This window comes from Streptomyces sp. WM6378 (genome assembly GCF_001279695.1).
Classification (GTDB): domain Bacteria; phylum Actinomycetota; class Actinomycetes; order Streptomycetales; family Streptomycetaceae; genus Streptomyces.
The window spans coordinates 1-57,297 of record NZ_LGDD01000293.1 but is presented as its reverse complement, the minus strand read 5'-3'; the positions used below and the strand labels follow the sequence as shown (position 1 = coordinate 57,297).

The window sequence follows — 57,297 nt, the reverse complement described above, 5'->3', positions numbered from 1 at the left end:
AGGGGCCGGGCCGGAGCCTCGGTTGTGGCGACCGTCAGATCAAGCGGAGATCAGTGGTGGCCGTGGCCGCTCGTGATCTCCTCGTACTCCTCGGCCGTCGGCTTGGGGATCTGGTTCCCCTCGCCGAAGTAGCCCTTGCTGAGCTTGGCGCGCAGCTTCTGCGTCCGCGAGACCTTGCGGGCGACACCGTTCTCGTCGACCGTCGGGCCGATCTCGACCGGCTTGTACTGCTCGTGCGCGGTGAGCTTGTAGCGCGCGTTGGCGTCCAGCGGCTCGTGGATCTCGACGAACTCGCCGTGCGGCAGCCGCTTGATGATGCCGGACTCGCGTCCGTGCAGCACCTTCTCGGCGTCGCGCCGCTGCAGACCCAGGCAGATCCGCTTGGTGGCGATGAACGCGAGGACCGGGGCCACGAAGAACGAGATCCGCACGAACCAGGTGATGACGTTGATCGAGAGGTGGAAGTGGGTCGCCCAGAGGTCGTTTCCACCACCGATGAGCAGCACCATGTACCAGGTGATCCACGCGACACCGAACGCGGTACGCGTCGGCGCGTTGCGCGGCCGGTCCGCGATGTGGTGCTCGCGCTTGTCCCCGGTGACCCAGGACTCGATGAACGGGTACACCGCGATGGCCGCCAGGACCGTCGGGAAGATCACCAGCGGGATGAACACGCCCAGGACGAGCGTGTGGCCCCACAGGTTGATCTCCCAGCCCGGCATCACACGGATGAGGCCTTCGGAGAAGCCCATGTACCAGTCGGGCTGGGCGCCGGTGGACACCTGGTCCGGCCGGTAGGGGCCGATCGCCCAGATCGGGTTGATCGAGGCGATCGCCGCGACCACCGCGATGACACCGAAGACCAGGAAGAAGAAGCCGCCCGCCTTCGCCATGTACACCGGGAGCAGCGGCATGCCGACGACGTTCTTGTTCGTACGTCCCGGACCCGCGAACTGGGTGTGCTTGTGGTAGAAGACCAGGATCAGGTGAGCCACCATCAGGCCGAGCATGATGCCCGGCAGCAGCAGGATGTGGATCGAGTAGAACCGGGCCACGAAGTCCCCGCCGGGGAACTCGCCACCGAAGAGGAAGAACGAGAGGTACGTGCCGACGATCGGCACGGACAGGATCGCGCCCTCCATGAAGCGGACACCGGTGCCCGACAGCAGGTCGTCCGGGAGCGAGTAACCGGTGAAGCCGGTGAACATGCCCAGGACGAACAGCAGGAAGCCGAACAGCCAGTTGACCTCGCGCGGCTTGCGGAAGGCGCCCGTGAAGAACACGCGCATCATGTGCACGAACATGCCGGCGAGGAAGATCAGCGCCGCCCAGTGGTGGATCTGCCGGATCAGCAGACCACCGCGCACATCGAAGCTGATGTGCATGGTCGAGTTGAACGCCTCGGACATGTGCATGCCCTGCAGCGGCACGTACGAGCCGTCGTAGACGACCTCGTTCATGCTCGGGTGGAAGAACAGCGTCAGATACACACCCGTGAGGATGATGATGATGAAGCTGTACATGCAGATCTCGCCGAGCATGAAGGACCAGTGGTCCGGGAAGATCTTGCGCATGTTGGCCTTGGCCAGGGAGTAGATCCCGAGCCGGCCGTCCGCCCAGTCCGCGATCCGCTCACCGGCGGGCGCTTCGCGCCGTGCGTCTGTCGTGGTGCTCATCCGCGCTCCCAGAAGGCAGGACCGACGGGCTCTTCGAAGTCGCCGAGCGCTTCGAGGTAACCCTCGTCATTCACGCCGATCCGCAGCTGCGGAAGGGCGTGACCGGCCGGGCCGAAGATGACGCGGGCGCCGTCGGAGAGGTCGAAGGTGGACTGGTGGCACGGGCAGAGCACGTGGTGCGTCTGCTGCTCGTACAGGGAGATCGGGCAGCCCACGTGGGTGCAGATCTTCGAGTACGCGACGATGCCCTGGTGCGACCATTCGAGCTCGCGCTTGTCCTTGATGTCCTCCGGCTTGATCCGGACGAGCATCAGGGCGGCCTTGGCGATCTGCGTCTGGAAGTCCTCCGCAGTCTCCTCCAGGCCCTCGGGCTTGGCGAAGGTGAGCGAACCGACCAGCAGGTCCTCGGGGCGCAGCGGCTCGTTGGTGTTCATGTTGATCAGGGCCTTGCCCTTGGACCACATGGTGTGCCGCAGCTTGTCCTCGGGCAGCGTGCCCAGGTCGCGCAGCAGCATCACACCGGAGAGCGGCACCATGGCGAGCGCGCCGAACATGGTGTTGCGGATCAGCTTGCGGCGTCCGAAGCCGGACTCGGCCGCGCCCTGCTTGAAGTCGGCCAGGACCTGCGCCTTGACCTCCGGCGGGGCCGCGATCTCGTGCCGCTCGGCCGGCATCTCGACGTCCGACATCAGGGTGCGGGCCCAGTGGACCGCGCCCGCGCCGATGCAGAACAGCGCCACGCCCAGGGTCAGACCCAGAGCGAAGTTGAGGACGCTGACGTGCCCGAACGGGAAGATGAAGACGATCTTGTCGACCGGGAAGATCACGTACGAGGCGATGAAGCCGACCGTCGCGACCATGGACAGGAAGAACAGGAACGCGACCGCGCGCTCGGAGCGCTTGGCCGCCCGCTCGTCGATGTCCTGGATGCGCGGCTTGTGGGCCGGCAGTCCCGGGTCGGCGAAGGGGTCGCCCGCGTGCTCTACCGCGCCGTGCGCGGTGGCCTGCGCTTCAGGCAGGCTCTCGGAATTCTCTTGGCTACTCATGACTTCTTGGCCTTAGCGGTGTGGGCCGCGACCCAGATGGCTACTGCGATGAGGGCACCCAGACCGAAGATCCAGCCGAACAGACCCTCGCTGACCGGGCCGAGCCCGCCGAGCTTGAGGCCACCGGGGCTCGCGGACTTGTCGCTGTTCACAGCGTGCAGGTACGCGATGATGTCCTGCTTCTGCTTCTGCGGCATCGTCGTGTCCGGGAAGGACGGCATGTTCTGCGGGCCGGTCTGCATGGCCTCGTAGATGTGCTTGGGGTCCACGTCCTCCAGGCTGGGGGCGAACTTGCCGTTCGTCAGGGCACCGCCCTCACCCGTGAAGTTGTGGCACTGGGCGCAGTTGGTGCGGAACAGCTCGCCACCCTTGGCGATGTCCGCACCGCTCGGGTTGTACTGCGAGTCGGTCGGCACGCTCGGGCCGGCGCCCAGCGAAGCCACGTAAGCGGCGAGCTGGTCGATTTCGGCCTGCGAGTAGATGACCTTCTTCTTCGGCACCTGCGCGCCGGGCTGCTGCGCCGGCATGCGGCCGGTGCCGACCTGGAAGTCAACCGCGGCGGCGCCCACGCCGACCAGGGAGGGGCCGTCAGAGGTGCCCTGACCGCCGGTTCCGTGGCAGCTGGCGCAGCCGACGGAGTAGAGCTTCTTGCCCTCGTCGATGGCGAGGGACTGGGCGGTTTCGTCAGCCTGAGCCTTGCCCGCGGGCGCGAACGCGGCGTACAGCCCCCCGGTGGCCGCCAGCGCGAGGAGTAGGACGACGACCGCCGCCAGCGGATGGCGTCGTCGTGCGGAGAGCTTTTTCACGGATTACCCCGGTGTCAGGATCTTCTGCGTCGATGCTGGATGTGGTGCGGACCTACGGGCCCGGTTACTGGATCAGGTAGATCGTGGCGAAGAGGCCGATCCACACGACATCGACGAAGTGCCAGTAATAGGACACGACGATGGCCGCGGTCGCCTGCTCGTGGGTGAACCTCTTGGCCGCGTACGTCCTGCCCAGAACCAGCAGGAAGGCGATCAGGCCGCCCGTCACATGCAGTCCGTGGAAGCCCGTGGTCAGGTAGAACACCGAGCCGTAAGGATCCGAGGACAGCGAGAGGCCGTCCTTCTTCACCAGCTCGGTGTACTCGAAGACCTGGCCGCCGATGAAGATCGCACCCATCACGAACGTGATGATGAACCAGGTGCGGAGCTTCTTCACATCGCCGCGTTCCGCGGCGAAGACGCCGAGCTGGCAGGTCAGGGAAGAGAGCACCAGGATCGTGGTGTTGGTCGCCGAGAACGGAAGGTTCAGGGACGAGGCCATTTCGGACCAGTGCGCGGCACCCGTTACCGATCGCAGAGTGAAGTACATCGCGAAGAGGGCCGCGAAGAACATCAGCTCGGAACTCAACCAGATGATGGTTCCGACGCTGGTGAGGTTCGGCCGATTGACCGACGGGTGCGCGTGCCCGGTTTCTACTGTCGTTGCTGTCGCCACGACCGACATTATGTCGGTCGCTTATCCCGCCCTCACTCCGGGGGGTGCCGTTCGGTGTGTCAGCGGCGTATGCAGGGCCCGAACGGCCCATCGAAGGGCTGTCCGAACCGGTGTTGACGGGCAGTCGGACGGAGTAGCATCCGCGCATCGGTTCATGAGCCAACGCCGGCGAATCCGCCGGACCTTCGGAGGATCCATGCAGTCGAGCGCCACCGTTCTGGTCTACAGCGACGACGCGAACACCCGCGCGCAGGTGCGGCTCGCGGCCGGCCGCAGGCCCGCCTCCGATGTGCCCCCGGTCGAGTTCCTGGAGTGCGCGACGCTGCCGGCGGTCCTCAAGGAACTGGACCGCGGCGGCATCGACGCCTGCGTCCTGGACGGCGAGGCGGTTCCGGCCGGCGGCATGGGAGTCTGCCGCCAGATCAAGGACGAGGTCTTCCAGTGCCCGCCGGTGCTGCTCCTCATCGGCCGCCCGCAGGACGCCTGGCTGGCCACCTGGAGCCGGGCGGACGGCGCGGTGACCCTCCCGGTCGAGCCGGTCGAGTTCGCGGACGCCCTGGCCGCCCTGCTGCGCAAGCGGCTTGCCGTGGGTGCCTGACCTCACACTCCCGGCCGCAGCCGGGCGGAGTTCACTCGCTTCTGCCCGGCCTTGAGGTCGTCCTGCAGGACGCTGCCCTGGCGCCATTCGTCCCACGACACGTTCCAGTCGCCGAACCCGTTGTCGAAGGGCGTCATGTCCTCGCCGATGCTGTTGACGACCTTGACGATGTCGCCCTCGTTGATGTTCTCGTAGAACCAGGCCGCGTTGCCGGTGCTCATGCCCGTACAGCCGTGGCTGACGTTCTCGTAGCCCTGCGAGCCCACGGACCAGGGCGCGGCGTGCACGTATTCGCCGCTCCAGGTAACCCTCGTGGCGTAGTAGACGGGCAGGTCGTAGCCGTCCGAGCTGCTGGAGGAGATGCCGACGGTCTCCCCGCGCATGCGTACGAAGTACTGCTTGCCCAGGACGACCTTGACGCCGTTGCGGGTGGAGAAGCCGGGCTTTCCGGTGGTGATCGGAATGGTATTGATCACTTCTCCGTTGCGCTTGACCGTCATGTAGTGCCCGGCGGCGTCGGTGATGGCCTCGACGCGGTCGCCCGTGGTGATCTTCAGGGGCTTGCCGGGGCCGCCGTACAGCTTGTCGGCGATCTTCACGCCCTCCAGGTTGGAGTGGACGTTGATGGTGGCGTGGGTGGGCCAGTACTCCTTGGGGCGGTAGTGCAGGACCTTGTCGCCCACCCAGTACCAGTTGCCCTCCACCTTGGGCGTCGACTCGACGATCAGGGCGTGTTCGACGATCGCCCGGGCCTTCTTGTCCTTGATCGGCTTGCTGAGTTCCGCGGTGATGGGCTGTCCGACGCCGTACTTGCCCGCGTCCGGGCCGAATTCGACCTCCACGGCGTCCGTGACCGCCGCCGTGTCGAACGTCAGCGTGCGCAGCCCCGGGGAGCCGTCCTCGTTCTCCGTGGAGACCTTGACCGTGTAGTGCGCGCCGGCCACCAACGGGGCGGTGGAGTGCCAGCGGCTGCCGTCGGCGGCCAGTTCGCCCGCCAGGTAGCGGCCGTTGCCGTCGACGGCCGTGACGTCCGTGAGGCGGGCTTCCTTGCCCTTGGCGGTGATCTCAAGGGGCTTGTTGGGATCGGCTTTCTGACTGCCCGCCGGGCCGTTGTAGAGGACCTGCCCAGCCGCGTCGTACGGCTTGGCCGAAAGCGGGTTGGCGTCTGACCCGCCGCACCCCGTGGCCCCCACACCGAGGGACAGGACAAGGAGGGTGCAGCTCACTACGGTGCGGATGCGCGGTGCGTGGCTCATGACCACACGGTATGAAGGTTCGTCAGATCCGGCGCGCCGGGTGACTGCAAACGAGGGGCCCTCCATCTCTCAGCGAGATGGAGGGCCCCTCATGGCGCGGTGCGGCGGGCGCGGAACTACTGGTTCTGGTTCTCGCCGCGGTAGTACTCGAACACCCAGCCGTAGAGACCGACCAGGATCAGCGGAGCCGAGAAGTACAGCAGCCACCAGCCCATGGCGATCGCGAGGAAGGCCAGGGCGCCGCCGATGCCGAGCGAGAGCGGCTGCCAGGAGTGCGGCGAGAAGAAGCCGACCTCACCGGCGTCGTCCGCGACATCGGCCTCCATGTCGTCCTGGGCGCCCACGTCGACCCGCCGGGCCGTGAAGGCCAGGTAGAAGCCGATCATGACGCTCAGGCCGAAGGCCATGACGAGCGCGGTGGTTCCGGCCGCTTCCTTCGACCACACGCCGTACACGACGGCCATGATCAGGATGAAGGCGGACAGCCACAGGAACATCTTGCCCTGGATCTTCACTTCCCGGCCTCCTTGCCACCGGTGAGCATGTGGTCACCGTGGACGTCGCCGTGGTTCTCGAGCTGGTCGAGAGCCGCGATCTCGGGGTGGTGGAGGTCGAACGCCGGCGATTCGGAGCGAATGCGCGGCATCGTGAGGAAGTTGTGCCGCGGCGGCGGGCAGGAGGTCGCCCACTCCAGCGAACGGCCGTAGCCCCACGGGTCGTCGACCTCGATCTTCTTGCCGTACTTGGCGGTCTTCCAGACGTTGTAGAAGAACGGCAGGATCGACAGACCGAGCAGGAACGAGGAGATCGTCGAGATCGTGTTCAGGGTGGTGAAGCCGTCGGCCGCCAGGTAGTCGGCGTAACGACGCGGCATGCCCTCGACACCCAGCCAGTGCTGGACGAGGAACGTGCCGTGGAAGCCCACGAACAGCGTCCAGAAGGTGATCTTGCCGAGCCGCTCGTCCAGCATCTTTCCGGTGAACTTCGGCCACCAGAAGTGGAATCCGGAGAACATCGCGAAGACCACGGTGCCGAAGATGACGTAGTGGAAGTGCGCGACGACGAAGTACGAGTCGGAGACGTGGAAGTCCATCGGCGGCGAGGCCAGGATGACGCCGGTCAGACCGCCGAAGGTGAAGGTGATCAGGAAGCCGATCGCCCACAGCATGGGTGTCTCGAAGGACAGTGAGCCCTTCCACATCGTGCCGATCCAGTTGAAGAACTTCACGCCCGTCGGCACGGCGATGAGGAACGTCATGAAGGAGAAGAACGGCAGGAGCACGCCACCGGTGACGTACATGTGGTGCGCCCACACGGTCACGGACAGACCCGCGATCGCGATGGTGGCGCCGATCAGTCCGCTGTAGCCGAACATCGGCTTTCGACTGAACACCGGGATCACTTCGGAAATGATTCCGAAGAATGGCAACGCGATGATGTACACCTCTGGATGGCCGAAGAACCAGAAGAGGTGTTGCCAGAGAATCGCGCCGCCATTACTGGCGTCGAAGACATGCGCACCGAACTTGCGGTCCGCCTCCAGGGCGAACAGCGCGGCCGCGAGGACCGGGAAGGCCAGCAGGACCAGCACACCGGTCAGCAGGACGTTCCACACGAAGATCGGCATACGGAACATCGTCATGCCGGGAGCGCGCATGCAGATGATCGTGGTGATGAAGTTGACCGAGCCGAGGATCGTGCCGAAGCCGGAGAAGGCCAGACCCATGATCCACATGTCGGCGCCGACGCCCGGCGAGCGGACCGCGTCCGACAGCGGGGAGTAGGCGAACCAGCCGAAGTCGGCCGCGCCCTGCGGGGTGAGGAAGCCACCGACCGCGATGGTCGAGCCGAACAGGTAGAGCCAGTAGGCGAACATGTTCAGCCGCGGGAACGCCACGTCGGGCGCGCCGATCTGCAGCGGCATGATCCAGTTCGCGAATCCGGCGAACAGCGGCGTCGCGAACATCAGCAGCATGATCGTGCCGTGCATCGTGAACGCCTGGTTGAACTGCTCGTTCGACATGATCTGCGTGCCGGGGCGGGCGAGTTCGGCGCGCATGAAGAGCGCCATGATCCCGCCGATGCAGAAGAACGCGAACGACGTGACCAGGTACATCGTGCCGATCGTCTTGTGATCAGTGGTGGTCAACCACTTGATGACGACGTTTCCCGGCTGCTTGCGCCGGACCGGCAGCTCGTTCTCGTACGAGTCGTCTGCTGCCGCGGCACCCTGAGATTCGTTGAGGATGCTCACAGTTTGTTCGTCTCCGCGTTCTTGGCGGGGTCGGTCTGGGCGATGCCCGCCGGCACGTAGCCGGACTGGCCCTTCGCCGCCAGCTCCTTGAGGTGCTGCTGGTAGCGCTCCGGGGAGACGACCTTCACGTTGAAGAGCATGCGCGAGTGGTCGACGCCGCAGAGTTCGGCGCACTTGCCCAGGAAGGTGCCTTCCTGGTTCGGCGTGACCTCGAACGAGTTGGTGTGCCCCGGGATGACGTCCTGCTTCATCAGGAACGGCACGATCCAGAAGGAGTGGATGACGTCGCGCGAAGTCAGCACGAAGCGGACCTTCTCGCCCTTCGGCAGCCACAGGGTCGGGCCCGGGTTTCCGGTCTGCGGGTTACGGGTGCCGGGGATGCCGACGTCGTAGACACCGCCCGCGTTCGCGGGGAAGTCCTTCTTGAACCGGTCCGGGATCGCTGCCAGGTTCTTGTCCGTCTTGGCGTCGCCCTTAACACCGGGCACGTCCTCGACGTAGTTGAAGCCCCAGCTCCACTGATAGCCGACCACGTTGACCGTGTGGGCGGGCTTCGGGGACAGAGTCAGGAGCTTCGTCTCGTCGCGTGCCGTGAAGTAGAAGAGCACGGAGACGATGATCAGCGGAACCACGGTGTACAGCGCCTCGATGGGCATGTTGTACCGGGTCTGCGGGGGTACCTCGACCTTGGTGCGGCTGCGCCGGTGGAAGATGACGCTCCACAGGATCAGGCCCCAGACCAGCACGCCCGTGGCGAGCGCAGCCGCCCACGAGCCCTGCCAGAGGGACAGGATCCTGGGAGCCTCGTCCGTCACCGGAGTGGGCATACCAAGTCGAGGGAAGTCTTTCCAGTTGTACGAGCAACCGGATGCTGTCGCCAGGACCAGGCCCGCAGTCAGCACCTGCGGCAGCTTCCGCCGCATCGGGCGCCGCGACGAGCGGTCGGAGCCGTTGGGACTCACGTAGCGCCTTCCCGAGAGTCTCGCCCGCGGTGGTCGGCTACGGCCGTCTCGCTGGTCGGTCGCCGCCCTGGCACACGGGCAGGGGTTTGGATGTTTATGCGGACCAAACCCTACTGGACGCTATTTGGGGTCGCGCGGGGAGGGTGCCCAACGCGCCGTCCGAGTCCCCGAAGGGGTGGAGCCACGGTGGAATCCCGGCCTCCGGGCGCCATCTGACGACCCCTCGCCCCGTCCCCCGCGGCCCGCGCGCCGGGCCGGGGTTAGCGTGGCCGGGTGCCCTACTTCGACGCGGCCTCCTCGGCCCCCCTGCACCCCGTCGCCCGCCAGGCCCTGCAAGCCTCCTTGGACGAGGGGTGGGCCGATCCGGCCCGGCTCTACCGGGAGGGCAGGCGCGCCCGGCTGCTCCTGGACGCGGCGCGGGAGGCCGCCGCGGAGGCCGTCGGCTGCCGCCCGGACGAGCTCAGCTTCACCAGTTCGGGGACGCGTGCGGTGCACTCCGGAATTTACGGATCCTTGTCCGGGCGTCGGCGTGTCGGGCGGCATCTGGCGGTGTCCGCGGTCGAGCACTCCTCCGTCCTCCATTCGGCCGCCTCCCACGAGGCGGACGGCGGTGCGGTGACGGAGGTCGCGGTGGACCGTACGGGCCGGGTCTCCCCCGACGCGTACGCCGCGGCCCTGCGGCCCCACACCGCGCTCGCCTGCCTCCAGTCCGCCAACCACGAGGTGGGCACCCTCCAGCCGGTGGCCGAGGTGGCCGAGGCGTGCCGGGCGGCGGGCGTGCCGCTGCTCGTGGACGCGGCCCAGTCGCTGGCCTGGGGGCCGGTCGAGGGTGCCTGGTCGATCCTCGCGGCGAGTGCCCACAAATGGGGCGGCCCGGCAGGAGTCGGGCTGCTCGCGGTGCGCAAGGGCGTCCGGTTCGCGCCTCAAGGGCCCGCCGACGAGCGGGAGTCGGGGCGCGCGGCCGGCTTCGAGAACATCCCGGCGATCGTGGCGGCGGCCGCTTCGTTGCGGGCCGTACGGGCGGAGGCCGAGGCCGAATCGGCACGCCTGCGGGGCCTGGTGGAGCGGATCCGCACCCGGGTCGTGGAGCTGGTGCCGGATGTCGAGGTGGTCGGCGATCCGGTGCGGCGGCTGCCGCATCTGGTCACCTTCTCCTGTCTCTATGTCGACGGAGAGACCCTGCTGCACGAGCTCGACCGGGCGGAATTCTCCGTTTCTTCCGGTTCGTCCTGCACGAGCAGCACCCTGACGCCCAGCCATGTGCTGCGCGCCATGGGGGTGCTGAGCGAGGGAAACGTCCGGGTGTCGCTGCCGCTCGGCACTGCGGCGGAGGAAGTCGACCGGTTCCTCGACGTGCTGCCGGGGGTGGTCGCGTCGGTGCGGACGAAGCTCGGGGCGCCGGTCGCGACGGCCGGGCCCGCCGACGCCGAGGAGTTCGTGGTGGACTCGCTCGGCCGGCTCTGCCCGATCCCGGTCATCGAACTCGCGAAGGCGATCGGGAACGTGCCCGTGGGCGGTGTCGTGACGGTGCTCGCCGACGACGAGGCGGCCCGCCTCGACATCCCGGCGTGGTGCGAGATGCGGGGCCAGGAGTACCTGGGCGAGCACCCGGCAGAGGGCGGAACCGCCTACCGGGTGCGCCGCGTCAGCTGAGTCCTACTGGAGGTGGGCCCGCACCTCGGCGGCGGCCTCGTCGCCGTACGCCTTGGTGAAGCGGTCCATGAAGTGGGCCCGGCGCAGGGTGTACTCCTGGGTGCCGAGGGTCTCGATGACCAGGGTGGCCAGCATGCAGCCGAGCTGGGCGGCCCGCTCGTGCCCGACGCCCCAGGACAGGCCGGTCAGGAACCCGGCGCGGAAGGCGTCGCCCACGCCCGTCGGGTCGACCTTGGCCTCCTCCTCCGGGACGCCGACGACGATCGGCTCGGCGCCGACCTTGTCGATGCGCACGCCGCGCGAGCCGAGCGTGGTGACCCGGTAGCCGACCTTGGCGAGGATCTCCTCGTCGCTCCAGCCGGTCTTGTTCTCGATGAGCCCCTTCTCGTACTCGTTGGAGAAGAGGTAGGTGGCGCCTTCGAGCAGGGTGCGGATGTCGTCGCCGGACATGCGGGCGATCTGCTGCGAGAAGTCGGCGGCGAAGGGGATACCCCGCGCCTTGCACTCCTCGGTGTGGCGCAGCATCGCCTCGGGGTCGTCCGCGCCGATCAGGACGAGGTCGAGGCCGCCCACGCGGTCGGCGACGGCCTTCAGCTCGATCTGGCGGGCCTCGCTCATCGCGCCCGTGTAGAAGGAGCCGATCTGGTTGTGGTCGGCGTCGGTGGTGCACACGAAGCGGGCGGTGTGCAGGACCTCGGAGATCCGCACCGAGCCGGTGTCGACGCCGTGCCGGTCGAGCCAGGCGCGGTACTCGTCGAAGTCGGATCCGGCCGCGCCGACCAGGATCGGCCGGCCGCCGAGCTGGCCCATGCCGAAGCAGATGTTCGGACCGACACCGCCACGGCGTACGTCGAGGTTGTCGACCAGGAAGGAGAGGGAGACCGTGTGCAGCTGGTCGGCGACCAGCTGGTCGGCGAATCGGCCGGGGAAGGTCATGAGGTGGTCGGTGGCGATGGAGCCGGTGACTGCGATACGCACGGCGGGGGCGCTCCTGATGAGAATGCGGAGGGGCGGGCGTTGACGGTTCACGCTACCGGGTCGGCCCCACTGGGCCGACCGGCGGAAACTACCCAATAGTAGGTCTTTCTGCGCACGCTTCCCGATGCGTACGGTGCGAAGCATGGAAACCAAGTTGAGCAGCGGGCACGGGGTGGCGGCCGATCTTCCTGGTCTGGAGGAGCTGCGCGGGGACTGTGCGCGGATGGCTCCGCACTGGGTGGTGCCCGCGCGGAACGCTCCCGCGCCGGTGCCGCCGTCCCGGATCCACGGTGTGACGATCCCGCCGTCTTCGGTACGGCTGATCGCGGACATGTCCGAATACGGGGACTGAAACGGCCTGATCGCACGGGTGCGGCGCACGGGATGGAACCGTGCGCTCCCCCGCTCCGTCCAATCGCCGTCCCTCGTAAAGGGGATGCGGGATACGACTGGACAGGAGCGATCTGGTGAGCAGCGAGCACACGCAGGACGAGCCCGAACAGCGGCGTTCGCGACGATCTCCCTTGATCCTCGCCGCGGCCGCCGTGGCCGTACTGGCCGCGGGTGGCGGTGGGGCGTACTGGGCCTCGACGGCGTCCTCGGGCGGTGGCAGTACGCCCGGCGGGAACGGAGCGCCTCCGCCGCTCGCACTCGACAGCACCCCGGGCGGGGGCGCCGGCGGCAGTGACGGCGGCAACGGGATCGCACCCGGTGAGCCGGACCCCAACGGGGTGGTCTACCGGGCGTCGGTCAAGCTGCCCGACGGCCCCGGCAAGGCGTCCGTCCACCAGCCGCGAGGCACGGTGAGCGAGGCCGATGTGACCCGGCTCGCCCGGGCGCTGGGGGTCGACGGGGCGGTGCGCCTCGAAGGCGACAGCTGGAAGGCGGGCGTGACGAAGGACGGCTCGGGCCCGGTCCTGATGGTCAGTCAGAAGGCGCCGGGCACATGGACGTTCGCGCGGTACGGAGCCGGCGGCTCGGACAACTGCCCCAAGGGCAAGATGTGTCCGATGCACACGACGGGCGCCGACACCGGAGGCGGTGCGGGCAACGGCGGCGGCGCGGGCTCCGGCAGCCCGGTGAGCGAGCAGGCAGCGAAGGCGGCCGCGGCGCCGGTCCTCAAGGCGCTCGGCCAGGACGACGCCAAGCTGGACGCCAAGGAGATCCTGGCCTCGGCCCGCGTGGTGAACGCCGACCCGGTCGTCGACGGGCTTCCCACCTACGGCTGGACGACCGGCATCCAGGTCGGCCCGGACGGTCAAGTGGTGGGCGGCAGCGGCCAGTTGAAGACGCCGGACAAGGGCGTCACGTATCCGGTGATCAGCGCGGACCAGACGCTGGCGCAGCTCAACAGCCACGTCACCGAGCGGCCGAAGCCCAAGGACTGCACGGGGCCGGTGCCGGTGGAGGGCCAGCCGACCAAGGGCCGGCTGCCCAGCGATCCGCAGGGCAACATCCAGCCGTGCAAGCAGCCCACGCCCTCGACCGTGACGATCGACGGGGCCACCTTCGGGCTCGCCGCGCAGTTCGTGGACGGCACGCCGAGCCTCGTACCGTCGTGGCTGTTCCAGGTGAAGCCGGACGCCGGTCAGCCGTTCACGATCACGGCTCCGGCGGTGGCACCTCAGTACATCGCCAAGCCGCCGACCGGCGCTCCCGTGCCGCCGCCTTCGGGGTCGGCCACCGCGCCGGGCACGCACGGCCAGGCGCTTGAGTCGTACGCCGTCGCACCGGACGGGCGGACCCTGAACGTGACGTTCTGGGGCGGGGTGTGCAGCACGTACACGGCGACCGCCGACGAGAGCGGCGACGGCGTGCGGGTCAAGGTGACCGGGCAGGTCAAGGACCCGAAGAAGATGTGCATCATGCTGGCCAAGCAGCAGACGGTCCCGGTGCAGCTGCACGAGGCGCTCGGGGCCCGCAAGGTGCTCGACGCGGACACCGGCAAGGAGCTGCCGAAGAAGTAGCGCCGACGCTTTTGGACATGGCGAAGGCGGGTGCCCCCGGTGACCGGGGACACCCGCCTTTCGGCTGCCGCGAGGCTTAGCTGAAGGAGTCGCCGCAGGCGCAGGAACCCGTCGCGTTCGGGTTGTCGATCGTGAAGCCCTGCTTCTCGATGGTGTCGACGAAGTCGATCGAGGCGCCGCCCAGGTACGGGGCGCTCATGCGGTCGGTGACGACCTTGACGCCGTCGAAGTCCTTGACGACATCGCCGTCGAGCGAGCGCTCGTCGAAGAACAGCTGGTAGCGCAGGCCGGAGCAGCCGCCCGGCTGAACCGCGACGCGCAGCGCCAGGTCGTCCCGGCCTTCCTGCTCAAGGAGGCCCTTGACCTTGGCCGCGGCGGCGTCGGACAGGAGGATGCCGTCGCTCACGGTGGTGGTCTCGTCCGATACGGACATCTGCTTCTCTCCCGGGTTGTACGGAGACTGCTTGCCGACGGTTGCAACCGGCGGAGCCCCGGATTCATTCCGGGTTCTTCCCTTTCATGCTCGCACACGAGGTGGCGGGCGAGGAAAGGCCTGTGGACAACTCCTACGGGAGCGGGCGCGGGCCGGGTGCGTCACATCGACGCTATGGCCATCGTCAAAGTGACGTGAAGCAGTTATGATAGATAGCGTCATTTAGACGAAAACCCCTCGGTGGAAGCACCGGGGCCACTGGAGCGGCTCCGCCGCACTGCTCAGGAAACAGAAAGGGTGCGTGACGTGACCACCGCCCAGCCCCGTCAGGAAACCGCCGGCCGCGTCGAGCTCGACGTCCAGCCGACGCCGCTCGCGCTGCTCCTGCTCGGCCGCGAGGCCGACCCCAAGAGCGAGCGGGGCGTGGAATGTCCCGGCGACCTTCCTTCGCCCTCCGACCCGGACCTGGTGGCACGCGCCCGCGCGGCCAAGGCGAAGCTCGGGGACAAGGTCTTCATCCTCGGGCACCACTACCAGCGCGACGAGGTCATCGAGTTCGCCGATGTGACGGGCGACTCGTTCAAGCTGGCCAAGGACGCCGCCGCGAAGCCCGAGGCCGAATACATCGTGTTCTGCGGTGTGCACTTCATGGCCGAGTCCGCGGACATCCTGACCGGTGACGACCAGAAGGTCGTCCTGCCGGACCTCGCCGCGGGCTGCTCGATGGCCGACATGGCCACCGCCGAGCAGGTCGCCGAGTGCTGGGACGTGCTGACCGAGGCCGGCATAGCCGAGCAGGTCGTGCCCGTCTCGTACATGAACTCCTCGGCCGACATCAAGGCGTTCACCGGCAAGCACGGCGGCACCATCTGCACCTCCTCCAACGCCGAGCGCGCCCTGAACTGGGCCTTCGAGCAGGGAGAGAAGGTTCTGTTCCTGCCCGACCAGCACCTGGGCCGCAACACCGCGGTGCGCGAGCTCGGCATGTCCCTCGACGACTGCGTGCTGTACAACCCGCACAAGCCGAACGGCGGGCTCACCGTCGAGGAGCTGCGGGGCGCCAAGATGATCCTGTGGCGCGGGCACTGCTCGGTGCACGGCCGCTTCTCGCTGGACTCGGTGAACGACGTACGTGAGCGGATCCCGGGCGTGAACGTCCTGGTGCACCCCGAGTGCAAGCACGAGGTCGTGGCCGCGGCGGACTACGTCGGCTCGACCGAGTACATCATCAAGGCCCTGGAGGCCGCCCCGCGCGGCTCGAAGTGGGCGATCGGCACCGAGCTGAACCTGGTGCGGCGGCTGGCCAACCGGTTCGCCGCCGAGGACAAGGAGATCGTCTTCCTCGACAAGACGGTCTGCTTCTGCTCGACCATGAACCGCATCGACCTCCCCCACCTGGTGTGGACCCTGGAATCGCTCGCCGAGGGCAAGCTGATCAACCAGATCCAGGTCGACAAGGAGACCGAGAGCTTCGCGAAGCTGGCCCTGGAGCGGATGCTGGCGCTGCCGTAGCCGCCCGGAACACGACGGAAGGCCGCCCCCCGGTCGGAGGGGCGGCCTTCGTCGTTGTGGGACCTGGCCGGGCTTCGTTGCGGGCCCGGGTCAGGCGTTGGCGGGCTCCAGCTGGTCGGAGTCGTCCGACGGGGCCGGGAGCCCCGCCTTCCTGGCGCGCTTGGCCGCCTTCTTCTCGGCCTTGCGCTCCTTGCGGAGCTCGACCATCGCGTAGAGCGTCGGCACCAGGAGCAGCGTCAGGAGGGTCGACGTCACCAGACCGCCGATCACCACGACCGCGAGCGGCTGGGCTATGAAGCCGCCCTCGCCCGTGACGCCGAGCGCCATCGGGAGCAGCGCGAAGATCGTCGCCAGTGCCGTCATGAGGATCGGGCGCAGGCGGTGGCGACCGCCCTCGACGACCGCCTCGACGACGCCGAGACCCTGCTTGCGGTACTGGTTGATCAGGTCGATCAGGACGATCGCGTTGGTGACCACGATGCCGATCAGCATGAGCATGCCGATCATCGCCGGGACGCCCATCGGGGTGCCGGTCGCTATCAGGAGGCCGATCGCGCCGGTCGCCGCGAACGGGATCGCGACGAGCAGGATCAGCGGCTGGATCAGCGACTTGAACGTCGCGACCAGGAGCATGAAGACGATCGCGATCGCCGCCAGCATCGCCAGGCCCAGGTTCTTGAACGCGTCCGACTGGTCCGAGGAGACGCCGCCGATGGAGGCGGTGGCGCCGGACGGCAGCTTCAGGTCCTTGATCTTGGCCTGGAGGTCGGTGCTGACCTTGCCGGTGTTGTCGCCGACCGGCTTGGCGGTGATGGTCGCGGAGCGGGCGCCGTCGATCCGGGTCATCGAGACCGGGCCGGGGACCAGCTTCACGTCGGCGATGTCACCGAGCTTGACCGGGCCGAGGACGAGGTTCTTGAGCTGGTCCACCGTGGTGGCCGGGTCGGCCGCGGTGATGTACACATCACGCTCGGAGTCGCCCATGATCGCCTTGGTGACCTGGGTGCCCCGCACCTGCTGGGCGACGGCCATGCCGAGGGTGGTCTGGTTGAAGCCCGCGTCGGCCGCCTTGTCGTTGGGCTGCACCGAGACCCGTGGCACGCTCTGCGCCAGGTCGCTCTGGACGTCGCTGACGTCCTTGAGGCTCGCGACCGCCTGGCGGACCTGCTCCGAGGCCTTCTTCAGGACGTCGCCGTCGGCCGCCTTGACGACCACGCTCAGGTCCTGGCTGCCGAAGCCGCCGCCGGTCGAGATGGCCGGGTTGCCCGGCTGGCCCTTGAGGGCCGCCTCAAGCCGGTCGTGCGCCTTGTCGTAGTCGCCCGCGCTCTTCAGCGTCACGGTGTACGAGGCCTGGTTGGCGCCGGTGCCGCCGCCGAAGGCCGCCATGAAGCCGGAGGAGCCGACGGTGACCTGGTAGCTCTTGACCGCCGGGTCGGCGGCGAGGATCTGCTCGACCTTCTTGGAGGCCGCGTCCGCCGCGTCCAGGCTGGTGCCCGGGGCCAGCTCCTGCTTGATCGAGAGGGTGTCCTGCTCGCCCTGGTCGAAGAAGTTGGTCTTCAGGAGGCCGGCCATGCCGAACGTGCCGATCAGGATCACGACCGCGATCAGCACGCTGGTGAGGCGGCGCCGGGTGGCGAAGCGGAGGACCGGAACGTACATCCGCTGGAGGCGGGCCTTGTTCTCCTTCTCCTCGGCCCTGCGGCGCGCCTCGTCCGGGTCGATGCCCGCGATCGCCTTGGGCGCGCGCAGGAACCAGTACGACAGGACCGGGACGACGGTCAGCGAGACGAGCAGCGAGGCGAGCAGGGCCGCGGTGACGGTGAGGCTGAACGAGCCGAACAGCTCGCCCACCATGCCGTTCACGAAGGCGATCGGGAGGAAGACCGCGACGGTGGTGAGCGTCGAGGCGGTGACCGCGCCGGCGACCTCCTTGACCGCCGCGAGGATCGCCTCCTGGCGCTCCTCGCCGTAGCCGAGGTGGCGCTTGATGTTCTCCAGGACCACGATCGAGTCGTCGACGACCCGGCCGATCGCGATCGTCAGCGCGCCCAGGGTCAGCATGTTGAGGGAGAGGTCCTGCGTCCACAGCACGATCAGCGCGAGGACCACGGACAGCGGGATGGAGACCGCGGTCACCAGCGTCGAGCGGATGGACGCCAGGAAGAGCAGGATCACGAGCACCGCGAAGAGCAGGCCGAGCGCGCCCTCGGTGGTCAGGCCGGAGATGGCCTTGGAGACCTGCGGGCCCTGGTCCGAGACGACGGTGAGCTCGGCGCCCGAGCCGAGGTCCTTCTTCAGGTCGGGCAGCTTGTCCTTGACGTCCTTGGAGATCGCGACGGCGCTGCCGTCGTGGTCCATGGTGGCCATCACGGCGAGGCTCGGCTTGCCGTTGGTGCGGGTGATGGAGACCCGCTGGGAGGGCTGCTGCTTGACGGTGGCGATGTCACCGAGGCGGACCGTGGCACCCTGCTGCGGCTTGATCCGCAGGTCCTCGATCTGCTTCAGCGAGGTGTACGGGGCGCCGACCTGGACCGTGCGGCTCTTGCCGTCCTCGGAGAACGAGCCGCCGGGGATGGTGGCGCCGCCCGCCTTCAGGGCGTCGCCGAGCGTCATCGTGTTGAGGCCGGCCGCGGCCAGCTTCTTCGGGTCGGGCGTGACGTTGACCTGGAGGTCCTGGACGCCGTCGACGCTGACGCGGCCGACGCCCTTGATGTCCTCCAGGGCCGGGACGACCGTGCGGTCCAGCTGGTCGGCGAGCGCCTGCTGGTCCTTGTCGGAGGTGACCGCGAGCACGACGGTCGGCATGTCGTCGGTGGAGCCGGCCACGACCTGCGGGTCGACTTCCGAGGGGATCTGGGTGCGGGACCGGTTGACGGCCTGCTGGATGTCGGCGACGAGCTGCTTCGTACCCGTGCCGTAATCGAAGGTCGCCATGATCACGGCGTTGCCCTCGGACGCCGTGGACGTGATGCCCTTGACTCCGCTGACGGCCTTGATGTTCTTTTCGAGCGGCTCGACGACCTGCTTCTCGACCACGTCGGGGGACGCGCCCTGATAGGGGGCGAGCACCGACACCATCGGCAGTTCGATGGTGGGCAGCAGTTGCTGCTTGAGCTGCGGAATGGCGATCGCCCCGAAGACGATCGCGACGATCGACATCAGGCCTATCAGGGCCCGTTGTGCGAGGCTGAATCTGGACAGCCAGGACATGGGTGGGGTCTCTCTTCTGTGGCGTGCGAGCGGCGGTACCCGGCAGGAGGCAGGCGGGACCGGCCCGTGATCACGCGGCGCATCACCCGGGAAGACCCGGCCCCCGCCTATAACCCTCGGCCATGGGGCGGGTGCAATTCCTCGCTCCCAGGTCCCTTTCCTTATCCCGCGCATACCGCAGCCGCAGTACGCCGCACTCCACCCTTCAGTCCACCCGTGGGCGGACAAGGCCGGATTCGTAGGCGATTACCACCAATTGGGCACGGTCGCGGGCGCTCAATTTGGCCATCGCGCGGTTGACGTGGGTCTTCACGGTGAGCGGGCTGACCGTGAGACGCTCGGCGATCTCGTCGTTGGAGTGGCCGCCCGCGACCTGCACCAGGACCTCGCGCTCGCGGACCGTGAGGGCGGCGAGGCGCTCGCCGTGCCGCCCCGGGTCCTCACCCCGGCCGTCCCAACTGCCGCCCTGCGCGAGGAAGGTGGTGATCAGGCCCTTGGTCGCGGCCGGCGAGAGCAGCGCCTCACCGGCTGCCGCGATCCGGATCGCGCCGAGCAGTTCCTCGGGTTCGGCGCCCTTGCCGAGGAAGCCCGAGGCGCCGGCCCGCAGCGACTGCACCACGTACTCGTCGACCTCGAAGGTCGTCAGCATCACCACGTGGACGGTGGCCAGCGCCGGGTCGGCGGTGATCGCGCGGGTCGCGGCGAGGCCGTCGGTGCCGGGCATCCGGATGTCCATCAGGACCACGTCCGGCAGGGTCCGGTGGACCACGTCGACGACCTCGGCGCCGTCGGCGGCCTCGCCGACGACCTCCATGTCCGGCTCGGAGTCGACCAGTACGCGGAACGCCGAGCGCAGCAGCGCCTGGTCGTCGGCGAGTACCACCTTGATCGTCATGACGCGCCTTCCCCCGTGGCCCCGGTCTCCGCGGCCTTGACCGGCAGTATCGCCTGTACGCGGAAGCCGCCGCCGTAGCGGGGCCCGGCGGTGCAGCTGCCGCCGAGCGCGGTGACGCGCTCGCGCATGCCGAGCAGGCCGTGCCCGCCGCCGTCACCTCCGCCGGTCCCGTCGCCCGCGGCGGTGCCGTTGTCGATGACGGTGATCTCGGTGTTCGGTCCGACCCGTACGACGCTCACCTCGGCCTTGGCGCCGGGTCCCGCGTGCTTCTGCACATTGGTGAGCGCCTCCTGGATGACCCGGTACGCGGCGAGGTCGACGGAGGCGGGCAGCGGGGAGTCGTCGGCGCGCGCGAGCTCGACGGGCAGCCCCGCGCGCCGGAAGCCGCCGAGCAGGTCGTCGAGGACGGCGAGTCCGGGGGCGGGCTCGGTGGGGGCGGCCGGGTCGCCGGACTGGCGCAACAGGCCGACGGTGGACCGGAGTTCGTCCAGCGCCGACCGGCTGGCCTCGCGCACATGGGCGAGGGCCTCCTTGGCCTGGTCGGGTCGCTTGTCCATGACGTGGGCGGCGACCCCGGCCTGGACGTTGACCAGCGCGATGTGGTGGGCCACCACGTCGTGCAGGTCGCGGGCGATCCGCAGCCGTTCCTCGGCGACCCGGCGCCGGGCCTCCTCCTCGCGGCCGTGCTCGGCCCGCTCGGCGCGCTCCCTGATCGCGTCGATGAAGGCGCGCCGGCTGCGCACGGCGTCTCCGGCAGCCGCGGCCATGCCGGTCCAGGCGAAGATCCCGAGGTGTTCCTGGGAGTACCAGGGCGGGGTGCCGAGGAGCATCGCCGTACCGGTGAGCACGACGATGGTGAGCACGCCGACCCGGTAGGTGGTGGGCCGGTCGGTGTGGGCGGCGACCGTGTACAGCGCGACGACGGCGCTCATCGCGACGGGCGCGGGCGGCGCGCCGAGGCTCAGCTCGACCATGGTGAGCGCACTGGCGCAGCCGAGCACGGCCATGGGCCTGCGCCGCCGCAGTACGAGGACGGCCGCGCCCAGAGTCATCAGGACGAGGGAACGCAGGCCCGGCGTGCGGGTGCCGAAGGTGGGCCCGTTCGGCCCGTGCGGGTCGGCGAAGGAGCCGACGACCATGCAGAGCAGTACGCCGGAGGCGAGGACCGCGTCCAGGGCCAGCGGATGCGCCCTGAGCCACGGGCGGGCACGGTCGATGGGGGTCACGGTCACCTACCGTAAAGGGGCCGGGACCCCGGCCCCCGGTCAGCCCGGGATGAGCCCGTCGTCGCTGAGCATCTCCTTGACCTCGTCCAGGCTCGCGTCCGGGCTCGGAAGGATCAGCTCGGACGGCTCCAGGGAGTCGTCGGGCAGCGGCTCGCCCAACCGGCGCACCGCGTCGAGGAGCGCGTTCAGGGTGCGGCGGAAGCCCTCCTCGTCACCGTCCTCCATCTGGGCGAGGAGTTCGTCGTCGAGCTTGTTGAGCTCGGTGAAGTGGCTGTCCGCCAGCTTCACCTGCCCCTCCCCCATGATCCGGACGATCATGAACGTCTCCTGCCGCTCGTCACTGCTTGTCGAAGCGCGGGCTCTGCTGCGGGGCCTTGTCCTCGGGAGCGGCGGTGCCGCCTTCGATGGCCTGCTTCCCGTTGGCCGGGCCACCCATCAGCTCGGCCTTCATCCGCTGCAGTTCCAGCTCTACATCCGTACCACCGGACAGCCGGTCCAGCTCGGTCTGGATGTCGTCCTTGGCGAGGCCCGACTGGTCGTCGAGGGCGCCGGAGGCGAGCAGTTCGTCGATCGCGCCGGCCCGCGCCTGGAGCTGCGCGGTCTTGTCCTCGGCCCGCTGGATGGCCATGCCGACGTCGCTCATCTCCTCGGAGATGCCCGAGAAGGACTCGGCGATGCGGGTCTGGGCCTGGGCCGCCGTGTACGTCGCCTTGATCGTTTCCTTCTTGGTACGGAAGGCGTCGACCTTGGCCTGGAGGCGCTGGGCCGCGAGGGTGAGCTTCTCCTCCTCGCCCTGCAACGTCTGGTGCTGCGTCTCCAGGTCGGTGACCTGCTGCTGCAGCGAGGCCCGGCGGGACAGGGCCTCGCGGGCCAGGTCCTCACGGCCGAGCGAGAGGGCCTTGCGGCCCTGGTCCTCCAGCTTGGAGGACTGGCTCTGGAGCTGATTGAGCTGCAGCTCCAGACGCTTGCGGGAGGTCGCGACGTCCGCGACGCCCCGGCGCACCTTCTGGAGCAGCTCAAGCTGCTTCTGGTACGAGTAATCGAGGGTCTCGCGAGGGTCCTCGGCCCGGTCAAGGGCCTTGTTCGCCTTCGCGCGGAAGATCATCCCCATACGCTTCATGACACCGCTCATGGGCTTCGCGCGCCCCCTTCTGACGGACTCCAGCTCCAGCTGCTGCAACAGGACCCACAGTACGGGCCCTGCATCCATTACCGCACTGTTCGGGCAACGATGCGCTCATCCCCAAGGACGACTGCGTCCCGCGTTGATCCGGCGCAGGGAGTAGGTGAACCTCGGGGAACCGTGCATCGCCCCTCCCTGGAGACGCAAGGCGTTGTGGGATCGTTCCCCACCGGCCTGGGGTCCATTCCCGTTACCCCGTACCCTTGGGGATTGTGTTCCGTAGCCGTTCCAACGCAGAGAAGGCCCCCACCGACAAGGTGACGGCGGACCTCTCCAAAGCGCCCCGCGACCCCGAGGCCCCCAAGGGGCGCCCCACTCCCAAGCGGAGTGAGGCCCAGACTCAGCGCCGCCGTGCCTCGACCGTGCCGACCGACCGCAAGGAGGCCGCCAAGCGCCAGCGCGAGGCCCGCCGGGTCGACATGGCCAAGCAGCGCGAGGCGCTCGCCAATGGCGACCAGCGCTATCTGCCGGCCCGTGACAAGGGCCCGGTGCGAGGGTTCGTCCGCAACTTCGTCGACTCCCGGTTCTCGGTCGCCGAGATGTTCCTGCCCCTCGCGGTGATCATCCTGGTCCTCTCGATGATCCGGATCGGCAGCCTGCAGAGCCTTTCGCTGCTGCTGTGGCTCGTCGTGATCGTGCTCATCGTGCTCGACTCGATCGGGCTCGCCTTCCGCCTGAAGAAGGCGCTGGCCGCCCGCTTCCCGGACGAGCCGAAGAAGGGCGCCGTCGCCTACGGCCTGATGCGCACGCTCCAGATGCGCCGGCTGCGGCTGCCCAAGCCGCAGGTCAAGCGCGGAGAGCGGCCCTGAGCGGCCGGCCGTCCGGCTTCACCGGCGCCGGCGGCGCCTGGCTCAAGGGCCTCGCCGGGCTGCGCAACGTCGTCCGCCAGGAGCTCGTGGCCCGTCAGCTCGACGAGCAGATAGCCGCGCGCTTCCCGGTGGGCCAGCGCCTGCGCGTGCTGGACGTCGGCATGGGCCAGGGCACCCAGGCCCTGCGCCTGGCCCGCGCCGGGCACTCGGTGACCGGGCTCGAATCCGATCCCGGGATGCTGAAGGTGGCCCGCGAGTCGCTGGCCACCGAGCCCGAGGGCATCCGCGAGCGGGTCCGCCTGATCGAGGGCGACGGCCGCGAGACCGGGGTGCACTTCCTGCCGGGCTCCTTCGACGTGGTGCTCTGCCACGGCGTCCTGATGTACGTCCAGGAGCCCGACGCCATGCTCGCGGGCCTGGCCCGGATGCTCGCCCCCGGCGGCCTGCTCTCGCTGCTCGTACGGAACGCCGACGCGCTGGCCGTGCGGCCCGGGCTCGCCGGTGACTGGCCGGGCGCCCTGTCGGCCTTCGACACCGACTCGTACACCAACCGGCTCGGCCTCCCGGTCCGGGCCGACAAGCTCGCCGCGCTGACCCGCACGCTGGACGGGATCGCGGCGCCGCTGCACGCCTGGTACGGGGTGCGGGTGTTCACCGACAACGTGCCGAACGAGACGCCGCTGCCGCCCGCCGACGAGCTGGACCGGCTGCTCGCCGCCGAGGACCGGGCGGGCCGCACCGACCCCTACCGCCAGGTCGCGGCACTGCTGCACCTCTTCGGCGTACGGGACTGAGCCAGGGGTATCCGCCGATTGGGCCCCGGCCCGGGACCCCGGTACCTGATCGGGCGCACCGACAGGCCGTCAAATCGGACCAAAGGGATACTCCTGCCATGGATGCATCTCTTCGCCCCGGCCGGGTGCGCCGTGCTGCCCTGCCCCTGACCGCCGTCGTCGCCACCGCCCTTCTCCTCGGCGGCTGTTCGGACACGGGCGCCGCGGCGGTCAAGGCATCACCCAGTACGTCCGCGAGCGCGTCGGCGAGTTCTTCGACGGCCCGGCGGGGCGGCTCCGACGGGACCGACAGCCTGCAGAGCGACTACCAGCGCGTGATCAAGAACGTGCTGCCGTCGGTCGTGCAGATCGAGGCGTCCAACAGCCTCGGCTCGGGGATCGTCTACGACGACCAGGGGCACATCGTCACCAACGCCCATGTGGTGGGCGACGAGAAGAGCTTCAAGGTGACGACGTCGGGCAGCAGCTCGGCGGTGACCGCCCGGCTGGTCGCGGCCTATCCGGAGCAGGACCTCGCGGTGATCAAGCTGGACTCGGTGCCGAGCGGTCTGAAGGCGGCCGCGTTCGGTGACTCGGCCAAGGTCGAGATGGGCCAGATCGTGCTGGCGATGGGCTCCCCGCTGGGGCTGTCCTCCAGCGTCACCCAGGGCATCGTGTCCGCGACCGGCCGCACCGTCTCCGAGGGCCAGGGCGGCGGCGGGACCGGCGCCACCATCGCCAACATGGTGCAGACCTCGGCCGCGATCAACCCCGGCAACAGCGGCGGCGCGCTGGTCAACCTGGACGGCGAGGTCATCGGCATCCCGACGCTCGCCGCGACCGACCCGGACATGGGCGGCAGCGCGGCTCCCGGCATCGGCTTCGCGATCCCGGTGTCGATGGTGAAGACGGTCGCCGACCAGATCATCAAGAGCGGCAAGGTCACCGACTCCGGCCGGGCGGCGCTCGGCATCACCGGCCGCACCGTGGTCGACACGAATTACCAGCCGGCCGGCGTCGCGGTCGTGCAGGTCGCGGCGAACGGCGCCGCGGCAAAAGCGGGCCTGAAGCCGGGCGACATCATCGTCAGGCTCGGCCACACCGGCATCTCGACCATCACCTCGCTCACCGAGGCGCTGGCCGCGGACAAGCCCGGCCAGAAGGTGCAGGTCACGTATGCGCGTGACGGTGCGAACAGGACGGCCGAGGTCACCCTCGGCGAGATCTGAGCCGGGCCGGGGGCGCACCGTGCGCCCCCGGCCGGGCCGTCAGGCCTGGTCGGCGTGCAGGCTCATCGGGCCGTAGATCCGTGTGCCGTCCTCGGACAGGAAGACCTGGTCGGCCCCGCCTTCGAGCAGGTCCTTCCACACCTCACCGATCCAGGACTCCGCATCGCCCTGGGTCGTGAACTCCTCCGGCGCCACCGCCGGCTCGACCTCCGTACCGTCCGACTTCTCGAAACGCCACGTCCACGCCATGTCCGCCTCCTGGGTCACGTTGCTGCCCGCAGCGTAACCGGGCGCGCAAGAGGGCCGGTGACGCGGGAGGATCGTCCCTGTGGAACTGACTCTCCTCGGCACCGGGGCCCCCACCGGCCTGCCGCGCCCCGACTGTCCCTGCGCCGCGTGCGCCGTCGCCCGCGGCGCGGGCGTGCGGGCCGCGACCGCCCTGCTCGTCGACGGCGCGCTGCTGCTCGACCTCACCCCGGGTGCGGCCCTCGCCGCCGCCCGCGCCGGACGCAGCCTCGCGGGCGTACGCCAGGTGCTGCTCACCCATCCGCACGACGGGCCCGCCGTGGAGCTGCCCGCCGGGCTCCCGGCGGCCGGGCGGGTGCCGGACGGCCGCAGGCTGACGCTGATCAGCGGCCACCGGGTGCTCGCGGTGCCGCTGGACTCGCCGGGGACCGGGTACGAGGTGACCTCGCCGGAGGGCGAGCGGCTCCTTTACCTGCCGCCGGGCGGCGCGCCCGCCGGACCCGCCGAGGTGCAGCCGTACGACATGGTGGTGGCCGATGTCGCCGGGCGGCCCGACGCGCTCGCGCGGCTGCGGGCCGCGGGCGGCATCGGTCCCGCGACCGATGTGATCGCCGTCCACCTCGACCACGACGTGCCGCCCGGGCGGGAGTTGGAGCGCCGGCTCGCGGCACTCGGCGCGCGGGCGGTGCCGGACGGCACGACGCTGATCGTCGGCGAGTACCACGCGGTGCCCGACCTGCCGCGCCGCACGCTCGTCCTGGGCGGCGCGCGCTCCGGCAAGTCGGTGGAGGCCGAGCGGCGCCTCGCGGGATTCCCGCAGGTCGTGTACGTGGCGACGGGCGGCGCCCGCAACGGCGACGCGGAGTGGGCCGCGCGCGTCGGCCTGCACCGCGAACGCCGGCCCTCGTCCTGGCGCACCGAGGAGACCTGCGAACTCGCGCCGCTGCTCGACGAGTCGGGGCCGCCGCTCCTGATCGACTGTCTGGCGCTGTGGCTGACCGACGCGATGGACCGGGTCGGCGCCTGGGACGACGAGAAGTGGGCGGCGGGCGGCGAGCGGGCGCTGAGAGAACGCACGGCCGAGCTCGTCGCGGCGGTCCGGGGCACCTCGCGGACGCTGGTGGCGGTGAGCAACGAGGTGGGGTCCGGAGTGGTGCCGGCCACCTCGTCGGGGCGGCGGTTCCGGGACGAACTGGGGCGTCTGAACACGCTGTTCGCGGCCGAGTGCGAGCAGGTCCTGCTCGTCGTCGCGGGGCAGGCGCTCACGCTGCGCGGCTGACGCGGCCGGGCTGGCGGTACTGTTCGGCAAATGAGCAGGCTGAACCTGGACGACTTCTCCGATCTGATCGAACGCCCCGACAACGGTGTGCGGCGGGACGCCGAGGAACGCCGGGAGCGGCTCACCGTGCCGCCCGGCTCCCTCGGCCGGCTCGACGAGCTGGCCACCTGGCTGTCCGCGGCGCAGGGCGCCAACCCGGTCCGGGCCGTGGAGCGACCCCGCGTGATCCTCTTCGCGGGCGACCACGGCGTGGCGGGACTCGGCGTCTCGGCCCGCCCGGCGGCCTCCGCGCACACGCTCGTACGCGCCGTCCTCGAAGGCGAGAGCCCGGTCGCGGTGCTCGCCCGCCGTCAGGGCGCCTCGGTCCGCGTCGTCGACGCGGGCCTGGACTGCGACCCGGCCCTGCTGCCCGAGGACGTCGTACGCCACCGGGTGCGGCGCGGCAGCGGCCGGATCGACGTCGAGGACGCGCTCACCGTGGACGAGGCCGAGGCGGCCGTACGGCTCGGCATGAGGATCGCCGACGAGGAGGCCGACTCCGGCACCGACCTGGTGGTGCTCGGCGACCTCAGCGTGGGCGGCACCACCCCGGCGGCGGTGCTGATCGCGGCGCTGTGCGGCACGGACGCCTCGGTGGTCACCGGCCGCGGCGGCGCCGGGATCGACGACCTGGCGTGGATGCGCAAGTGCGCGGCGATCCGGGACGCGCTGCGCCGGGCGCGGCCGGTTCTCGGCGATCAGCTCGAACTTCTGGCCGCCGTGGGCGGCGCGGACCTTGCCGCGACCACCGGTTTCCTGCTGCAGTGTGCGGTGCGCAGACTGCCGGTGATCCTGGACGGGGTCGTCTCGTCGGCCTGTGCGCTGGTGGCTCAGCGGGCGGCCTTCCGGGCTCCGGACTGGTGGCTCGCGGGCCAGCTGAGCGGCGAGCCGGGCCAGTCGAAGGCGCTGGACCGGATGGCGCTCAACCCTCTGCTCGATCATGGCGTCACAGTGGGCGAAGGAACCGGGGCATTGCTCGCTCTTCCCCTCGTACAAGCCGCGGCCGCACTGGCCGCGGAGCTGCCCGAGCGCACCGACCAGCGCGCGGAGAGCCCTGAGGAGAGCAGCGACGCGTGAGCCGCGGCAGAGCCGGGGGCCACCCCTCGGCTCCGCCTGCGACCACTGTGGAACGCTATGCCGCCATATCATCGCGTTTCATGGGAGAAGTCCGCTTGAGCACCACCGAAGGAACGAACCGGAGCACCCCCCGGTCGCGGCGCGGGGCGGCATTCGCCGTCTGGTACCTGCGCGTCGTGACGTTCATCAATTTCCTGAGCGCCGTCTGGGTCACCCTCGGCCAGGGGCTTCGGCGGCACAACACGGACGACTACTTCACTCCGTACCTGCTCGAAGCCGGCTTCACCTCGGGCGTCGTCACGCTGTTCCTCGCCGTCACCATGCGCCGGCGCAAGCGGGCCGCCTGGATCCTCAACATAGTGCTCGGCGGGCTGTTCCTGGCCCTGTTCGCGTTCGCCATGGCGTTCCCGGAAATCCACCGGTACCCGCAGAACTGGGTCTCGCTCGCCCTGACCGCGGCCTTCGTGCTCGCGCTGCTGCTCGGCCGCCGCGAGTTCTACGCCAAGGGCGACCGCTCCAACCCGCTGGCCGCGGTCGCGACCGCCATCGGCGGCCTGCTGGTCACCTCGCTGATCGCGGCGGTCCTGGTCAGCGCAACCAACACCTACGACGGCACCGACCACTCGACGTTCCTGCAGCGCTGGCGCTACGGCGTGATGCGGCTGGTGTTCCTGGTCCCCGACGACCGGCACACCCAGGGCATCACCACCCCGGGCTGGGTCAACGTCACCATCAACGTGCTTGCCACGCTGCTCCTGATCGCCGTCATCTACGCCGCCTTCCGCAACCGCAGGGCCGTCGACCCGCTCACCGTCGAGGACGAGGAGAAGCTGCGCGCGCTCCTGGACAAGCAGGGTGAGCGCGACTCGCTGGGCTACTTCGCGCTGCGCCGCGAGAAGGCCGTCATCTGGTCGCCGACCGGCAAGGCCGCCGTCACCTACCGCGTGATCAACAGCGTCTCGCTTGCCTCGGGCGACCCGATCGGCGACCCGGAGGCCTGGCCGGGCGCGATCGAGCCGTGGCTGGCCGAGGCCCGCGCGCACGGCTGGATCCCGGCCGTCACCGGCGCCAGCGAGGAGGCCGGGCAGATCTACGCCCGGCACGGCCTGGACGCCCTGGAGATGGGCGACGAGGCGATCGTGGAGACCGCCGAGTTCACCCTGGAGGGCCGCGCGATGCGGACCGTGCGCCAGGCGTACAACCGGGTGAAGCGGGCCGGGTACGAGGTGCGGATCCGCCGCCATGCGGACATCCCTGCCGAGGAGATGAACGAACTCCTGCGCAAGGCCGACGACTGGCGCGACGGCGCCACCGAACGCGGCTTCTCGATGGCGCTCGGCCGGCTCGGCGACCCCGCCGACGGCCAGTGCATGATGCTCGAATGCTTCGACGGCGAGGGCGAGTTGAGGGCGCTGCTCAGCTTCGTGCCCTGGGGCCCGGGCGGTGTCTCGCTCGACCTGATGCGCCGTGACCGGGACTCCGAGAACGGCCTGATCGAGTTCATGGTGATCGAACTCCTGCAGCGCGCCAAGGAGATCAAGATCACTCAGGTCTCACTGAACTTCGCGATGTTCCGTTCCGTCTTCGAGCGCGGCTCGAAGCTCGGGGCAGGACCCGTGCTGAGGCTGTGGCGCTCGCTCCTCAGCTTCTTCTCCCGCTGGTGGCAGATCGAGTCGCTGTACCGGTCCAACGCCAAGTACCGGCCGATCTGGGAGCCACGGTTCACGTTGTTCGAGAAGAGTGCTGATCTGCCGCGGATCGCCATCGCGTCCGCGCGCGCCGAAGGGTTCCTGGAGGCCCCCGGGCTGCCCAAGTGGCTGCACCGCAGGCACCTGGAATCGCAGAGATGAACAGCCCGCGCAGGAGCGTCGTGGGCCGGTTCGCCGAACGCGAGTGGGGGCCGCTGTACAAGACCGTGAAGTACGCGCTGCGCACCCAGCGCTGGCGGGCCATCCCGCTGACGATCTCGGCGGTCGCGCTCACCTCGGTCTTCCAGATCATCCAGAACCAGTCCTGGGGCTTCCGGCCGATCCAGATCATCGGTTCCGTGAAGGCCGAGTACCCGCTGTGGATCTCGCTCCTGCGCACCCCGTTCTCGCTCTTCGTGCCGGCCCTCGACCTGCCGGTGTGGGGCGCGCTCGGCCAGGTCCTCGTGGTGTTCGGCATCGCGGAGATCTGCGTCGGGCGGGGCCGGATGCTGCTCATCGCCTACGCGGCGACGCTGGCCGGCACCCTGTACGCGCGGGTCGGCATCCACATCGGCCCGGACAGCGTCTTCGGACTGCCCGCCTCCGCCGCCAAGATGGTCGACACCGGCCCCTCGGCGGCGGTGGTCGCCCTCGCGGTGTACGTGTGCTGGCGCTACCGGGCGTACTGGACGGCCGGGACCGTGGCGCTCGCGATGGTCGTCGAAGTGGTGCTCAAGAACAACCTCGCGGGCAAGGAGCACATCGCGGCGCTCGTCGTGGTCGCCGTGATCTGCTGGATCACCCATGAACGGCGAAGGCGCCGACGCGACCGCCATGATCAGGGGCGGCGCACCGGGAGCCTGTCGGGCGCGCCGCCGATCCAGTCCTGAAGGCGGCGCCGGGGCCGTGACCAGCGCCGGTCGTGGCGGTAGGCCCTGAGCCCGGCCTTGGCCCTGGCCCGCGGCCGGTTGCGGTAGAAGCGCTGGGCCCACGGGGAGCCCGGCCGGGCGAGCCGGATCGCGCCGAACAGCGCCACGAACGGCACGAACGTGCCGATCATGGCCAGCCGCACCTTGCCCTTGAACAGCGAGATCAGCACGAAGCAGAAGTTGATCGCGATCGTGGTGATGAACGAGCCCCGGCTCTCCCGCTCCCCGGGGGACACGTCGTTGACGCCGAGCGGTGAGAACCCCGCGAGCACCAGCGTCATGAGGGCGGCCGCCATCACCACGATCTCGACGCTCTTGCGCCCGTTCTCGCTCCAGTACACGTCGTCGAGGTGCAGGATCAGCGCGAACTCGTCGAGGACCAGGCCCGCGCCCACCCCGAACAGGACGGCGAAGGTGGCCGCCGCGATTCCGTGCCGGCCGCTGCCGACCGCCCCGAAGCCGCCGACGATGGTGAGGATGACCCCGGGCACCACGTGGTGGATGTGCAGCCCGCCGGGCTTGATGTTCCGGAACGGGCCGCGCCCGGCCCGGATCAGGCGCGTGATGGAGCGCGTGACCAGGAACGTCACGACGAACGCGGCCAGCGCGAGCAGCATGGGGAGCTTGCCCGGCTCCGTGATGTTCCGGTAGAACCAGTGACCCATCCCACCCGCCCTTGTTTGCGCTGGTATGCGCAATTTACCGCCGCCGAGGGGTGGAGTGCTCGGGATACTCTGCGCCGGGTGAACCCCAGCAAGGCCCTGCACGGCGTACGTTTCGCCTTCGGCACCCTCACCGTCTTCCCCGCCCGCATCACCCGGTGGGACCGCGCCGCCGCCCGCGCGGGGATGACGCTCGCCCCGCTGGCCGGGCTCGCCGTCGGGCTGTGCGCGGCGGCCGCGGGCGCGGGGTTCTGGGGGCTCGGGGCCGGGTCGCTGCTCGTGGCGGTGGTGAGCGTGGCCGCGCCCGCCCTGCTGACCCGGGGGCTGCATCTGGACGGGCTCGCCGATGTCGCCGACGGGCTCGGCAGCGCCAAGCCCGCCGAGGAGGCGCTGCGCATCATGAAGCGCAGCGACATCGGCCCGTTCGGCGTGGTCGCCCTGCTCTTCCTGCTCCTTGCCCAGATCGCCGCCCTGTCCCACCTGTACGAGGACGGCTGGGCCCGGGGTGCCGTGGCGACCGTCGTCTCGGCCGTCGCCGCCCGCACCGCCCTCACGCTGGCCTCCCGGAGCGGTGTCCCGGCGGCACGTCCCGACGGGCTCGGCGCGGTGGTGGCGGGCACGGTGCCGGGCCGGCGCGCCGCGGCGGTCGCCGCCCTGGTGACCGGGGCCTCGGCGGCGGCGGGGTGGCTGTTCGGGCCCTGGTCCGCGCTGCACTTCGCGCTCGCCGTGCCTGCCGGGCTCGCCGTCGCGCAGGTGCTGCTGCGGCGCTGCGTGGGGAGGTTCGGCGGGGTGACGGGCGATGTGTTCGGGGCGGTCGCGGAGACCTCCGCGACGGTGACGCTGGTCGCGCTCACCCTCGGCTGAGCCTCAGCAGGGCTCGCGCCACGCCAGCAGGTCGTACTTCTTCTCCATCGAGCTGAGCCCCAGCTTCTTGGACTCGGCGCAGAACTTGGCCGGCGGGAGTTCGTACTCGACGTGGAAGACGGCCTTGCCCGCCCGCACGAACGGCGTGAGCTTGTCACACTCGCCGTACTGGGCGCACTGTTCGTTGACGGCGAAGTCGAAGTGGGCGAGCAGTTGAGGGATCTGGTCGAGGTCGTTCTTCAGGCCGACGGCCAGGCCCCGGTCATGGGCCAGCCGGGCGATGAGCTCGTTGTACTTGAGCTGGTCGGCGGCCTTGAGGGGGAAGCCGGTGTCGTTGCTGTAGCCGTCCATGTTGTCCGGCTCGACCGCGTCGAAGCCCTTCGCCCTGCACAGGTCGAAGCGCTTGGCGATCAGCGGTTCGAGGACGTCGGTACGGCGGATGTCGAGCCAGCGCTCCCCGTCCCAGCCGTTTCCCTTGCCGAGCACCTCCTTGGGGAACTGCTTGGCGTCGGGCCGCCAGTTCTCCCAGGCGCCCGTCGAGACGTAGCAGATGACCTTGCGGCCCCGGCGGTGCAGATCGGCGACGGCCGCCGCGTCCTGGTCGACGGCGTCGATGTCGTACACCTGGACGTCGACGGCCGGGTCGAGCTTGCCCTTGAGCTGCCACTGCCAGGTGAGGCCCGGCTTGGGCTGCCAGTGCGGGCCGGAGGGGGCGGGCGGCACGGTGTCGCCGCCGCCGTCCCCGTCGTCGGGGCCGTCAGGGGAACTGGTGCACGCCGCGAGCAGGAGCAGCGGAAGCAGCAGCCAGAGGGAGCGTTTCACCGGGCGGGCTCCAAGCGGTGCGGCAACGTGCCCCAGGGGTGCGGCAGTTGACCGGGTACGAGGCAGTGGACGGGGGCCTGGGCGACGGCGTCGGGCGGGGCCCCGTACACCAGATGGCAGGTGTCGGGCCCGGTCGGCCCGGCCGGCCGGTAGGCGGACCAGGGCCCCTCGAAGGTGACCAGGAGATCGGCGATCCGGGCGTAGCCGGGGTGCGGGACGGCCCCGTGGTTCAGGACGAGCGTGACGTACGTGTCGTACGAGGCGGCGAAGGCGGCCCGCAGGTCGGCGTAGTACGGCAGTTGGAGGGCGGAGGTGGCCGCCTGGTCGAGGAAGAGGCCGTGCACCCCGTACCAGGCGCGGTGGCGGGCCGCCTCACGCACCACGTCCTGCGGAGGGCGCGCGCCGTAGGCGGTGTCCACGTAGCCGAGCACCCGCACGCCCGCCGAGCGCAGCCGGTCGGCCACCTCGGCGAAGGACGCGTCGGGTGAACTCCCCGATCCGTTGGCCGGGTTGAGGACGACCCCGTACAGCGAGGGCGCGGCGGCGATCAGCGCGTCCCAGGCCTCCGGCTGCTCGGCCGGGTGCTCGTAGTAGGGCACAAGGAGTTTGCTCATGTGCTTCCTCGCAGCGCGTTCGGGGTACTCGGGGGTCCTCTATCTGATCATGGCCGGTGGGCGGTCGCCCTTCCCACCAGGACGCAGACCAGCATGGCAAGCAGCGCGGCCGCCGTCCCCGACACGACGAGACCGGTCGGCGGCGGCGCGCCCAGGAGCAGCGCCAGGGTCTGGGCGACGGCCGCCGCGCAGCACACCAGGGCCGCGCCCGGCGCCGCCCCGAACGACTGGAGCAGCAGCCCGGTCCACAGCACCGCGCCGATCAGGAGCAGCGTCGCCAGCCTCAGGCCGCTCACCGCCGGGGCGTCCGGCCACAGCCGGGTGCCGGCCTCGGCGAGCCCGGCCAGGATCAGCAGGTACGCGCCGAGGCAGACGGTCACGGTGGCGGCGACCGAACCGCGGAACCCCCGCGCGCTGGACGTGGTGCGAAGCCCCGCCAGGCTCTCGGCGCGGAAGCGGTGCAGCAGCCACTCGGCGGGGCCCATGCTGAGGGTGAGGGCGACGGCGGAGGGACCTGCGACCGTGCCCGCGGAGCCGTGCCGGAAGATGTCGCCGAGGGCCGCGTACAGCACGAGGACGCCCGCGCCGAGCCCGAACAGGCCGTACGGCACGGAGGCGGCGGCCCGGGGCGAGACGGCGCCGCGCGGCCCGGGCCCGGCCGCCTCGCCGCGCAGCGTGAGCACGGCCAGCGTGACGGCCGCGATCAGCGAGACGAGCAGCAGCACCGGCCCGACGAAGGACGGCAGCCCCGGTACGACGCCGAGGGTCAACGGCAACAGGGCCCAGAACAGCGGGCGTTCACGGCCGAGCACGAGCAGCGCGGTGGCCGCCGCGAGATAGCAGCACTGCCCGGCGGCGAACGCGGCGGCGGGCAGCTCTCCCGGGCCGGTCGCCGCGAGGGCGGCGAGCGAGCTGAGCGCGGCGCCGAGCGGGGCTCCCAGGCGCAGCGCGCGGACGGCGGCCGGGCGGTCGGCGAGGCTGAGCCAGGAGTGGGCGCGGTGCGAGAGCGACTGGTTCCACACCCAGCCGGTGACGGCCCCGGCGAGCAGCGGAATGGTTCCGGCAGGCAGGCCGAGCGCGGTGCGGGGGCCGGCCAGGAGGGGCGCGCCCAGGACGTAGGCGAGCCCGGGCAGCGCGAAGACGAGCCCGCGCAGCAGGCACGAGCCGAGGTGGGTGTGCCAGGGTGCGGCGAGTGGCGCCGGGGGCTCGGGATAGCGGCGCTCGACGCGGCCGTAGAGCTCCTCGGCGAGCGAGAAGGAGTCGGGGTGCCCGTACACAGCTCTTATCTGAGCGTCCGACATGCCGTCGGACTCGATAATGGCCGCTATTTCATCCGGATGGACGGCAGCCGCTATCAAGTCCTCCAGACGCAGGGCGAGTTCGGTAAGGGGGTCGCCCTCGGGCGGCCTGGGCAGGCGCTGGCGCGGGATGAAGGGCAGGGTGTCCTGCCCTTCATCCCCGCCGACCCACAGGGAACCGCTCACCGGGGCGCCCCGCCGAGGGTGCTGGGCTGCGGGTCGTCGGACAGCTCGCGGTACCAGGGGTCCGTGAGCTGCAGCGTCCAGTCGTCCTCGGGCGTGAACCCGGCCAGGGCGGGGTCGGGTTCGGGGCATCCGGCGAGTTCCAGATAGATGCGCCGGAAGCCGTCCACCGAGCGGTGCAGGGTGAACTTGTCGACCACGCGCTGGCGGGCGGCGGCGCCGAGTTCGGCCCGCCGCTCGTGGTCGCGGAGCAGTCCGAGGGTCGCCTCGGCCATCACCGCGGGCTCGCGCGGCGGCACCACGAGACCGGCCTCGCCGGCCGCCTCCCGTACGCCTCCGACGTCCGTGGACACGGTGGCGCGCCCGCACGACATCGCCTCGATCAGCGAGAACGGGAAGCCCTCGCTGATGCTGGACAGCATGACCACGCTGCCCGAGGCGTACGCGCTCGCCACGTCGCTGACCCGGCCCTCGTAGGAGATGCCGTCGGTGACGCCGAGTTCGGCGGCCAGCTTCTCCAGGCGGGTCTTGTAGTCCTCGCCGCCGGCCGGCACTCCTCCGTACAACCTGAGCCGGGTCTCGGGGAGTTCGGCGCGGACGATGGCGTACGAGCGGATCAGGGTCTCCAGGTCCTTGATCGGGTCGATGCGTCCGCACCAGCTCAGGGTGGGGACGGCCGGGTCGGGTCCGGCGTGCGGGAAGAGGTCGGGGTCGACGCCGTTGTAGACGGTGCGGATCCGCTCGGCGGGGGCGCCGCCGCGCTCCTCCCAGCGGCGGTTGTACTGGTTGCACGGGGTGATGAGGTCGGCCTGGCGGTAGCCCATGGTGTTGAGCTCGCGGTAGAAGCCGAGCAGCACCGCCTTGACCGGCCAGCTCTGCTCGCCGGTGCGGTAGCCGAGGTAGCGCTCGCGCAGGTAGATGCCGTGTTCGGTGAGCAGGAACGGCACGCCGTCGAAGTGCTGGGCGGCGAGCGCGGGCAGCGTGGCGAGGCCGCTGCTGACCGCGTGCGCCACGCTGTCCGCCGGAATGCGGGCGGACAGCGGGCGCAGTGCGTGTTCCAGGAGGTCGGTCGCGGTCAGGGCGTCGTGCACGGTGGGCTTCGCCCTGGACAGTGCCAGGTGCGGCATGGTCCAGATCCACATCAGCGACTTCAGTGCCGCCTCCGAGCGGAGCGCCGCCGAGAGCCGCCCGGCCCGGGCGAGCTCCGCCAGGCCGTACAGGGCCGAGGCGAAGTCGCAGCCGGACTCCGGGTCGAGCATGGCGAGCAGGAAGCGCTCGTAGGTGTCGGTGAACCGGCGCCTTTCCTTGCCGAGGAGCGGCCGACGCCTGCCGGGCTGCGGCCCCCACAGGGGGAACGCCGTGTGCCGGTAGACGTTGGCCGGCAGTTCCCAGGCGACCGGCTCGCGGCCGCTGCCGGTGAGGGCGACGACGTTGAAGTCGACCTCCGGCATGCCGCGTACGAGCTGATCGCACCAGGTGCTGACGCCCCCGTGTATATGCGGATATGTGCCTTCCGTGAGCATGGTGACATGACGGCCACTGCTCGGCATGGATGTCCCCCCAGGACAAGCGGTCGTGCGTGACGAGCGATCAGGCGATCAGGCGGCTGATCAGGCCGGCAGCTTCAGTGTGATGGCCGACTGGAGCAGCTCGGGCGAGGACCAGTCGGAGCGCTGACCCGCGTACGGCGTCCCGAACGCGGTGGTACCGAGGAGCAGTTGCTTGCGGGTGCCCTCCGGTGCCGTGATCGGTGCGGCCACCCCCTTCGGAGCCTGCACGGTGACAGTGTCGCCGATCCGGTAGGCGGTCACCGAACCGGAAGCCAGCGCCTTGTCCCAGGACGCCCTGCGGCTGAGTTCGGTTCCCGCGTCCTTCTCACGCAGGTTCACGATCGGCGCGCTGCCGGCGTAGAGGGCCTTGTAGTCGCCGAGGACCTTGTCCAGGACCGGGTAGAGGATCCGCTCCTCGGCCAGGTTGGACTGGTGGACGTAGTGCGGCCGCGGGTCGTTCCACAGCACGTGCGAAAGGGCGGTCCTGGCCTCCCTGGGCACGATGTACGACTGGTAGCCGGTGGCGGTGTCGAGCGGGGCGGTCATGCAGGTGGAGGCCGGGTTGTTCTCGCAGACGCCGCTGCCGCCGTCGGCCTTGGAGGTGTACAGCCAGTTGTACTCGTCGGTCATCTCGGCGGCCTTGCCGACGTTGTAGTACACGTTCATCGGGTGCCGGGGGACGGTCTGGGCGGCGCCGACGGCGCGCTGGTCGGGCTCGCGCGAGGCGTCGCTGCCGGTCCACTTGACGCCGTTGTCGGCGAGCGCGCCCGCCAGGTTCGGGTTGTCGTCGGGCTGCTGCGGCAGGACCCTCATGCCGGAGTGCTCACCGGTGACGAGCTCGCTCTTGTCGACCGGGAGGCCCTTCTGGGCGGCCCAGGTGTTGTTCTGCGAGATCTGCGCGGAGATGTCGGCCCGGCTCATCCACTGGGTGGAGCCGTCGGCGTTCTTCTTGCACTGCCACGGCACGACGGTGTTGTCCTGGACACAGCCGAGGAACTCGTGCGTGTAGGTGTGGTTCACCCAGCGGTACTTGGCCTTGTCGGCGAGGAGTTGGGTGGCCAGCGCGTCGGTGCCGCCGTTCTCGGCCTTCCACTCCTCGCCCGCGCCCGCGTTGTAGACCATGTCGAGCGTGAACCCGTTGGCCTGCTCCCACTGGGCCGCGTACTGGGCGTCGGCCGCGGTCATGCGGATGTCCGGGTTGGTGGTGCCGCCGGCGGGGCAGTCGAAGTCGCCCGGGGTGCAGTTGTGGACGCTGTCCCAGCGCGAGTCGGGCGCGAACACGTCGTCCACGTGCACCGTGAAGTAGTTGCGGCTCTGGCCGAGGTGCACACCCTGGGTCACCCACTCCACCATGCCCTTGGCCAGCGCCTGGAACTGCTCCTGGTACTGGTTGTAGGCGAAGGTGACGACCAGTTCGCTGCGGCCGTCGTGGGTGTACTGGCCGAGCAGGGTGCCGCCGGTCGGCGCGTCGAGGTAGCTGGTGAAGCCGTCCCTGGGGTGGCCCGCGTAGCCGTAGCTCTCCGGCACCGTCGGGTCGTTGTCCTCGAAGGTGAGCGGCCCGTCGAGGTAGCCGAAGGGCCCGGCCTTGCCGGCCGTGGTGACCTGGGACTTGGCGCCGTCCAGGACGCCGGACCAGCCGCCGTTCTGGTCGGTGTAGTCGATCCCGACCTCGGGGTGCGCCCAGGTGTACGCGTCGATCTGCCGGATCCCGAAGGTCGTCTCGTACGTGGCGAGAGCGGCCTGCTCGGGAGCGGCCGCGGAGCCGAACGGGATCTCGTTGGGCGCGACGACGCCCTGGAACTTGGCGCGCGGCCGCCCGCTGACGGTGTCGCTGAGGAAGGCGGCGTTGACGGTCGGCCGGCCGGCGGCGCCCAACTCGACCGTCTGGTAAGGGACTCCGGTGTTCTTCAGCTCGGCGACGAGCGCCCCGACCGCGCTTCCGCCGTCGTCGAGGACCAGCACCTTCAGATCGATGCGCGGCGCGACGGTGGCCGCCGCATTGGCGGCCGGGATGGCCGTGGTGAGCAGTCCGGCAGCCATCAGCGCCGTGAGCGCAAGCCTGGTTCTGCCCATTTTCAAGGCCTTAGCCTTCATTTGTCCCCCCAAAGAGAGCCTCCGCGCGCGGGCTGCGCACGGAGAACCTGTGGTGATGATGCAAACGAGCACGGTGCCCCCTGTGCCCGATTGAGGCGAGTGTGACGGAGCTCTCACGAAGCGTGCGGGCCAAACGTGAAAGAGACACCACGGATGAGTGAATTACGGCCACCGCGATCGAACGCCGTCACCGCGCGTAGGCTCGGTGACTGGTGGTCGACCCGCCCGAAATACGATGTCCCCGGTCCCGGCCGGACCATCCGACGGTCGAACACTCCACAGGATTCTCAAGGAAGAGAGATCTCACCACCGTGACTGCTCTGACTCTCAGCACTGCCGGTGCGGCGACGCTGCGCGCCGACGCCCTCGTCGTCGGCGTCGCCAAGGCCGCCGGCCCCAAGGGTGGGCTGGTCGTCGCGCCCGGCGCCGAGGCCGTGGACAAGGCGTTCGACGGGAAGCTCGCCGCTGTCCTGGCGACCCTCGGCGCCAGTGGTGCCGAGGGTGAGGTGACCAAGGCCGTCTCCCCCGCGGGCCTCAAGGCCCCGTTCGTCCTCGCGGTGGGCCTCGGCTCCGCCCCCGCCGACGACGAGGCGTACGCCTCCGAGGTGCTGCGCACCGCCGCCGGCAACGCCGCGCGCGCCCTGCACGGCATCAAGAAGGCCGCGTTCGCGCTGCCGATCGAGGCCGCCGAGGACATCGAGGCGATCGGCGAGGGCGCCCTCCTGGGCGCGTACGCCTTCACCGCCTACCAGGATCGCGGCGCCGACGCCAAGGGCCCGCTGGCCGAGGTGGCGCTGCTCGGCGCCAAGCCGCGCGACAAGGCCCACAAGGCCGCCGCCGAGCGCTCGATCGCGCTGGCCGAGGAGATGAACCGCGCCCGCGACCTGATCAACACCCCGCCGAACGACCTCACCCCCGAGGCCTTCGCGGCGGTCGTCTCGGCGGCCGGCAAGGAGCACGGCCTCAAGGTCCAGGTCCTGGACGAGAAGGCGCTGGAGAAGGGCGGCTTCGGCGGCATCCTCGGCGTCGGCGTCGGCTCGGAGAACCCGCCGCGCCTGGTGAAGATCTCGTACACGCACGCCAAGAACGCCAAGCACCTCGCGTTCGTCGGCAAGGGCATCACCTACGACTCGGGCGGCATCTCGCTCAAGCCGGCCGGCCACAACGAGACGATGAAGTGCGACATGTCCGGCGCCGCCGCCGTGTTCGCCGCCGTCGTCGCGGCCGCGCGCCTGGGCATCGAAGTGAACGTCACCGGCTGGCTGGCGCTCGCCGAGAACATGCCGTCGGGCTCCGCCACCCGCCCGGGTGACGTGCTCCGCATGTACAGCGGCAAGACCGTCGAGGTCCTGAACACCGACGCCGAGGGCCGCCTCGTCCTCGCCGACGCGCTGTGGAAGGCCTCCGAGGAGAAGCCCGACGCGATCGTCGACGTGGCGACGCTGACCGGCGCCATGGTCCTCGCGCTCGGCGACCACACCTTCGGGATCATGGCCAACGACGACGCCTTCCGCACCGCGATCCACGAGATCGCGGAGGAGTCCGGCGAGCAGTCCTGGCCGATGCCGCTGCCCGCCAACCTGCGCAAGACCATGGACTCCCCCACCGCCGACCTCGCCAACATGGGCGTGCGGATGGGCGGCGGCCTGGTGGCGGGCCTGTTCCTGAAGGAGTTCGTCGGCGAGGGCATCACCTGGGCCCACCTGGACATCGCGGGCCCGGCCTTCAACGAAGGCGCCCCGCACGGCTACACCCCCAAGGGCGGCACCGGCTCCTCGGTGCGCACCCTGCTCCGGCTCGCCGAGCGCACCGCCTCGGGCGACCTCGGCTGACAGCCCGCGCACAGCCGACGCACGGCGCGGCCCCGGGTATGGATCCCGGGGCCGCCCGTGTTCACGCTCCGTACCGTCACGCTTCGGCCGGATTTCGCTGTCGATGAAATCCGTACGCCGCCGCGATGCGGTGGAGTCACCCCTGAGAAGCGCCGAGTCCGACGATCGGGCGTCTCAGACCCCGGCCCCGCGTCCCGCCTTCCGTCAACAAGTGCGAAGATGGGTTCTCGGCAGGACAGGGCCCCCACCACAGGGCCGAAGACAAGCGGCCGAACACCAGCCGCCGCCGGTCATCGACGACCGCGCCCGGCGCACATGCATGGAGGACGTGACGTGGCGAACGACGCCAGCACCGTTTTCGACCTAGTGATCCTCGGCGGTGGCAGTGGCGGCTACGCCGCGGCCCTGCGCGGAGCGCAGCTGGGCCTGGACGTCGCACTGATCGAGAAGAACAAGCTCGGCGGCACCTGCCTGCACAACGGCTGCATCCCCACGAAGGCCCTGCTGCACGCCGGCGAGATCGCCGACCAGGCGCGCGAGGCCGGCCAGTTCGGCGTCAAGGCGACCTTCGAGGGCATCGACATCAACGCGGTCCACGCGTACAAGGACGAGGTCATCTCGGGCCTGTACAAGGGTCTGCAGGGCCTGGTCGCCTCCCGCAAGGTGACCTACATCGAGGGCGAGGGCCGCCTGTCCTCCCCGACCTCCGTGGACGTCAACGGCCAGCGCATCCAGGGCCGCCACGTCCTGCTCGCGACCGGCTCCGTGCCGAAGTCGCTGCCGGGCCTGGAGATCGACGGCAACCGCATCATCTCCTCCGACCACGCGCTGACCCTGGACCGCGTCCCGCAGTCCGCGATCATCCTGGGCGGCGGCGTCATCGGCGTCGAGTTCGCCTCGGCGTGGAAGTCCTTCGGCACCGACGTCACGGTCATCGAGGGCCTCAAGCACCTCGTGCCGGTCGAGGACGAGAACAGCTCGAAGATCCTGGAGCGCGCGTTCCGCAAGCGCGGCATCAAGTTCAACCTGGGCACCTTCTTCCAGAAGGCCGAGTACACCGCCAACGGTGTGAAGGTCACGCTGGCCGACGGCAAGGAGTTCGAGGCCGAGGTCCTCCTCGTCGCCATCGGCCGCGGCCCGGTCTCCCAGGGCCTCGGCTACGAGGAGCAGGGCGTCGCGATGGACCGCGGCTACGTCCTGGTCGACGAGTACATGCGCACCAACGTGCCCACCATCTCCGCCGTCGGTGACCTGGTCCCGACGCTCCAGCTCGCGCACGTCGGCTTCGCCGAGGGCATCCTGGTGGCGGAGCGTCTGGCCGGTCTCAAGACCGTCCCGATCGACTACGACGGCGTGCCCCGGGTGACGTACTGCCACCCCGAGGTCGCCTCCGTGGGCATCACCGAGGCCAAGGCCAAGGAGATCTACGGTGCGGACAAGGTCGTCGCTCTGAAGTACAACCTCGCGGGCAACGGCAAGAGCAAGATCCTCAAGACCGCGGGCGAGATCAAGCTCGTCCAGGTCAAGGACGGCGCCGTGGTCGGCGTCCACATGGTCGGTGACCGTATGGGCGAGCAGGTCGGCGAAGCCCAGCTGATCTACAACTGGGAGGCCCTGCCTGCCGAGGTCGCGCAGCTCATCCACGCGCACCCGACGCAGAACGAGGCGCTCGGCGAGGCCCACCTGGCGCTGGCCGGCAAGCCGCTGCACTCCCACGACTAACAGCCCCTCGGGCGCGACGACCACTTCCGCAATTCGTAAGGAGCAACCGAAACCATGTCGGTTTCCGTAACCCTTCCGGCGCTCGGCGAGAGCGTCACCGAGGGCACCGTCACCCGCTGGCTGAAGGCCGAGGGCGAGCGCGTCGAGGCCGACGAGCCGCTGCTCGAAGTCTCGACCGACAAGGTCGACACCGAGATCCCCGCCCCCGCCTCCGGCATCCTGGCCTCCATCAAGGTGGCCGAGGACGAGACCGTCGAGGTCGGCGCCGAGCTCGCCATCATCGACGACGGCACGGGCGCGCCCGCTGCCGCCGCCCAGCCCGCTGCGGCCGCCGAGCCGGTCGCCGCCCCCGCCCCGGCCGCTCCGGTCGCCGAGGCCCCCGCCGCTCCGGCTCCGGCCGCCGCTGCTCCGGCCGCCCCGGCCGCCGGTGGCGCCTCCGGCACCGACGTCGTCCTCCCCGCGCTCGGCGAGAGCGTGACCGAGGGCACCGTCACGCGCTGGCTCAAGGAGGTCGGCGAGGAGGTGGCCGAGGACGAGCCGCTCCTTGAGGTCTCCACCGACAAGGTCGACACCGAGATCCCCGCCCCGGTCGCCGGTGTGCTCCTGGAGATCGTGGTCGCCGAGGACGAGACCGCCGAGGTCGGCGCCAAGCTCGCCGTCATCGGTGCCCCGGGCGCTGCTCCGGCCGCCGCCCCGGCTCCGGCGGCTCCGGCCCCGGCCGCCACTCCGGCGCCCGCCCCGGCTCCGGCTCCGGCCCCCGTGGCTGCTCCGGCCGCCCCGGCTCCGGCCGCGCCCGCCGCTCCGGCTCCCGTGGCCGCCCCGGCTCCGGCTCCGGCTCCGGTCACCCCGGCTCCGGTCACCCCGGCTCCGGCTCCCGCCGCCACCTCCGGTGACGACGGTGCGTACGTCACGCCGCTGGTCCGCAAGCTCGCCTCCGAGTCCGGTGTGGACCTGGGCGCGGTCAAGGGCACCGGCGTCGGCGGCCGCATCCGCAAGCAGGACGTCATCGCCGCCGCGGAGGCCGCCAAGGCTCCCGCCCCGGCCGCCGCTCCCGCCGCGAAGAAGGCCGCCCCGTCCGTCGAGGCGTCCCCGCTGCGCGGCCAGACGGTCAAGATGACCCGCATGCGCAAGGTCATCGGCGACAACATGATGAAGGCCCTGCACTCGCAGGCCCAGCTGACCTCGGTCGTCGAGGTCGACATCACCAAGCTGATGAAGCTGCGCGGCCAGGCGAAGGACTCCTTCGCCGCCCGTGAGGGCGTCAAGCTGTCCCCGATGCCGTTCTTCGTGAAGGCGGCGGCCCAGGCGCTGAAGGCCCACCCGGTCATCAACGCCCGGATCAACGAGGACGAGGGCACCATCACGTACTTCGACTCGGAGAACATCGGCATCGCCGTCGACTCCGAGAAGGGTCTGATGACCCCGGTCATCAAGGGTGCGGGCGACCTGAACATCGCCGGCATCTCCAAGGCCACGGCCGACCTGGCCGGCAAGGTCCGCGCCAACAAGATCACCCCGGACGAGCTGTCCGGCGCGACCTTCACCATCAGCAACACCGGCTCGCGCGGTGCGCTGTTCGACACGGTCATCGTGCCGCCGAACCAGGTCGCCATCCTGGGCATCGGCGCCACCGTCAAGCGTCCGGCGGTCATCGAGACCGCCGAGGGCACCGTCATCGGCGTCCGCGACATGACGTACCTGTCGCTCTCCTACGACCACCGTCTGGTGGACGGCGCCGACGCGGCCCGCTACCTGACCGCCGTCAAGGCGATCCTGGAGGCCGGCGAGTTCGAGGTCGAGCTCGGCCTGTAAGGCTCCCAGAGGCACCGTGGGGCGGTTGTAAGACTCGTCTCACCAGCGGCCGCGCCCCCGTTCGGACACTTCCGGACGGGGGCGCGGCCGTATTGTTTGGGGGTCACCGCCCCCTTGGAGGAGCCCTCATGACCGTGCCCGTCGTCCACTCGCTGCGCGAGCAGATCCGCGAGCACATCGTGGAGGGGATCGTCAGCGGGCGCTGGAAGCCAGGTGAGCGGATCGTGGAGCGGCGCATCGCGGTGGAGCTGCAGGTCAGCCAGACGCCGGTGCGCGAGGCGCTGCGGGAGCTGGAGAGCCTGCGCCTCATCGAGTCGGCGCCCAACAAGGGCGTACGGGTGCGGAACCTGACCGCGGCCGACCTGGAGGAGAGCTACCCGGTGCGGGCCGGTCTGGAGCAGATCGCGGCCGAGCTGGCGGCCGAGCGGCTCGCCGAGGACTGCTCGACCCTTGAGCCGCACGTGGCCGCGCTGTACGAGGCGGACCGGGCGGCCGACGGCACCGCGCAGGTGCGACACACCGTCGGATTCCACCGGGAGCTGGTGCGGGCGGCCGACAACAGTGTGCTGTTGCACACATGGGAAGGCCTCGGAATCGAGGTGTTCACGGCGCTGTCCATCCGCTGGCTCGGCACCGTCCAGAAGTCCTACGCCGAGGAGCACGAGGACCTGGTCGCCGCGTTCCGGCGGCGGGATCCGGCCATCGGGGCGCTGGTGAAGGCCCATGTCCTGGGGTGCGCGCCGCGTAGCGCCTGACCTGCACGGCAGGGGACCGGGACTCCTTCAAAAGCAAGGCACCCGGTGCCCATTTTCGCGGCACCCTGTGCCGACTTTCGCGATTCGAAGAAGTTTTTGGCTCCGCACTTTGATCGATCATCGATCGGCGGCTTACAGTCGACGGCGGACTCACCGGTCCAAGGCCCCGTCCTGCCAGACAAAGGCCCCCTTTTCTCCACCCCCCTCCTGTCCGGAAGGCGGCGATCATGATCGACCCCGTAGCCAAGTTTCCGAGCGAGCTCGACCAGCTCCCGGACCGTGACACCGAGGAGACCGCCGAATGGGCGGCCTCCCTCGATGCCGTCGCCAAGGCCGCCGGCCCGCACCGGGCCGCGTATCTGATGCGCCGCACGCTGCAGCACGCCGAAGGGGCGGGCCTGGCCCTGCCCAAGCTGCTGGAGACGGACTACGTCAACACCATCCCCTCCTCCTCCGAGCCCGCCATCGACGGCGACGAGGAGATGGAGCGCCGGATCACCGCGTGGAACCGCTGGAACGCGGCCGCCATGGTGACCCGCGGCTCGAAGTACGGCGTCGGCGGCCACATCGCGACCTTCGCGTCCGCGGCCTGGCTGTACGAGACCGGCTTCAACCACTTCTTCCGCGGCAAGGAGGGCGACGGCTCCGGCGACCAGCTCTACATCCAGGGCCACGCCTCGCCCGGCATCTACGCCCGCGCCTTCCTCGACGGCCGCCTCACCGAGGCGCACCTCGACAAGTTCCGCCAGGAGTCCGCGGGCGACGGCCTGCCCTCCTACCCGCACCCGCGCCGCCTGCCCTGGCTGTGGGAGTTCCCGACCGTCTCCATGGGACTCGGTCCGCTCTCCGCCATCTACCAGGCGCGCTTCAACCGGTACCTCACCAACCGGAACATCAAGGACGTCTCGAACTCCCACGTGTGGGCGTTCCTCGGTGACGGCGAGATGGACGAGCCCGAGTCGACGGCGGCCCTCGCGCTCGCGAGCCGCGAGGGCCTGGACAACCTGACCTTCGTCATCAACTGCAACCTGCAGCGCCTCGACGGCCCGGTCCGCGCCAACTTCAAGATCGTTCAGGAGCTGGAGGCCCAGTTCCGCGGCGCCGGCTGGAACGTCGTGAAGTCGCTGTGGGGCGGCGCCTGGGACGAGCTCTTCCAGCTCGACACCACCGGCGCCCTGGTCCGCCGCCTGCGCGAGGTTCCCGACGCCCAGGTGCAGACGTACCAGACGCGTGACGCGGCCTACATCCGCGAGGACTTCTTCGGCAAGGACCCGGCGCTCGTCGAGATGGCGAAGCTGCTCTCGGACGACAAGATCCTGGAGTGCTTCCACCTGTCGCGCGGTGGCCACGAGCCGCGCAAGGTGTACGCCGCCTACAAGGCCGCCCTGTCCCACAAGGGCGCGCCGACCGTGATCCTGGCGCAGACCGTCAAGGGCTTCACCCTCGGTGACGGCTTCGCGTCCAAGAACGCGAACCACCAGATGAAGAAGCTCACGAACGACGAGTTCAAGAACATGCGTGACCTTCTTGAACTCCCCATCTCCGACGCCCAGTTCGTCGACGGTGTCGTTCCCTACGGCCACCCGGGCGCCGACTCCCCCGAGGTCCGCTACCTCCAGGAGCGCCGCGCGGCGCTCGGCGGCCCGGCCCCGGCCCGCCGCAGCCACGCGATCGCCCCGCTGCCGGCCCCGGCCGACAAGTCGTTCGCGGCCTTCGACAAGGGCTCCGGCCAGCAGTCCATGGCCACCACCATGGCGTTCGTCCGGCTGATGAAGGACCTGATCCGCGACAAGACGACCGGCAAGCGCTGGGTCCCGATCGTCCCGGACGAGGCCCGCACCTTCGGCATGGAGTCGCTGTTCCCCTCGCTCGGCATCTACTCACCCAAGGGCCAGACGTACGAGCCGGTCGACCGCGACCAGCTGATGTACTACCGCGAGGCCAAGGACGGCCAGATCCTCAACGAGGGCATCACCGAGGCCGGCTCGATGGCCGACTTCATCGCCGCGTCGTCCGCGTACGCCACGCACGGCGAAGCGATGATCCCGTTCTACATCTTCTACTCGATGTTCGGCTGGCAGCGCACGGCCGACCAGATGTGGCAGCTCGGCGACCAGCTCGGCCGCGGCTTCCTGGTGGGCGCCACCGCCGGCCGCACCACGCTGACCGGTGAGGGCCTCCAGCACGCCGACGGCCACTCCCCGGTGATCGCGGCCACCAACCCGGCGGCGATGTCGTACGACCCGGCCTTCGCCTACGAGGTCGCGGCCATCGTCAAGGACGGTCTGCGCCGCATGTACGGCGAGGCCGCCCCGGGCGAGGACCGAGACGTCTTCTACTACCTGACGGTCTACAACGAGCCGATGCCGCAGCCGGCGAAGCCCGCGGGCATCGACGAGGGCATCGTCAAGGGCCTGTACCGCTTCAACACGGCGGAGACGGCCGGGCTGACCGTCCCGGTCAACGCCTCCCGCATCCAGCTCCTGGGCTCCGGCACGGCGATCCACTGGACGCTCGAAGCGCAGAAGCTGCTCGCCGAGGAGTGGGGCGTGGCCGCCGACGTGTGGTCCGCCACCTCCTGGACCGAGCTGCGCCGTGACGCCCTTGAGGCGGACGCCGCCCTGCTGCGCGGCGAGGAGCGAACTCCCTTCATCCGCAAGGCACTTGAGGGCGTGGACTCCCCCGTCCTCGCGGTGTCCGACTACATGCGCCAGGTCCCGGACCAGATCGCGCAGTGGATCGAGCAGGACTACTCCTCGCTCGGCGCGGACGGCTTCGGCCTCTCCGACACCCGCGAGGCGGCCCGCCGCCACTTCGGCGTCGACGCCCAGTCGATCGTCGTCGCGGCCCTGGCCCAGCTCGCCAAGCGCGGCGAGGTCCCGGTCACGGCCGTGAAGGAAGCGCGCGAGCGCTACGGCCTGTAGGCCTCATCCGGCAGGCACGCGTGCCCCGTCCCGATTGCCGGGGCGGGGCACGCGTGCGTGAATGGTCGACCGGGGGCGCCACCGTTCCGGGAGCACCGCATGAAGATCTACAACCGCCCGTCCGCGCCCGCCTGGGCCGACCTGTCGACGACCGACGTGGCCGCCGCCAAGGCCTTCTACGGCGGGCTCTTCGGCTGGCGGGGCGCGGACGTGCCGATGGAGGAGGCGGGCGGCTACGGGATGTTCCTCCTCGGCGACCAGTACGTCGGCGGGTACGGGCCCTGCATGGCGCCGGGGCAGCCGGTGGCCTGGCTGGCCTACTACCAGGTCGACTCGGCCGATGCGACGGCCGCGGCGGTGACGGCCAACGGCGGCTCGATCGTGGCCGGTCCCATGGACGTCTTCGAGTCGGGCCGGCTCGCGGTGTTCACCGACCCCGAGGGCGCGGTCTTCGGCGTCTGGCAGCCCAAGGAGCACAATGGTTTCGGGGTGGCCGACAAGCCGTACAGCATGTGCTGGTTCGAGCTCCTGACCCGGAACTCGGACCAGGCCAAGACCTTCTACCGGACCGTCTTCGGCTGGGGCTGCGACACCGAGCCGTACGGCGGCTCCGAGTACACGGAATGGACGCTCGAAGGCGAGAGCTTCGGCGGCATGATGCGGATGAACGAGGACTTCCCGCCGGAGGTGCCGCCGCACTGGATGGTGTACGTCGAGGTCGAGGACTGCGACGCCACCGCGGCGAAGGCGCGGGAGCTGGGGGGCGAGGTCCATGTGCCGCCCACGACCATCCCGCCGGGCCGGTTCTCGCTCCTGCGGGACCCGCAGGGCGGGGTGTTCTCGGTCATCGCGCTGGACGAGGCGCATCGGTAGGCGCGGGCACTGGGTGCCCTACAGGGGCGCGGGGAACTGCGCGACCAGCCACGGACGGCCCGCACCCGAAGGCGAACCCGAGTCCCCCCCCACGCGGCATCATGAACACATGCGTGCTGCCCGGCTCATCAAGATGGTGCTTCTGCTGCAGGCCCGGCCCGCCATGACGGCCGCCGAGCTGGCCCGGGAGCTGGAGGTCTCGGAGCGGACCGTGACCCGGGACGCGCAGGCGCTGGCCGAGGCCGGGGTGCCGGTGTACGCGGACCGGGGCCGGGCCGGCGGGTACCGCCTGATCGGCGGGTACCGGACCCGCCTGACCGGCCTCGCCCGCTCCGAGGCCGAGGTGCTGTTCCTGTCCGGAGTGCCGGGCGCGCTGCGGGAGATGGGCCTTGAGGACGCCGCCTCGGCCGCCCGTCTGAAGGTGTCGGCGGCCCTGCTGCCCTCCCTCAAGGACGCCCCGTCCGCCGCCGCCCAGCGCTTCCACCTGGACGCCCCCGGCTGGTGGCAGGAGCCCGAGACCCCCGAACTGCTGCCCGCCGTCGCCGAGGCGGTCTGGGACGACCGCGGGATCCGGATCGGCTACCGGCGCCCGGGCCGCTCGGAGGTGGAGCGCGAGCTGGAGCCGTACGGCCTGGTCCTGAAGGCGGGCGTCTGGTACCTGTGCGCCCGGGCGGCCGACGAGGGCGGCGGCTTCCGGGTGTACCGGCTCGACCGGTGCACCGCGGTCGCGGTCGGCGAGGACCGCTTCGTGCGCGAGGAGGACTTCGACCTGCCGCGCTTCTGGGAGGCCCGGGCCGAGGAGTTCGCGCGCTCGGTGCTCCGCGAGACGGTGGTCGTACGGGTCTCGCCCGCCGGAGCCGCCCGGCTGCCATACGCCACCGGTGACCGCGGTGCGGTGCGCGAGGCCCTGGAGAAGGGGGAGGGCCCGGACGCGGACGGCTGGCTGACGCTCACGCTGCCGGTCGAGTCGCAGGACGTCGCGTACGGCCAACTGCTCGGACTGGGGCCGGAGTTGGAGGTCCTGGAGCCCGCCGCGCTGCGCGACCGCTTCGCCGACGCGGCCCGCGCCATGCGCCAACTCTACGAGTGAACCGGCCGCATTGGCAGATACTGACGGTTTCCGGCAGACAACTCGCCGTCATTGGCAGGAAGTTGTAGGCTGGCGGCGTGCCTGGTAGCAGCGCTTCGACCGATGGACAGCGTCGTCCGCGGGATGTGGTCGCGGACGGCTTGCGTGCGCTCATCACCGGCGGTGAGCTTCGGGTCGGTGAGCACATCCCGACGCAGGCCCAGCTCAGCGAGCGGTTCGCCGTGCCGCGCGGCGCGGTCCGCGGCGCCGTCGAACTCCTGGAGCGGGAAGGCCTGATCAGGCGGGCCCAACAGGGCACCCCGCCGACCGTGGCCCGCCCCGCGACCATCCAGGCGCCCGCGAACAACCGGCGCGAGGTGCCCGGCGCGCGCCGCCATTCGCCGCGGCCCGCGGGGATCTTCCTGGGCGAGCGGGTGGCGCAGTGCTTCCGCCAGGAGGAGGTGACCATCGACGCGTACTGCCTCAATGGCGAGACGCTGGCCTCCGCGCTCGCGGGCCCGCTGGTCACCGTGCAGGCCGAGGGCTCGGGCCCGCGCCGGGTGGCGGTGCGCATCCTGCTGCCCGACGCCGAGGCCCCGCTCGCCCTGCCCCAGGTGATCGGCGACCTGCAGAACGGCCGGCCGCGGGAGCGGCTGCGGATCACCAGCAACCACATCTACGGATCGCTGCGGCACTCGCTGCGCATGCTCAAGGTCCGCGACCTGGTGCCGGACGTGACGGTCGAGGCCCGCAAGGTGTCGATCACCCCGACGCAGAAGGTCTACATCCTCAACGGCCGCGAGGTGCTCGCCGGCCACTATCAGGTGACCGAGCGCACGGTGGATCTCGACCGGAACCCGATCGAGATCTACGACATGCTCGGCGTGGAAGGCATGCTCTTCCGGCACACCGTGGTGGACGACGACCAGGTCACCCGCAGCTATGTCGAGCAGACCCAGCAGTGGTTCGACTCGCTGTGGAACACCATCGCCCGCCCCATGGACCCGAATTGAGCCGGATCCGGAGCGGGCCACCTTCGGCCGACCTCGCACGGAGGCCGGCGGTCGAACTGCCGCGTTCAGAGCTCGGGCGATCGGGCTGCCGCGTTCAGAGCGCCGCGATCAGCAGGAGCACCAGGAGTACGGCCGCCACGCACACCAGGTTCGTGCGCGGCCCGGCCGGAACCGGCCCCGGCTCCCGGCGGACCGCGCCGCCACCACCACCGCCGCCCTTCGCGAGCAGCACGCCCAGGGCGAGCACCAGCAGACCCGACGGGCCGAGCAGGGACACCACACCCGCGTTCGACAGCAGTTCGAGGACGATTTGCACGCGCGTCTCCAGTCCCATGGAACACCTCCTCCGGTTGTCGCCGCCGCGGACCGCAAGTACTGAGCTCGGTACCTTCATTGGCAGGCGATTGTGTTCCCTCCTCCTACCCGGCCTGAATGGTGGCCATCTATGGTCAGCCCGCTGCATATTGGGCAACACAGCTATACCAATGGGGAATTGGACGGCCAACTGCCTCAACCAACCGGTCAACAAGGTTAGTTGACCGGTTGTCGCAGCCATCTGTCCTGCGCTGACCGCCAGTTGTAGCCTCGCTGGGTGACGACCCACATATCAGGGGCCGACCCGGACGACGCCGGGGAGACCCCCCGCTACCGATCGGTCGCCGACGCGCTGCGCCAGGACATCCAGAACGGTGTCTGGGCGCCCGGCGAGGCGCTGCCCAAACAGGAGCAGCTCATGCGCCGTTTCGACGTCGGGCGCGGCACCGTACAGAAGGCGCTCCAGCTGCTGCGCGACGAGGGGCTCCTGGAGGAAGGGGTGCGGGGCCGGGGCGCCGTGGTGGCCCGCCAGGCTGCCATCGGACGGCCATTGGTCTATTACATTTCCCGCGCGTTCGAGGCACCCCATGTCTCCCTTGACGTCTGGTCGCTGCACACAGAGGAGCTCTCCCGCGCCGTGCAGCAGCAGGCCGAACTCATCCGGCTCGGCGACCGGCCGGCCCCGCGGTCGGTCCGGGTACGGGTCCTGGTGCCGGATCTGGACACCCACCACCCCTACCCGCGCCACCTCGACGACCCGTCGGACCTGCGCCCGCTGCGACGCCTTCGCCGGGTCATCCGGATGTACACGGAGGCGCTGCACCACTCGCTCACCCAGCTGGCCGAGGAGGGCACGGTCGGCTCGGTGTCCGTGGAGATCCGGAGCCTGCCGACGGTGCCCGGCGAGAAGCGCTACCTCATCAACGGCAGCCAGATGCTGACCGGCTACTACTTCCTGCGCAGGACCCGCATCCTCGTCGACGCCGAGGCCATAGAGGTGCTCGAACTGCACAGCGACACCCTGTTCCCGGCCACGCTGGAAGGGAACGGGGCGCGGTCCCTGGAGCGCGCGGAGTTCCAGCAGGTGCAAACCTGGTTCGACTCGCGCTGGGAGATGGTCGCGACCGCGCTGCCCCTCGACGAGTGACGAACGGATGGCGAGCGAGCGGCGAGCGAATGGCTACAGGTGTGCCAGGGGTGAGCCGGGAGCGGCAACCGGACGAAAAGCGCCGCTCCGCGTGCGCCGCCTCCCCCTACCCACGATGCTGGTTCCGTGATGGACGAGACGGAGTTCTGGGAGATCGTCGACCGTACCCGCGAGGCCGCCGACGGCGACCCCGAGGAACAGGCCGACCTGCTCGTGGAGCGGCTGCTGCAGTACGACCCCGACTCCGTGCTCGACTTCGCCCGGCACTTCGAGGCGCGCTACAACCGCGCCTACCGCTGGGACCTGTGGGGCGCCGCGGCCGTGCTGCTCGACGGGGCCAGCGACGACGCCTTCGACTACTTCCGCTGCTGGCTGATCGGCCAGGGCCGCGAGGTCTTCGAGGGCGCGCTGCACGACCCGGACGCGCTCGCCGACCTCCTCGGCGAGTTCGACGAGGAGGTCGACGGCGACGGCGAGGAGCTCGGCTACGCGGCGGACGAGGCGTACGAGCAGCTCACCGGCGTCGTGGCGCCGGACCTGGGCATCCCGGGCCAGTCCGAGGAGCCGCAGGGAACCGCGCTGGACTTCGAGGACGAGGCGGCGCTGGCGGCCCGCTTCCCTCGCCTGTGGGAGCGGTTCGGGACGGGCTGAGCCGGGCGGGTCAGCGGGGCACCCGGGCTCCATCGGCTCAGTAGTGCGTTCCGCCGTCGATGCGGATCTCGGTACCGGTGATGAAGCGGCCGTCGTCGCTGGCCAGCATCGCGACCACGGATGCCACCGTCTCCGGGCCCGCGAAGCCCTGGCCGATGGCCGGGGCGAGCTTCATGAAGAGCGACATGTCGGCGTCGGCGGGCAGGCCGGGGCCCACGCTCGCCTTGGAGGCGCCGGTTCCGTCGGTCATGCCGGAGGAGATCGAGCCGGGCTGCACGGCGGTGAACCGGATGCCCCGCTTGCCGTACTCGGCGGCGAGCGCGTGCGTCATCGACTGGATGCCGCCCTTGCTGGCCGCGTACGCCGCCATGTAGGGGTGGGCGAACATCGCCGAGGTCGAGCTGAAGTTGACGACGGCCGCGCCGTCGCCTTCGAGCAGTGCCGGGATCGCCTCGCGGATCATCAGGAAGGTGCCGGTCAGGTTGACCGCGACGACCTTGTTGAAGTCGGCCAGGCTCGTCTCATGGGTGTGCGAGGAGCGCAGGATGCCGGCCGCGTTGACCAGCACGTCCAGGCCGCCGAGCGCGGAGACCGCAGCGGCGACGCCCTCGCGCACCGAGTCCTCGTCGGCTATGTCGACGACGAGGGTGGTGAGCCGGCCGATGGTGGCGCCCGCCTTCTCGGCGGTGTCCTTCAGGCCGGCCTCGCTGACGTCCGCGGCGACGACGTGGCCGCCCTCGGCGAGCAGGCGCAGCACGGTGGCCTGCCCGATGCCGGAGCCACCGCCGGTGACCAGCGCGCGGCGTCCTTCGTAGCGGTCGGTGACGGTGTTCACGCTCATCGCGGTCCAGCTTTCTCGACGCAGGGGGAGCCGGTGAGGGACTCCGTGTGGATGTTTCCACCGTACGCCTTAGTGGCACGTTTTGCCATAAAGTCAATCCATGCAGACGAACCGGCTCCGGGCGTACGCTTGCGAAGTGACCCAGCCAGTACCGCAGCCCGTCCCCCCGCCCAAGACCTCGCTCACCGAGCGCCGCAAGGCGGCGACCCAGCTCGACATCGCCCGCGCCGCGGCCGCGCTCTTCGCCGAGCACGGGCCCGACGGCACCACCGCCGAGGCCATCGCCCGGCACGCCGGGGTCGCGCTGCGCACCTTCTACCGCTACTTCCGCTCCAAGCAGGACGCGGTCGGCCCGCTGCTCTCGGGCGGCGCCGAACGCTGGCGGGCGCTGCTCGAAGCGGCCGAGCCCGGCCCGCTCGCGAAGACCCTGGAGGTCGCCGTCCGGGAGGCCCTCGCGGTGCCCGACGCGCACGCGGCCGAGCAGTTCAGGTGGACCCGGGGGCTGCTGCGCGCGGCCGAGCACGACGCGGCGCTGCGCGCGGTCTGGTACCGGGTGAACCAGGACTCCGAGGAGCGCCTGCTGCCCGTGCTCGCCCGCCTCGCGGGGCCGGGGGCCGACGCCCTGGAGGTACGCCTCGCGGCGGCCGCGGCCACCGACGCGATCCGGGTGGCGCTAGAGGCGTGGTCCGCCACCGACGCCCCGGCCACGGGCCCGGGCTCCCCCGCCGAGCTCGCGGTGCGCTGCCTGCGCGAACTCACCGGCGGGATGCGCCTGTTGGGCCGCTGAGCCCGCTCAGCCCTCGCCGAGCCAGGCCAGCGCCGCGGTCGTCAGGGCCGTGACGCCGGTGGTCAGGGTGGGTTCGACCAGCGGGGCGAAGAAGGGCGAGTGGTTGGAGGGGATGTCCTGGTCGAGGGTGCCGGCGGCGAGCGCGGCGCCGAACGCCTCGGCGTCCGCACCTCCGAACAGCCAATAGCAGACCGGGACCCCGACCTCCGTACCGAACAGGCCGACGTCCTCGCTGCCCGTCACCGGCCCCGGGTCGAGCACCTTGTCGTCGCCGATGACCGCGCCGACGGCGGCCATCGTCCGCGCCACCGCGTCGGCGTCGTTGACGACCACCGGGAAGGAGTCGATCCCGGTGATGTCGGGCTCGCGCTCGGCCCCGGCGACGGCGGCCTCGCCCCGCACGATCCGCTCGACGGCGGCAAGCACCCTGGCCCGCACGTCCTCCTTGTACGTCCGGATATTGATCTTCAGCTCGGCCTCGTCCGGGATGATGTTGTCCTTGGTCCCGGCGTTCAGCGCGCCGACGGTCACGACGGCCGTCTCGCCGCCGGGGATCTCGCGCGAGACGATCGTCTGGAGCCGCAGCACGGTCGAGGCCGCCATCACCACCGGGTCGACGGACGTCTCGGGCCGCGAACCGTGCGCCCCCTTGCCGTACATGACGACCTTGAGCCCGTCGGTGGCGGCGAAGGCGGGGCCCGCGTGCGCGCCGACCAGACCGGCCGGGAACGGGCCCACGTGCTGGCCGAGCACGATGTCGGGCGTTCCGAACCGCTCGTAAAGCCCGTCGTCGAGCATGGCCCGCGCCCCCTGCGCGATCTCCTCGGCGGGCTGGAAGACGCCGAGGACGGTGCCGCTCCACAGCGAGCGGGAGTCGGCGAGCAGCTTGAGCGCGCCGAGCAGGCAGGTCACGTGCATGTCGTGCCCGCAGGCGTGCATGACCCCGTCGACGGTGGAGGCGTAGTCGAGCCCGGTCCGCTCCCTGACCGGCAGCGCGTCGAAGTCGGCCCGGAGCAGCACGGTGGGCCCGGGCCCGTTCCTCAGGACGGCGACGACCCCGGTGCGCCCGACCCCGGCGGTCACCTCGCAGCCGAACTCCCTTGCCCTGTCGGCGACTTCGGCGGCGGTGCGGTGCTCGGCGAAGGACAGCTCGGGGTGCGCGTGCAGATCGCGGTAGATGGCGGCGAGGTCGGCGCGGATGGCGTCGAGCCCGCGCAGGGCGATGCCGGCGGCGTCCGCGGCGGCCTTGGCGGCATTGGTCAAGGGGCTGGAGTGAGACACGGGACCCTGCTTTCGGAGGTTCGGTCGTCGGTCGTCAGCTGTCGATCAGGGAACGGCCCATGAGGACGTCGTCCACGTACGCGCCTTCGAGGAGGAACTCGCCGGGCAGTACGCCTTCGACGGCGAAGCCCTCCGCCTCGTACAGGGCGCGGGCCGGGGCGTTGTGGCCGAGGACGCGCAGGGTGATGCGGGTGGCGCCCTGGCGGCGGGAGGCGTCGCAGGCGGCTCTCAGCAGGGCGCGCGCGACGCCCCGGCCACGCGCGGCTTCGGCGACTTCGAGCCCCTGGATCTGCCGGACGTGCCGGTTGCAGGCGAGCGCCGTGGCCGGAACCAGCCGGATGAACCCGACGATTTGGCCGTCCGTCTCCGCGACGAGGTAGTGCGAGGGCTCGTGCCGCTCGTCGAAGAAGGGCCCGTACGGGGCTGTCGGACGCGGCTGTACGGAGTGCAGCGGGGACCAGGCGTCCCGGGTGAGCGCGCCCAGCGGCTCGCCGTCGGAGCGCTGGGCCGGGCGTATGAGCGGAGGGGGAGAAGTACTGGGCTGGGTGTACGACTCGGGCATGCGGCCACTGTGCCATGCGGGCGGTGGGGCGCGAGGATGGGATCCATGAAGATCGCGGTGACGGGTTCGACAGGACTGATCGGTGCGGAGCTGGTGCGCTCGCTGCGGGCGGACGGGCACGAGGTGCTACGTCTCGTACGGCGCGAGGCCGAGGCGCCGGACGAGGTCGAGTGGGATCCGGCGCGCCAGTACGTGGACGCGGCGGGCCTTGCGGGATGCGAGGCGGTGGTGCATCTGGCCGGGGCTGGGGTGGCCGACCACCGCTGGACGGCCGCGTACAAGAAGAAGATCCGGGACAGCAGGGTGCTCGGCACGGCCGCGGTAGCAGAGGCCCTGGCCTCGCTCGACACCCCGCCGAAGGTGCTGGTCAGCGGGTCGGCGATCGGCTACTACGGCGACACGGGCGGCCGTCCGGTGGACGAGTCGGCGCCGCCGGGCGACGGCTTCCTCGCCTCGGTGTGCGTGGAGTGGGAGGAGGCGGCGGCCCCGGCAGAGGAGGCGGGCATCCGGACCGTGTTCGCGCGTACGGGTCTGGTGGTGGCCCGCGACGGCGGGGCCTGGGCGAAGCTGTTCCCGCTGTTCCGGGCGGGATTGGGGGGCCGGCTCGGGAGCGGGCGCCAGTACTGGTCGTTCATCGCCCTGCACGACGAGGTGGCGGCGCTGCGGTTCCTGGTCGACACGGAGGAGCTGTCCGGCCCGGTGAACCTGACGGCACCGTCCCCGGTGACGAACCGGGAGGTGACGGCGGCGATGTCCCGGGCCCTGCACCGCCCGGCCGTCCTGCCCGTCCCGGCGGCGGCGATGCGGCTCGCGGTGGGCGAGGCGGCCGGAGACGCCCTGTCCAGCCAACGCGTCCTCCCGACACGGCTGTTGTCGGCGGGCTTCGAGTTCGCGTTCCCCAGCGTGGAGGGGGCGATCGGGGCGGCGGCGGGGTAGGGGGTTTCGCCCACCCTGCCAGGACCAACCCCGCCAGGGGCGCGGGGAACTGCGCCACCAGCCGGACACGGCCCGAGGCCGAAGGCGGGTTTGGGGGCGCGGGGCTGTGACATCTGCGGCTCCGCCGCGCGGGCGCGACCAGCGGCACTGGGTGCCCGACAGGGGCGCGGGGAACTGCGCGACCAGCCACATGCGGCCCGCGGGTACCTGCATGCCCAGGCTCCCCGGCGGGTCTGGGGCGCAGCCCCAGGGGGTCGGCTCATCCGACGCCGAGCAACGGGCGGGCGGGC

Annotated in this window: 51 protein-coding genes; 25 read left to right on the top strand and 26 right to left on the bottom strand. The window is 70.6% G+C overall.

Translation table 11 applies throughout. The features are described from left to right. Positions 1–50: 50 nt before the first annotated feature. The 4 genes from ADK54_RS23750 to ADK54_RS23735 all read right to left on the bottom strand — a co-directional run bounded on the left by ADK54_RS23750 (position 51) and on the right by ADK54_RS23735 (position 4,213). Complete coding sequence (locus tag ADK54_RS23750) at positions 51–1,676, bottom strand: cytochrome b (protein WP_053727716.1); 1,626 nt, start codon at positions 1,674–1,676, stop codon at positions 51–53. Continuing rightward, positions 1,673–2,722 carry a ubiquinol-cytochrome c reductase iron-sulfur subunit gene (locus ADK54_RS23745; protein ID WP_053727715.1) on the bottom strand — a complete coding sequence of 350 codons (1,050 nt, stop codon included), beginning with the start codon at positions 2,720–2,722 and terminating at the stop codon, positions 1,673–1,675. Before ADK54_RS23745 ends, ADK54_RS23750 begins: the two co-directional genes overlap by 4 nt. Then, the gene (locus ADK54_RS23740; RefSeq protein WP_053727714.1) at positions 2,719–3,528 is read right to left on the bottom strand and encodes a c-type cytochrome; all 810 of its coding nucleotides are present in this window, start codon (positions 3,526–3,528) and stop codon (positions 2,719–2,721) included. Before ADK54_RS23740 ends, ADK54_RS23745 begins: the two co-directional genes overlap by 4 nt. Before the next feature lie 64 nt (positions 3,529–3,592). Further along, positions 3,593–4,213, bottom strand: coding sequence for a cytochrome c oxidase subunit 3 (locus ADK54_RS23735; protein WP_053727713.1), 621 nt, complete (start codon positions 4,211–4,213; stop codon positions 3,593–3,595). Positions 4,214–4,400: 187 nt separating this feature from the next. Between ADK54_RS23735 and ADK54_RS23730 the strand changes: the two genes are divergently transcribed. Next, on the top strand, positions 4,401–4,802 hold the full coding sequence (locus ADK54_RS23730; protein WP_053727712.1) for a hypothetical protein: 402 nt from the start codon (positions 4,401–4,403) through the stop codon (positions 4,800–4,802). Positions 4,803–4,804: 2 nt separating this feature from the next. Here the strand turns inward: ADK54_RS23730 and ADK54_RS23725 are convergent, their stop codons facing one another. The 4 genes from ADK54_RS23725 to coxB form a co-directional block, all read right to left on the bottom strand. After that, positions 4,805–6,058 (bottom strand): L,D-transpeptidase, encoded by a 1,254-nt coding sequence (locus ADK54_RS23725; protein ID WP_053727809.1) that lies wholly within the window; start codon positions 6,056–6,058, stop codon positions 4,805–4,807. 116 nt (positions 6,059–6,174) lie between these two features. Then, a complete protein-coding gene (locus ADK54_RS23720) occupies positions 6,175–6,573 on the bottom strand; it encodes a cytochrome c oxidase subunit 4 (protein ID WP_053727711.1) in 399 nt (132 codons plus the stop codon). Beyond that, positions 6,570–8,312 (bottom strand): cytochrome c oxidase subunit I, encoded by a 1,743-nt coding sequence (gene ctaD, locus ADK54_RS23715; RefSeq protein ID WP_053727710.1) that lies wholly within the window; start codon positions 8,310–8,312, stop codon positions 6,570–6,572. Before ctaD ends, ADK54_RS23720 begins: the two co-directional genes overlap by 4 nt. Beyond that, complete coding sequence (coxB, locus tag ADK54_RS23710) at positions 8,309–9,274, bottom strand: cytochrome c oxidase subunit II (RefSeq protein ID WP_053727709.1); 966 nt, start codon at positions 9,272–9,274, stop codon at positions 8,309–8,311. The genes ctaD and coxB overlap by 4 nt, the downstream gene beginning before the upstream one ends. 273 nt (positions 9,275–9,547) lie before the next feature. On the opposite strand from coxB, the gene ADK54_RS23705 reads away from it, so the two are divergent. Then, complete coding sequence (locus ADK54_RS23705) at positions 9,548–10,927, top strand: cysteine desulfurase/sulfurtransferase TusA family protein (protein ID WP_053727708.1); 1,380 nt, start codon at positions 9,548–9,550, stop codon at positions 10,925–10,927. Between the two features lie 3 nt (positions 10,928–10,930). Here ADK54_RS23705 and ADK54_RS23700 read toward each other — a convergent pair whose 3' ends face one another. Next, entirely contained in the window at positions 10,931–11,905 is a 975-nt protein-coding gene (locus tag ADK54_RS23700) for a carbohydrate kinase family protein (protein ID WP_053727707.1), read from the bottom strand. Positions 11,906–12,047: 142 nt separating this feature from the next. Between ADK54_RS23700 and ADK54_RS23695 the strand changes: the two genes are divergently transcribed. Together ADK54_RS23695 and ADK54_RS23690 are read left to right on the top strand one after the other, a co-directional pair. Continuing rightward, positions 12,048–12,257, top strand: a complete 210-nt coding sequence (locus ADK54_RS23695; RefSeq protein WP_053727706.1) for a hypothetical protein — start codon at positions 12,048–12,050, stop codon at positions 12,255–12,257. Between the two features lie 115 nt (positions 12,258–12,372). Continuing rightward, on the top strand, positions 12,373–13,872 hold the full coding sequence (locus tag ADK54_RS23690; protein ID WP_053727705.1) for a hypothetical protein: 1,500 nt from the start codon (positions 12,373–12,375) through the stop codon (positions 13,870–13,872). 76 nt (positions 13,873–13,948) lie between these two features. On the opposite strand, the gene ADK54_RS23685 is transcribed toward ADK54_RS23690, so the two are convergent. Beyond that, positions 13,949–14,305, bottom strand: coding sequence for a HesB/IscA family protein (locus ADK54_RS23685; protein ID WP_030933606.1), 357 nt, complete (start codon positions 14,303–14,305; stop codon positions 13,949–13,951). A 297-nt stretch (positions 14,306–14,602) separates the two neighbouring features. Here ADK54_RS23685 and nadA point away from each other — a divergent pair, with 297 nt between their 5' ends. Next, the gene (nadA, locus tag ADK54_RS23680) at positions 14,603–15,817 is read left to right on the top strand and encodes a quinolinate synthase NadA (RefSeq protein WP_053727704.1); all 1,215 of its coding nucleotides are present in this window, start codon (positions 14,603–14,605) and stop codon (positions 15,815–15,817) included. Positions 15,818–15,907: 90 nt separating this feature from the next. Here the strand turns inward: nadA and ADK54_RS23675 are convergent, their stop codons facing one another. From ADK54_RS23675 to ADK54_RS23655, 5 genes are all read right to left on the bottom strand, one after another. Beyond that, positions 15,908–19,027, bottom strand: coding sequence for an efflux RND transporter permease subunit (locus ADK54_RS23675; RefSeq protein WP_053727703.1), 3,120 nt, complete (start codon positions 19,025–19,027; stop codon positions 15,908–15,910). Positions 19,028–19,232: 205 nt separating this feature from the next. Next, positions 19,233–19,922: a response regulator gene (locus ADK54_RS23670; protein ID WP_053727702.1), complete on the bottom strand. Its 690-nt coding sequence runs from the start codon at positions 19,920–19,922 to the stop codon at positions 19,233–19,235. Then, positions 19,919–21,148 (bottom strand): sensor histidine kinase, encoded by a 1,230-nt coding sequence (locus tag ADK54_RS23665; RefSeq protein ID WP_234392175.1) that lies wholly within the window; start codon positions 21,146–21,148, stop codon positions 19,919–19,921. The genes ADK54_RS23670 and ADK54_RS23665 overlap by 4 nt, the downstream gene beginning before the upstream one ends. A gap of 39 nt (positions 21,149–21,187) precedes the next feature. Beyond that, positions 21,188–21,466: a PspA-associated protein PspAA gene (gene pspAA, locus ADK54_RS23660; protein ID WP_053727700.1), complete on the bottom strand. Its 279-nt coding sequence runs from the start codon at positions 21,464–21,466 to the stop codon at positions 21,188–21,190. Between the two features lie 19 nt (positions 21,467–21,485). Beyond that, positions 21,486–22,280, bottom strand: coding sequence for a PspA/IM30 family protein (locus tag ADK54_RS23655; RefSeq protein ID WP_078966581.1), 795 nt, complete (start codon positions 22,278–22,280; stop codon positions 21,486–21,488). A 263-nt stretch (positions 22,281–22,543) separates the two neighbouring features. Between ADK54_RS23655 and ADK54_RS23650 the strand changes: the two genes are divergently transcribed. From ADK54_RS23650 to ADK54_RS23640, 3 genes are all read left to right on the top strand, one after another. Then, on the top strand, positions 22,544–23,140 hold the full coding sequence (locus ADK54_RS23650) for a DUF3043 domain-containing protein (protein ID WP_053727698.1): 597 nt from the start codon (positions 22,544–22,546) through the stop codon (positions 23,138–23,140). Between the two features lie 86 nt (positions 23,141–23,226). Beyond that, positions 23,227–23,934, top strand: a complete 708-nt coding sequence (locus ADK54_RS23645) for a class I SAM-dependent methyltransferase (RefSeq protein ID WP_053727697.1) — start codon at positions 23,227–23,229, stop codon at positions 23,932–23,934. 98 nt (positions 23,935–24,032) lie between these two features. Continuing rightward, positions 24,033–25,142 carry a S1C family serine protease gene (locus ADK54_RS23640; protein WP_053727696.1) on the top strand — a complete coding sequence of 370 codons (1,110 nt, stop codon included), beginning with the start codon at positions 24,033–24,035 and terminating at the stop codon, positions 25,140–25,142. A gap of 39 nt (positions 25,143–25,181) precedes the next feature. Here ADK54_RS23640 and ADK54_RS23635 read toward each other — a convergent pair whose 3' ends face one another. Then, on the bottom strand, positions 25,182–25,391 hold the full coding sequence (locus ADK54_RS23635; RefSeq protein ID WP_053727695.1) for a hypothetical protein: 210 nt from the start codon (positions 25,389–25,391) through the stop codon (positions 25,182–25,184). Positions 25,392–25,470: 79 nt separating this feature from the next. On the opposite strand from ADK54_RS23635, the gene ADK54_RS23630 reads away from it, so the two are divergent. The 4 genes from ADK54_RS23630 to ADK54_RS46185 all read left to right on the top strand — a co-directional run bounded on the left by ADK54_RS23630 (position 25,471) and on the right by ADK54_RS46185 (position 30,361). Further along, a complete protein-coding gene (locus ADK54_RS23630) occupies positions 25,471–26,667 on the top strand; it encodes a bifunctional adenosylcobinamide kinase/adenosylcobinamide-phosphate guanylyltransferase (protein ID WP_053727694.1) in 1,197 nt (398 codons plus the stop codon). 30 nt (positions 26,668–26,697) lie between these two features. Further along, positions 26,698–27,783 carry a nicotinate-nucleotide--dimethylbenzimidazole phosphoribosyltransferase gene (cobT, locus tag ADK54_RS23625; RefSeq protein ID WP_053727693.1) on the top strand — a complete coding sequence of 362 codons (1,086 nt, stop codon included), beginning with the start codon at positions 26,698–26,700 and terminating at the stop codon, positions 27,781–27,783. A gap of 80 nt (positions 27,784–27,863) precedes the next feature. Further along, positions 27,864–29,633, top strand: a complete 1,770-nt coding sequence (locus tag ADK54_RS23620; protein ID WP_053727692.1) for a phosphatidylglycerol lysyltransferase domain-containing protein — start codon at positions 27,864–27,866, stop codon at positions 29,631–29,633. Beyond that, positions 29,630–30,361, top strand: coding sequence for a hypothetical protein (locus tag ADK54_RS46185; RefSeq protein ID WP_053727691.1), 732 nt, complete (start codon positions 29,630–29,632; stop codon positions 30,359–30,361). The genes ADK54_RS23620 and ADK54_RS46185 overlap by 4 nt, the downstream gene beginning before the upstream one ends. Here ADK54_RS46185 and ADK54_RS23610 read toward each other — a convergent pair. Beyond that, positions 30,310–31,065 carry a hypothetical protein gene (locus ADK54_RS23610; RefSeq protein ID WP_053727690.1) on the bottom strand — a complete coding sequence of 252 codons (756 nt, stop codon included), beginning with the start codon at positions 31,063–31,065 and terminating at the stop codon, positions 30,310–30,312. The genes ADK54_RS46185 and ADK54_RS23610 overlap by 52 nt on opposite strands. Before the next feature lie 69 nt (positions 31,066–31,134). Here ADK54_RS23610 and ADK54_RS23605 point away from each other — a divergent pair, with 69 nt between their 5' ends. After that, the gene (locus ADK54_RS23605; protein ID WP_078966580.1) at positions 31,135–31,926 is read left to right on the top strand and encodes an adenosylcobinamide-GDP ribazoletransferase; all 792 of its coding nucleotides are present in this window, start codon (positions 31,135–31,137) and stop codon (positions 31,924–31,926) included. A gap of 3 nt (positions 31,927–31,929) precedes the next feature. Here ADK54_RS23605 and ADK54_RS23600 read toward each other — a convergent pair whose 3' ends face one another. The 5 genes from ADK54_RS23600 to ADK54_RS23580 are packed head-to-tail and all read right to left on the bottom strand — an operon-like array spanning position 31,930 to position 38,466. Continuing rightward, positions 31,930–32,748 carry an endo alpha-1,4 polygalactosaminidase gene (locus tag ADK54_RS23600; RefSeq protein WP_053727689.1) on the bottom strand — a complete coding sequence of 273 codons (819 nt, stop codon included), beginning with the start codon at positions 32,746–32,748 and terminating at the stop codon, positions 31,930–31,932. Further along, the gene (locus ADK54_RS23595; protein ID WP_053727688.1) at positions 32,745–33,362 is read right to left on the bottom strand and encodes a spherulation-specific family 4 protein; all 618 of its coding nucleotides are present in this window, start codon (positions 33,360–33,362) and stop codon (positions 32,745–32,747) included. Before ADK54_RS23595 ends, ADK54_RS23600 begins: the two co-directional genes overlap by 4 nt. Positions 33,363–33,409: 47 nt before the next feature. After that, positions 33,410–34,846, bottom strand: coding sequence for a hypothetical protein (locus ADK54_RS23590; protein ID WP_053727687.1), 1,437 nt, complete (start codon positions 34,844–34,846; stop codon positions 33,410–33,412). Next, positions 34,843–36,393 (bottom strand): GT4 family glycosyltransferase PelF, encoded by a 1,551-nt coding sequence (pelF, locus tag ADK54_RS23585; protein ID WP_053727686.1) that lies wholly within the window; start codon positions 36,391–36,393, stop codon positions 34,843–34,845. Before pelF ends, ADK54_RS23590 begins: the two co-directional genes overlap by 4 nt. A gap of 60 nt (positions 36,394–36,453) precedes the next feature. After that, on the bottom strand, positions 36,454–38,466 hold the full coding sequence (locus ADK54_RS23580) for a hypothetical protein (protein ID WP_234392174.1): 2,013 nt from the start codon (positions 38,464–38,466) through the stop codon (positions 36,454–36,456). Between the two features lie 332 nt (positions 38,467–38,798). Between ADK54_RS23580 and ADK54_RS23575 the strand changes: the two genes are divergently transcribed. The 8 genes from ADK54_RS23575 to ADK54_RS23540 all read left to right on the top strand — a co-directional run bounded on the left by ADK54_RS23575 (position 38,799) and on the right by ADK54_RS23540 (position 50,487). Next, entirely contained in the window at positions 38,799–40,319 is a 1,521-nt protein-coding gene (locus ADK54_RS23575; protein WP_053727684.1) for a leucyl aminopeptidase, read from the top strand. 333 nt (positions 40,320–40,652) lie between these two features. Continuing rightward, positions 40,653–42,041: a dihydrolipoyl dehydrogenase gene (gene lpdA / locus ADK54_RS23570; protein WP_053727683.1), complete on the top strand. Its 1,389-nt coding sequence runs from the start codon at positions 40,653–40,655 to the stop codon at positions 42,039–42,041. Positions 42,042–42,095: 54 nt separating this feature from the next. Then, positions 42,096–43,853, top strand: coding sequence for a 2-oxoglutarate dehydrogenase, E2 component, dihydrolipoamide succinyltransferase (sucB, locus tag ADK54_RS23565; protein WP_053727682.1), 1,758 nt, complete (start codon positions 42,096–42,098; stop codon positions 43,851–43,853). A 128-nt stretch (positions 43,854–43,981) separates the two neighbouring features. Further along, positions 43,982–44,608, top strand: coding sequence for a GntR family transcriptional regulator (locus ADK54_RS23560; RefSeq protein ID WP_053727681.1), 627 nt, complete (start codon positions 43,982–43,984; stop codon positions 44,606–44,608). A gap of 227 nt (positions 44,609–44,835) precedes the next feature. After that, entirely contained in the window at positions 44,836–47,532 is a 2,697-nt protein-coding gene (gene aceE / locus ADK54_RS23555; protein ID WP_053727680.1) for a pyruvate dehydrogenase (acetyl-transferring), homodimeric type, read from the top strand. Between the two features lie 99 nt (positions 47,533–47,631). Beyond that, a complete protein-coding gene (locus ADK54_RS23550; protein ID WP_053727679.1) occupies positions 47,632–48,405 on the top strand; it encodes a VOC family protein in 774 nt (257 codons plus the stop codon). A gap of 109 nt (positions 48,406–48,514) precedes the next feature. Then, positions 48,515–49,495, top strand: coding sequence for a helix-turn-helix transcriptional regulator (locus tag ADK54_RS23545; protein WP_053727678.1), 981 nt, complete (start codon positions 48,515–48,517; stop codon positions 49,493–49,495). A gap of 77 nt (positions 49,496–49,572) precedes the next feature. Continuing rightward, on the top strand, positions 49,573–50,487 hold the full coding sequence (locus tag ADK54_RS23540) for a GntR family transcriptional regulator (protein WP_063802042.1): 915 nt from the start codon (positions 49,573–49,575) through the stop codon (positions 50,485–50,487). A 94-nt stretch (positions 50,488–50,581) separates the two neighbouring features. Here ADK54_RS23540 and ADK54_RS23535 read toward each other — a convergent pair whose 3' ends face one another. Further along, complete coding sequence (locus ADK54_RS23535; RefSeq protein ID WP_053727676.1) at positions 50,582–50,821, bottom strand: hypothetical protein; 240 nt, start codon at positions 50,819–50,821, stop codon at positions 50,582–50,584. Between the two features lie 258 nt (positions 50,822–51,079). On the opposite strand from ADK54_RS23535, the gene ADK54_RS23530 reads away from it, so the two are divergent. Together ADK54_RS23530 and ADK54_RS23525 are read left to right on the top strand one after the other, a co-directional pair. Continuing rightward, positions 51,080–51,949: a winged helix-turn-helix domain-containing protein gene (locus ADK54_RS23530; RefSeq protein ID WP_053727675.1), complete on the top strand. Its 870-nt coding sequence runs from the start codon at positions 51,080–51,082 to the stop codon at positions 51,947–51,949. Between the two features lie 129 nt (positions 51,950–52,078). Beyond that, positions 52,079–52,600 (top strand): DUF4240 domain-containing protein, encoded by a 522-nt coding sequence (locus ADK54_RS23525; RefSeq protein ID WP_053727674.1) that lies wholly within the window; start codon positions 52,079–52,081, stop codon positions 52,598–52,600. A gap of 37 nt (positions 52,601–52,637) precedes the next feature. On the opposite strand, the gene ADK54_RS23520 is transcribed toward ADK54_RS23525, so the two are convergent. Continuing rightward, positions 52,638–53,441 carry an SDR family NAD(P)-dependent oxidoreductase gene (locus ADK54_RS23520; RefSeq protein ID WP_053727673.1) on the bottom strand — a complete coding sequence of 268 codons (804 nt, stop codon included), beginning with the start codon at positions 53,439–53,441 and terminating at the stop codon, positions 52,638–52,640. Positions 53,442–53,541: 100 nt separating this feature from the next. Here ADK54_RS23520 and ADK54_RS23515 point away from each other — a divergent pair, with 100 nt between their 5' ends. Continuing rightward, complete coding sequence (locus ADK54_RS23515) at positions 53,542–54,228, top strand: TetR/AcrR family transcriptional regulator (RefSeq protein WP_078966568.1); 687 nt, start codon at positions 53,542–53,544, stop codon at positions 54,226–54,228. A gap of 6 nt (positions 54,229–54,234) precedes the next feature. On the opposite strand, the gene ADK54_RS23510 is transcribed toward ADK54_RS23515, so the two are convergent. Continuing rightward, positions 54,235–55,452: an amidohydrolase gene (locus tag ADK54_RS23510; protein WP_420717363.1), complete on the bottom strand. Its 1,218-nt coding sequence runs from the start codon at positions 55,450–55,452 to the stop codon at positions 54,235–54,237. A gap of 91 nt (positions 55,453–55,543) precedes the next feature. Continuing rightward, entirely contained in the window at positions 55,544–56,071 is a 528-nt protein-coding gene (locus ADK54_RS23505; protein ID WP_053727671.1) for a GNAT family N-acetyltransferase, read from the bottom strand. Positions 56,072–56,107: 36 nt separating this feature from the next. On the opposite strand from ADK54_RS23505, the gene ADK54_RS23500 reads away from it, so the two are divergent. Continuing rightward, positions 56,108–57,007: a TIGR01777 family oxidoreductase gene (locus ADK54_RS23500; RefSeq protein ID WP_053727670.1), complete on the top strand. Its 900-nt coding sequence runs from the start codon at positions 56,108–56,110 to the stop codon at positions 57,005–57,007. Positions 57,008–57,297: the final 290 nt, after the last annotated feature.

Coding starts and splice junctions, on each gene's coding strand:
- ADK54_RS23750 (WP_053727716.1), bottom strand. CDS start 1,676: ATGAGCACCACGACAGACGCACGGCGCGAAGCGCCCGCCGGTGAGCGG.
- ADK54_RS23745 (WP_053727715.1), bottom strand. CDS start 2,722: ATGAGTAGCCAAGAGAATTCCGAGAGCCTGCCTGAAGCGCAGGCCACC.
- ADK54_RS23735 (WP_053727713.1), bottom strand. CDS start 4,213: ATGTCGGTCGTGGCGACAGCAACGACAGTAGAAACCGGGCACGCGCAC.
- ADK54_RS23730 (WP_053727712.1), top strand. CDS start 4,401: ATGCAGTCGAGCGCCACCGTTCTGGTCTACAGCGACGACGCGAACACC.
- ADK54_RS23725 (WP_053727809.1), bottom strand. CDS start 6,058: ATGAGCCACGCACCGCGCATCCGCACCGTAGTGAGCTGCACCCTCCTT.
- ADK54_RS23695 (WP_053727706.1), top strand. CDS start 12,048: ATGGAAACCAAGTTGAGCAGCGGGCACGGGGTGGCGGCCGATCTTCCT.
- ADK54_RS23685 (WP_030933606.1), bottom strand. CDS start 14,305: ATGTCCGTATCGGACGAGACCACCACCGTGAGCGACGGCATCCTCCTG.
- ADK54_RS23675 (WP_053727703.1), bottom strand. CDS start 19,027: ATGTCCTGGCTGTCCAGATTCAGCCTCGCACAACGGGCCCTGATAGGC.
- ADK54_RS23670 (WP_053727702.1), bottom strand. CDS start 19,922: ATGACGATCAAGGTGGTACTCGCCGACGACCAGGCGCTGCTGCGCTCG.
- pspAA (WP_053727700.1), bottom strand. CDS start 21,466: ATGATCGTCCGGATCATGGGGGAGGGGCAGGTGAAGCTGGCGGACAGC.
- ADK54_RS23655 (WP_078966581.1), bottom strand. CDS start 22,280: ATGAGCGGTGTCATGAAGCGTATGGGGATGATCTTCCGCGCGAAGGCG.
- ADK54_RS23640 (WP_053727696.1), top strand. CDS start 24,033: ATGGATGCATCTCTTCGCCCCGGCCGGGTGCGCCGTGCTGCCCTGCCC.
- ADK54_RS23635 (WP_053727695.1), bottom strand. CDS start 25,391: ATGGCGTGGACGTGGCGTTTCGAGAAGTCGGACGGTACGGAGGTCGAG.
- cobT (WP_053727693.1), top strand. CDS start 26,698: ATGAGCAGGCTGAACCTGGACGACTTCTCCGATCTGATCGAACGCCCC.
- ADK54_RS23620 (WP_053727692.1), top strand. CDS start 27,864: ATGGGAGAAGTCCGCTTGAGCACCACCGAAGGAACGAACCGGAGCACC.
- ADK54_RS46185 (WP_053727691.1), top strand. CDS start 29,630: ATGAACAGCCCGCGCAGGAGCGTCGTGGGCCGGTTCGCCGAACGCGAG.
- ADK54_RS23610 (WP_053727690.1), bottom strand. CDS start 31,065: ATGGGTCACTGGTTCTACCGGAACATCACGGAGCCGGGCAAGCTCCCC.
- ADK54_RS23595 (WP_053727688.1), bottom strand. CDS start 33,362: ATGAGCAAACTCCTTGTGCCCTACTACGAGCACCCGGCCGAGCAGCCG.
- pelF (WP_053727686.1), bottom strand. CDS start 36,393: ATGCCGAGCAGTGGCCGTCATGTCACCATGCTCACGGAAGGCACATAT.
- ADK54_RS23580 (WP_234392174.1), bottom strand. CDS start 38,466: ATGGGCAGAACCAGGCTTGCGCTCACGGCGCTGATGGCTGCCGGACTG.
- sucB (WP_053727682.1), top strand. CDS start 42,096: ATGTCGGTTTCCGTAACCCTTCCGGCGCTCGGCGAGAGCGTCACCGAG.
- ADK54_RS23560 (WP_053727681.1), top strand. CDS start 43,982: ATGACCGTGCCCGTCGTCCACTCGCTGCGCGAGCAGATCCGCGAGCAC.
- aceE (WP_053727680.1), top strand. CDS start 44,836: ATGATCGACCCCGTAGCCAAGTTTCCGAGCGAGCTCGACCAGCTCCCG.
- ADK54_RS23550 (WP_053727679.1), top strand. CDS start 47,632: ATGAAGATCTACAACCGCCCGTCCGCGCCCGCCTGGGCCGACCTGTCG.
- ADK54_RS23545 (WP_053727678.1), top strand. CDS start 48,515: ATGCGTGCTGCCCGGCTCATCAAGATGGTGCTTCTGCTGCAGGCCCGG.
- ADK54_RS23535 (WP_053727676.1), bottom strand. CDS start 50,821: ATGGGACTGGAGACGCGCGTGCAAATCGTCCTCGAACTGCTGTCGAAC.
- ADK54_RS23525 (WP_053727674.1), top strand. CDS start 52,079: ATGGACGAGACGGAGTTCTGGGAGATCGTCGACCGTACCCGCGAGGCC.
- ADK54_RS23520 (WP_053727673.1), bottom strand. CDS start 53,441: ATGAGCGTGAACACCGTCACCGACCGCTACGAAGGACGCCGCGCGCTG.
- ADK54_RS23515 (WP_078966568.1), top strand. CDS start 53,542: ATGCAGACGAACCGGCTCCGGGCGTACGCTTGCGAAGTGACCCAGCCA.
- ADK54_RS23505 (WP_053727671.1), bottom strand. CDS start 56,071: ATGCCCGAGTCGTACACCCAGCCCAGTACTTCTCCCCCTCCGCTCATA.
- ADK54_RS23500 (WP_053727670.1), top strand. CDS start 56,108: ATGGGATCCATGAAGATCGCGGTGACGGGTTCGACAGGACTGATCGGT.